The sequence below is a fragment of the Paenibacillus sp. Dod16 genome, assembly GCF_049893405.1.
In the GTDB taxonomy this organism is placed as follows: Bacteria; Bacillota; Bacilli; order Paenibacillales; family Paenibacillaceae; genus Paenibacillus_AQ.
This window is the reverse complement of the sequence record NZ_JBNDYG010000046.1, coordinates 1-57,671: the sequence shown is the minus strand read 5'-3', so window position 1 is coordinate 57,671 and position 57,671 is coordinate 1. Positions and strand designations below refer to the sequence as shown.

Genomic DNA, 57,671 nt, shown 5'->3' with positions numbered 1-57,671 from the left:
AAGTCGGTAAAAGCTGGATTGAGCAGGGCAAAAGCGGAACGATGCTCAACATCGTCACAACATATGCTTCAACAGGCTCTGGCTATGTGGTCCCTTCTGCAGCCGCAAAAGCGGGCGTGCTTGCGCTGACTCGTTCACTCGCGGTGGAATGGGCCCCTTACGGGATCCGACAAGTTGCGATCGCCCCGGGTCCATTCCCGACTGAAGGCGCATGGTCAAGATTATCGCCCACGCCGGACCTGGAGCAAAAGATGATCGACCGCATCCCCCTAAAGCGCGTAGGGGATGCAGAGGAATTAGCTAATCTCGCCGCGTATCTCATTTCCGATTATGCCGGTTATATTAATGGTGACGTGATCACCATCGATGGCGGCGAATGGCTTCAAGGTGCGGGACAATTCAACGACCTGGCGGAAGTGACCCATGAGCAATGGGATCGGCTGGCCGAACTGACACGCAGGGGCAAATAACCCCATACTTAAGAGAACCATCTATCGACCTGCTTCCACAGTTGACAGATTGCATTCAGAGGAAACTTAAAGATTATCAGTTTAACTGCAAACTTATACATTCCCTCATCTTAAATTAGCCCCAAGCCAGTGAGCATGCCGTAACTGCTCTTGCTTGGGGCTAATCCTGTAACCTGTGTTATTCGTTAATTCTCATAGGAATCGACCAGCAGGGCGTACACGATGCCTGGCCCGTGAACGCCAATCGTAAGATCGTTCTCGATATCGGCGGAACGGCTCGGGCCCGAGATGAAATGGATTCCCGCTGGCAGCTGCTCGCGTCCGGCCTGATCAAACTGAACCAGAATCTCGCCTAGTCGGGTAACCATTCGCTCTATTGGAATGATGGCTATCAACACGGTCGGCAGCAGGCTGACCGAACGTCCTTTATGCGGGGCTGATTTCACCGTAATCGAACCGGTGTAAGCCGCAGCATAATCCGCCATGACGACACCAAAATCAGCTCTGGCAGCGACTGCCCTCCAGTTCGTGTCCGCTGCCTCATTCCAGGAGAGAACAAGCGCCTCCGGCAAGCTCTCTTCCAGCCCCAGGCGGTCCAGCGCGTCTTCCTGCTGACGAAGAATCGTAGCCGCACTCATCTCCATCGCTTTGTCCCTAATAAACCGGCTGACCTCTTCGCGGTGGCTCAGCCTTACCACATGGCCTCCTGCCGCTTCAAAGTTGGCGGTAAACTGCGTAATCCTCTCCTCAAGCGGCCACTCAAACTCATTCCAGAAATCGGGGGCACCGCGGAAAGGATGCTCCGGAGCGGTGCGAACCCGGTTTCTGCCCAGCTTCGCGGCAATTCCATCCATGAACTGATCCTGCTTCTTGCGAGACTGTTCTTCAAGACGGTCCAGCCAGCTGCGATCGTTTTCGTTAGTCATGGGCCTTCTCCCCCTTTCCGAACTTCTGCTGCTGAAGCCGCTCCTTCAATCGGTTGGCGATTTCAGGGTCCATTGTCCCGGAGGTTCCGCAAATATCCTGCTCCATCCCCGGCCATCGGTCACGGAAGGATTGCTTGGGGAGACTTGGGGTTACCCTGTATGAATTCCACCCCTTCAAAGGTCCGATCCGCGTTCGAATCTCCCCGCCTCGAACCACCAATTTCTGGCCCCACTTTCCGAGGGATACCACGCTGCGATAACGCTTGGCATTCCCCATAATCGCGGAGAAGCCCTTCATTCCCATCGCTTCCAGCTTGTCGCCGCGCCCGGCTTCAATCTTCCGGCGGCGCAGGGATACCAGCATATCATGCAGCGGAATCTTCACGGGGCATGCTTCATAACAGGCGCCGCACAGGCTGGATGCGTTGGCAATATCGTCCCATTCCGCGACGTTCTTGTTCAAGGCAGGCGTTAATACGGCACCGATTGGGCCGCTATACGTGCCCCCATAAGCGTGCCCGCCAATATGGCGATATACGGGACAGGCATTCAGGCAGGCGCCGCAGCGTATACAGTTAAGCAGCTCCTGGAATTCGGGGTCCCCGAGCTGAAGAGAACGGCCGTTATCAATGATGATAATATGCATCTCGTCCGGTCCATCGGCATCCAGTTCTCTCTTCGGACCACTGATACCGGACATGTATACTGTCAGTTTCTGACCGGTCGCTGAACGCGGCAGCAAGGTAGCCATGACTTCGAGATCCGCCCATGACGGAATAATCCGCTCCATGCCCATCAGGGTAATCTGTGTCTTTGGCACCGTCGTCACCATGCGGGCATTGCCTTCATTCTCGAACAACACCATCGAGCCCGTCTCGGCGATCGCAAAATTACACCCCGTCATGCCAATGTCCGCTTCAAGGAATTTCTCTCGCAGCTTCATGCGGACAAAACCTGCCATAATCGCCGTATCGGGCGGCAGTGTTTCGCCTGCCTCTGCGGACAACAGCTCCGCAATTTGGTAACGGTTCTTATGAATGGCCGGAATGATGATATGAGAAGGCGTTTCATCCGCCAGCTGAATAATATACTCGCCGAGATCCGTTTCGACGGCCTCCACTCCGATCGAGTCGAGCGCCTTGTTCAGATGCAGCTCCTCGGACACCATTGATTTTGATTTCACGACGGACTTGGCCGACTTATGCTCTGCGATTTGCAGAGAGATCGCGACCGCCTCTTCCGCCGTCTCCGCAAAATGGACATGGGCTCCGTTCGCCCTGGCCTGCTCAGCAAATTCATTCAAATAATAATCCAGGTGAGCGATAGTATGGAGCCGGATTTGGCGTCCCCGTTCCCTCCACGCATCCCAGTTGCCATGCTCCTCAGACGCAAGCTTTTTGCCGAGCCGCAGCCGCTCTGTCGTAAACTTCACCGCATTGCGCAGAAAATCATTATTGAGAGCGTAACCTGCACGTTCCTTAACCGTTTGCGCTTTCGATTCAGCTGTGCTCATGTACGCTCACCCCCTCATACAACAGCTCGGCCAAATGCTTGACCTGAACCTTCTCGCCCCGGTGTCGCAGATTGCCGGCAATATTCATAAGGCAGGCCATATCGAGACCGACAAGCACGGACGCCTCGGTCTCCAGCACATGATCGCTTTTCTCTGTGACCATCGCCCCCGAAATGTCCGCCATTTTTACGGCAAACGTTCCGCCGAACCCGCAGCAATCCTCGGCGAATGGCAAGGGAACCAGTTCCAGTCCCTTGACTTGGCTAAGCAGTTTCATTGGCTGCTCCTTCACCCCGAGAAGGCGGCTTCCGTGGCAGGATGGATGATAGGTTACCTTGTGCGGATAGACGGCGCCAACATCGGACACGCCCAGCACGTCGACGAGGAATTGCGTAAACTCATAGCATTTGGATTGAAGCGCTTTCGCTTTATCCAAGTATAAGGGATCGTCCTTGAACAAATCCGGATAATGATGAATCATATACGTGCAGGAGCCGGAAGGAGACACAACAAAGTCGCTATCGTCAAAAGCGTCCAGAATCGTCTTGGCACTGATGCGAGCATCATCCCAATAACCACTGTTGTAGGCCGGTTGGCCGCAGCAGGTCTGGATTTCCGGAAATTCAAGCTGCACGCCGTACCTTGCCAGCAATCTTGCCATCGATTCAGCTACCCGCGGGAACAAGGCATCGCTGAGACAAGTGACAAATAATGAAATCTTCAACATCTTCACCCCGCTAATCATCAGGATATGGACCGAAGAATCGGCCTCTAGCAAGAACCCCCCCGGAACGGGGGGATTCCATGTTGATATGTTATAGAAACTTGCTCTATACAGATTCGATCTTGATGCCCAATGCTCGATAAGGTGCCGCTTCCTCTTCCCTCAATCTCCGATCGGTAATGATCAGATTCACTTGGGATAGATCGGCAACCTGCGCAAAAGCCTGCGTGCCGAATTTGCTGGCATCGGCGAGCAGAATGGTCTCATCTGTCATTCCGATCATTTTATGCTTGATTCGCGCCTGAAGCTCATTGGATTCGCTAAGGCCCCGCTCGATATGCACACCCTTGCAGGATAGAAAGGCCTTATCCACGTAGTAAGCATCCAGCGAGCGTTCCGCAAGCCGCAGCCGCCTTAATCGAATTCGTCAGCACGGTAATCGGAATATCCGGTATGATTTTTGCCATGTACCAAGCCGTAGAGCTTGCATCCAGCAGGATGCGATCATTCGGATGGATTCGCTTGACCGCTTCCTCCGCGATCCGCTGCTTCTCCAGCGCATGCATGATTTCCCGCTCAGCATACGGTATTTCCGGCTGCGACCGCTGAATTTCCGGTTGATCCTTCACGCTAACCGCCCCGCCATGGGAACGGCGCAGGCGCCCTGCTTGCTCCAGCCTGTCAAGATCGCGGCGAATCGTTTCTTCCGTTACACCGCAGAGCTGACTCAGCTCGGAGACTCGGATGCTCCCTCTTTCGTTGACCAACTGTACTATTTTCTCATATCGTTCTGCAACCAGCATCATACCGCCCATCCTTACTGTTCGTATATTCTATCTCTTCCCGGTCCGCTGAACGAACACCCCGTAAGCCTCCTCCCATAAGGAAGTTTCCTTCGGCTCGTAGGTCTTGACCGGGAAGGACTCTCTAATGACGGCGCGTGCTTCCCATATATCGGACAGCTCGCCTTGCGCGATCCACTGCACGGCCATATTGCCGATGGCACTGCCCTCCGCAGGTCCAGCCCATACGGGTTTCCCTATCGCATTCGCAGTCCACTGGCATAATGTTTCATTATGAATGCCACCGCCCACCATATGCAAGCCCTGAAATTTTTGCCCCGACAATTCCTCGGTCAACTCCAGCACATAACGGTACTGCATGGCCAGGCTCTCCATAATGCAGCGTACAAGAGCGCCTGCATCCTGCGGAACGCTCTGGTTTGTGCGCGCCGCATATTCCACTACACGCTTCGGCATATCTCCGGCTGGGAGGAATACGGGATCATCGGGATCAATAAAACAAGCAAATGCCGGCGCCGCATCCGCCATCTTAACCAATTCGGGATAGGAGTACGTTAACCCTTCTCGTCCCCAGGTCCGCTGACATTCCTGCAGAATCCAAAGTCCCATGATATTCTTGAGCAGTCGGTACGTGCCGTAGGCTCCTCCCTCATTCGTGAAGTTCAGCTCTCTGGCCCGTTCATGAATGACAGGCTGATCGACTTCAGTTCCCATCAGCGACCAGGTACCGCAGCTCAAATAAGCAAACGAACGCTCTATAGCCGGAACCGCGACCACGGCGGAAGCCGTATCATGCTCTGCAACCGTATAGAGCGGAATCGGCGGGATCCCCAGCTCCTCCGTGACGGATGATCTCAAAGCCCCAACATGCGTACCGGGTTGAGCCACAGGATGAAATAACTTATGAGGAATATTCAATGATTTCAAGAGATGATCATCCCAGCTTGCCGAAAGCGGGTTATACAGCTGCGTTGTAGTAGCGTTCGTAAATTCATTCGCCATCTCGCCGGTCAAGAAGTAGCGCAGTAAATCGGGAATCATAAGAAAACGCTCGGCTTCTTGAAGCAAGTAGGGCTTCTGACGCTGCAAGGAAGCCAGCTGATAGATCGTGTTGAATGAGAGGAACTGAATCCCCGTCCGATCAAAAATCTCGGCAGGCGGCACATCCCGGAAGACCTTTTCCATCACGCCATCCGTGTGCGTGTCCCGATAATGATACGGATTCATGAGCAGCTCCCCGCTCCGATCCAGAAGTCCGAAATCCACCGCCCAGGAATCAATACCGATGCTCGTCGGCAGGCTATGCTGTCCTTTCAATCGGAGCAAGCCCTGCTTCATCTCGTGGTAGATCCGCAGTATATCCCATTGGAAACGGTCGCCGATTCGAACCGGATCGTTCGGGAACCGGTGAATTTCCGTTACCTCGATGGTTCGGCCGTTCCATTGGCCCAGCATGGCCCTGCCACTGCTTGCGCCCAAATCAAATGCAAGAACGTTCAAGGCTTCCAGCCTCCTTGTCAGATCATAATCAACGATTCAGGCACGAGCCCGAGTGATACTCCGTCTCTTCTCATGCTTGCGTACGTTTCAGCAATACATCCCGTTCATACTGTTTCACTTCGGACAGCCACTCTTCTCTTACAGGTACGCCCATACGTTCGCAGTAATAATCCCACACCGCTCCAAACGGATAGGATTTAAACTCTTCCGTTAACGCCAGGCGGGTCGTGTAATCGCCTTCAAGTTCGGCCTGCTTCAGCCGATCGACAGGTTCCAGCTTGGCACGCAGCAGCGCCTTTATCGTATTTCGGGTACCGATAACCCACGCGGCGATGCGGTTAATGCTGGCATCAAAGAAGTCCAGTCCAATATGGGTAACATCCAGCAGGTTATTGCGCACCAGCTCGCGTCCAATCTCGGTCAGTTCATCATCCATGATGACGACATGGTCGCTGTCCCAGCGCATCGGCCGGCTGACATGAAGGAGAAGTCCATCGGTGAAAAGGGCAAGCGATGACAGTTTGCCGGCAATGCTCTCGGTTGGATGGAAGTGACCCGCATCCAGGCAGATCAGCTTGTTGTTCTGTATGCCGTATCCCATGTAGAACTCGTGCGAACCCACAACGTAAGCCTCTGAGCCCAGTCCGAACAGTTTACTCTCGACGGCATCGAGGTTCCATTGCGGATTAATCTCTTCAGCAAAAATCTCATCCAGCGCTTCCTTCAGCCGCTGCCTCGGCGCCATTCGGTCTACCGGCATATCCTTGTAACCGTCCGGAACCCAGATATTCGTCACGCAGGTTTGACCCAGCTGTTCGCCGAAGTAAGCCCCGATTCTTCGTGATGCCTTGCAATGCTCAATCCAGAATTGACGGATTGCCGGATCGGGATGACTCAGCGTAAACCCATCCTTCGATTTGTCATGGGAGAAGCAGGTCGGATTAAAATCGAGTCCGATTCCTTGCTCTTTGGCCCAATCCACCCAAGATTGGAAGTGCCTCGGCTCCAACTGATCCAGATCAACGGTCTCATCGGTATCCGCGTAGATCGCGTGGAGGTTCACCTTGTGGGATCCCGGAATGAGCGACATCGCTTTTTCCAGATCGGCCCGCAGCTGTTCCGGCGTTCCTGCAGCGCCTGGATATTCCCCGGTCACGGAGATGCCCCCGGACAGCTCCTGGTCGCGGAACAGGAATCCCCGGACATCGTCTCCTTGCCAGCAGTGAATGGAGATTTTGATGCGTTCAAGTTCCGTCAAAATTTCGTCCACGTTGATGCCATGCTGCCCATAGAGCTTTTTCGCTTCTTCAAAGTTCCTTGCAACATCCTGCCTCATCCCATAACCTCCCGTATGATATGGATAGCTAGGTCATCTCTGACCCAGCTTCCCATCTTAATAAGAAATCTTGATTTCTTGCGGTAGATGCGTCATATCTTCATTCGATTAACGAGTAAACGCAGCAGGCACTCCGCCGTCAATTGTCAGCATGCAGCCCGTTGTCTTCGAAGATCTTGATGATGCAAAGTAAGCGATGCCTTCGGCAATATCCTGCGGATAGATGTTGACAAGAAGCGTCGTGCGTTTACGATAGTGCTCTTCAAGCTGATCCGGCTCAATCCCGTAAGCTGCTGCCCGCTCGTTTCTCCAGTTCGAATTCCAGATCGCGGAGCCTTGCAGAATGGCATCCGGAAGAATGGTATTGACTCGAATGCCGTATTCTCCGCCTTCCGCAGCAATGCAGCGAGCCAGGTGAGCCTCCAGTGCTTTTGCGGAGCTGTATGCAGTCACGTTTTTGCCGGCATAGACCGAATTTTTCGATCCCACAAACACCATGCTTCCGCCAACGCCCTGTGTCTTCATCAACGAGAAGGCTTCCCGCGCAACCAGGAAATAACCTGTGCCCAGCACGTTCATGTTCAGATTCCATTCCTTCAGCGATGTCTCGTCAAACGGGCTGGATGTCGCAAGGCCCGCATTGTTGACGATAATGTCAACACCGCCATAAGTGATGGAGGTTTCTCGATAGGCGCGTTTCACGGCCTCTTCGTCGGTTACATCCATTTTAACGGCAAATGCCCGATTCTCCCCGTATTTTGCATTGATCTCCTCGGCTACCTGCTGCGCGCCTTCCAGGTTCAAATCCGCCAAAACGACATGTGCGCCTTCAGCTACCAGCCTGCGGGCCGTGGCACTTCCGATACCGCCTGCTCCTCCGGTGATAAAAGCGATCTGGCGCGAAAACTCCGCTTCTGCCGGTGCGAGGCTCAATTTATACAGCTCCAGCGGCCAATACTCCACGTTGTAGGATTCATTTTCACTCAGGGATACAAAATCGCCCAGGGCCGTCGCGCCGCGCATGACCGCAATCGCCCGATGATACAGGGCGCCGCTGACTTGCGACATCGCCCAGCTCTTGCCCGTGTTGATCATGCCGATGCCCGGAATAAGAATGACGCGCGGAGCCGCCTCGAACATGATGTCGCCTTCATGGTGGTTGCGTTCAAAATAAGCTTGATACTGCTCTTTGTATGCTGCAATGCCTTCGATCAGCTTTGCCTTAAGGCCTTCGACATCTTCAGCATCAGGTGTCCAGTCGATGAAGAGAGGAACTACCTTGGTATGAACCAGATGATCGGGGCAAGCTGCGCCTACTTGGGACAGCTTCGGCGAATCGATACCGCCGACAAAGTCCAGCACATCCTCTTGATCGTCGAAGGACAGGATCATCTTCTTCACATCGCTGACGGCACCGCGGACCGCGGGCATCACTTCGGCGGCAATGCTGCGGCGCACTTCCGAGGCCAGTGGCGCGAACTTCCGGCCACCGAACAGCTTGTCGTTATTCACTCGCGCTTCGATGTAGGCTTCTGCTTCACTAATGATTCGAATCGTTTGTGCGTAACAGGCTTCCGATGTATCGCCCCAAGTGACAAGCCCGTGCTTCTCCATAAGCACAAGCTCGGCTTTCGGATTAGCCAACACCCCTTCGGCAATCATCTTAGACAGCGTAAATCCAGGGCGAACGTATGGTACCCACACAAATCGGTCGCCAAAGATCTCCCGGGCTAATTCTTTGCCGTTATGGGCGCAGCATAAGCTGATAATGGCATCCGGATGCGTATGGTCCACATGCCGAAACGGCAAGAACGCGTGCAGCAGCGTTTCAATGGATGCGCGCGGGTGCTTCGCATCGACCATGCAGTGACCCAGGTAAGCCACCATCTCTTCATCCGACATCGAATCCCTTTCGAATAATGGCCGGATGTCCTCCATCCGCAAGCCTGTGAAATTGCCCGCTTTCATGGTAGCCAGATCCGATCCGCTGCCTTTTACGTACATAACCTCTATGTCTTTGCCGCGAAAATCCTGAATCGTTGTTTTGCTGGATGTATTGCCGCCGCCCCAGTTGCACACACGCCGGTCGGAACCGATTAAATTCGAACGGTAGACCAGCTCATCCAATGTATTTTGTGCCTGCTGTGCCTTTGACTGTTCCCATAAGCTTTGAACCATGAAGTTTCCCCTCCGATTGACCATATGAATTTGCTTTCATTTGTTTCTCATAATATCACGCCCGTTTATCTTTGAATAGTATATTTTCAAAAATAAACACAGATTTAAATATGTTTATTTAGGATTACGCATTGTGAATCTGTTACAAACAAAAAAAGCAGCCCTGCCAGAGTTGCCTCTGAACAGAGCTGCTATGCTGCTGTGCTGCTATATGATGAAACTATGATTTGTCCGGGCCTGCGGCTGCCATTTGATCCGCCTTCGCAATTCCTTCGATCAATGCATCACGAAACGCAATTTCGTCCTCATTGACGTAACCCATAAATACAATTTCCGAAATGTCCTTATGGTTGAAAAAGATATTGGAATCCGCGGTCAGATTCCCGTGAGGGTAGAAGCAGGCCACGTAATCCCAACGCTTCAACGTCTTGGAGTCATTCTGCATCCGACCATAGATCATCAGCGTCTGGTCCCATTCCTTGAACTTGACTACAGATCCGATTGGCAGCAGCTTCTGTTCCGTTTGCTCATGCTGTTCCATGTTGATCAACCCTTCAATATTTTTTTACCGATCCAATATACAATTGACACAACGAGCGGTACTCCAATGAGAAAGGATAGGCAAATGACTGCTTTTTCCGCAGTTGCGTAACTTGTGTCAAGCAGATTGGGAATCACGGTGCCCAGTACACCGACAACAGCAATGATCACCATTATGTATTTGAAACGTTTTTGTTTATCGCTCATCGGCGGTGCTCCCCCTTCTATTTTACCGTAATCGCTCCTCCGAGCCCGACAAGGCTTGCTCCAGGGCCTAACGGCACGTGGAACTTTAAACCGCTTTTCCCTACCTCAGCGGATGCGCCGAGTACGCCGAGTGAAGCGGAACCTCCAATATGCAGCTCCTTATCCGTCCATGGAAGCGGAATATTCACGCCGCCTTCATACTTGTTTAATGTAGCTTCAGCCCCGACACTGAGCGTGCCATCCTTAACGGCCGCCTCAACCTCGGCCTTAACCAGGCTAACCGATCCTTCGACATGATCATTAGCATAGCCTGCTTCTACAACGGCCCCGCTGGCATGCGCTCCTTCGGTAAGGCTGGCCCCTGCGCTGCCTGTTATGGCTTTGGCGAATAACCCATTCTCTTCATGCTTGATTACGCTGCCTTCCACATTTACACCTTTAAGTGCAGCATCCAGCGGGTTACTTGAAGATTTAGCAGAAACACCGGAAGCCATGGTTGCAGAGCCTGCTGCAGCTGCCGTGGCGATTCCGGCTCCGGAGGCTGCTCCAGCCAGAATACCTGCACCGGCAACTGCTCCTCCAGCGGAAGCACCGTTCACCATCTCATCCGTGGAACGGAATTTGACGGAAATTTGCTTCAGTTCGGTGGATATCGATTGTAAGCACTCTACGAACTTGATCATGGTTGCCCTGGCTTGCTGGTAATCCCCGAAAAACCGCTCACGGGTCATCCCCTGCCACTGGCCTTCCATTTCATGAATGCTTCGCTGGAGCCGCTCCACCATATCGCTGCTAAGTTGCCCTGACTGCGCAAATTGCGTGGATACCTGCTCCAACTGCTCGGGTGTAACTAAAATTCGATTGGACATAAATACGGACGCCCCTTCTGTCTTTTTTGCCTCTGCTCTTCAGGCAGTCTAAATGCAAATTTCAATTCCATAAACCTATTAACCGGTCGATCTCGTGAATAACCACATTTTTCAATTTTAGTAGGTATACAGGAAAGGAGCAATCAAGCGAGAGGTTCATTTCTTAGTGCCTAATCTAGTAAAAAAGAACTGGCTCCGTTTCTCTCCCGTCCTGATTAACACTCGCTTCATCCCCGGCTTTAGTCCAGCCTTGAAATCATTCCGGCGTACAGGGTCCCCTTACATCCCCAGCCCGTTAAAGTCACCCCCATTCTCCTGTAAATTATAAACAATTCATCATTACGGAGAGGGTGTAATTCATATGAATCAACTTGCACGTGAAGCGACGAACCGGGCGATCAAGCTGTATAAGCAGGAGACCTGGCTTTTGCTGACGGGGCTGCTCGGGTTTTTGTTAGCCGGAATATGCGGGATATGGGTATTGCTGAATGGAGGACCTGTCTCGCCTGATGGAGATATCTCCAAAGCGTTTTCCTTCAACGCGGCCCTGGGGATCTTTATCATATCAACCGCCATCATTTTACCGGTTTCCGGTATGAGGCCTCGAAGCAAATCGATCTACCGCTGGTGTTATATTCCGCTCGTTCTGTTCTCCTACTTCGCCGAAACCGTTCAAAACTTCCGCGGTGTCGATCCGCGGTTCGTCCAGAACGGCTCGACCTTTGATCATGTCATCTCGGTTATTTTTCCTGCTGTTGCGATTCTGCTTATCGTATTCTACCTGATCCTTGGCGCCCAGTACTTCCGCAAGTGTGTAATGCAAGCCCATCCAGAACTCGGTCTCGGCATTCGTTATGCCATGATTGCGGTGCTGGTATCTTTTGCAGCTGGCATATGGATCTCCATCAATGCGGGACGCTATACCGGGATCGACGGCAATATCATCTGGCTGCATGGACTAGGGTTCCATGCTCTGCAAGCGATCCCTTTTGTGGCGTGGCTGTCCATGAGAAAATCCGTCAATCCTGCGGTTAAACCGATACTGATCCATATTAGCGGCTTGGCGTATTTGCTCGGATTAATCGCCATCGGATGGCAGACGTTTCTTGGATACTCCATCGCCGAATGGTCCTTGCTTCCGATTCTGGCGGGCAGCTGTTTTCTTGTCTCATTCACACCGGTTATATGGCTGCTCAGTCAATCGAATACATCCCTTGAACCCATCCACAATGCCCACTCCACTCGTAATGTATAAGACTTGCATAAGAAAAACGTCTATCGACGAACTTTCTCAGAAGACAGACCGCGCTTATAGGATGTTTTTCTTGCGATATCAGGAAGGCCCATGCTTCGAAGTTTATACTTTCTGATATCTAAAGAATAACGTCTATCGACGAACTTTCTCAGAAGACAGACCGCGTTTATAGGATGTTTTTCTTGCGATATCAGGAAGGCCCCTGCTTCGAAGTTTATACTTTCTGATATCTAAAGAATAACGTCTATCGACGAATTTTCTCAGAAGACAGACCGCGTTTACAGGATGTTTTTCTTGCGATATCAGGAAGACCCTGCTTCGAAGTTTATACTTTCTGATATCTAAAGAATAACGTCTATCGACGAACTTTCTCAGAAGACAGACCGCGTTTAGAGGATGTTTTTCTTGCGATATCAGGAAGGCCCCTGCTTCGAAGTTTATACTTTCTGATATCTAAAGAATAACGTCTATCGACGAATTTTCTCAGAAGACAGACCGCGTTTACAGGATGTTTTTCTTGCGATATCAGGAAGACCCTACTTCGAAGTTTATACTTTCTGATATCTAAAAAAAAGAGACAGTACCGGGAAATTCCCCGCCTGTCTCTTCTATAAAAACACTGCGCCCGTAATCTAAAGCCTGTGACCGCTTAAATAAACAAAAACGGAATGAGGAACAACAGCGCTATGGCTTCCCAAGCAAACACATTGGCTCCCCACCCGTATCCGCCGTAACCGTAAGGTCCGAACGCGGACGTGTGCGCACCGCCTTTAGTAGACTTCGAAGATTTTTTGCCCTTCTTGCCTTTTGTGGACAATATATATGCGGATGGGTTCGCAAATTCGAGTTCAAGGCCTCGATCATGTACGCCGCGTATGGTCCCCACGACTTCCGTTCCATCACGCATGACAGCGCAAACGGTCTTTCCGACGTAACCTCTGCATCCTTCTGCCGAAATTGGTATTGGCTGCACTCTATCTCCCCCTCCCCAGCGTTTGTGTATTATATTCCTCCTGGGGAGAAGGCGGCAGAGATAGATGTCCACGTCACCAAAAATCCGCAATTGAACCTGACTTAATCACTAGCCTTTCGATAGGCCCTAACCATTAAATCCTCGTCGATTGCGCCTTGAAACCGCTCTGATATCACACCATCCGGCTTAATGACGTAGGTGGTCGGATAGGCCACCACCTCATATTGTCTCGTGCTTGCTCCGCTCTGGTCGTATAGGACAGGGAAGGTTAAGCCATTTTTCTCGACGAAGGTTTGTACCTCACTCATGCTATTTTCCAAATGCGTCATATTGACAGCCAGAATGATTACATTCTCATCCTGATATTTGTCGTAAAAATCCTGCATATAGGGCATTTCTACCTTGCATGGCGGGCACCAGGAGGCCCAGAAGTTCAGAAGAACGGTTTTCCCCCGATAATCGGACAGTTTGACCTCCTGCCCTTCCCGATTCATCAGCGAAAAATCCGGTGCGCGAAGTCCGGGCTTTAACCCTTCAGCAATGGTATCCGTATTAATTTCCACATTCGGAGATACGTTCGCTTCTCGCTCGCTGCCCGCGGTCAAAGCAAAGTCATAGATTACCCACACGAAGAGAGCCCCCATGATGAGCAGCACCGCTCCATTTCTGCCTAATCCCAGGGTAAGAAAGCGGGACAGCGGAGAATGGAAGTGAAGCCAGCTCATCGTCAGCAGTAAGCCGAATATTAGCATATAGAATAATGAAGAGTTTACACCGGCCCCGTCCGCCCACAACCACTGAAATACATACCCGGCCCATCCGTCTGCAAATGCCGACAACAGTGCGGACTTCAGCAGCAGACCTGAATTCTCCCTTTTTTTATTCCAGCGCAGAGCTGCGTAGACCAGGGCTAGAACGGCCCCAAGCCATATCCCCTTCGTTCCGCCGGTCATGTAAATAAGCGAGGTGGGATGCTGAACGGTGCGGATCGGATCGAACACCAGCATCCCGAATTTCCATGAAATAAAACCGATGATAAGTACAGTTAAATAAGTGTCCAGGATCCATTCCCGCTGCGGCGTCTGACGCAAACGAATTCGAAGCGCAGCAAATCCGGCTGCCGCACAGATCAGAAAAATCACGATGTCGGCCCTCATCATAAAAGGTCCTATCGGAATTATGCTCAAATGCAAACCTCCTCAGGTCGGCAGAACAATTACCCGCCGGGGTATATCATCATCATAGTAGATTCCCTCTCTAATGTAAACTCAAGCGGGGCATTTTTCAGGAGAAGGATCCAATCCGGTCAATGGAACTCCATAGCAGAGCCACTTCCGTATGCGTTTTTCCGCCGATTACAATTTCTTTTCGTCTCCGTTCCTGGCCGCCCATATGTTTATAAAAATGCTCAGCCGAATTACCTTCCAGCACCCAGACCAGTAAAGAACGATACCCTTTCTTTTGCAGAAACTCCTTCAGCCTCGCAAAAAGCTCCCGTCCCCAGCCCATCCCTTGAATCTCTTTCAGGAGATAGATCGCGTAGAGTTCTCCTTCATCAGAAATCTTCTGCTCTCGCTCCGTGCCGTAAGACATGAACCCGTATACCTTGCCATCTTCATCGGCAATGACCAGAAGTTGTTCGTCCTCCGGCATATTGGCAAGCTTACGGCGCCAGCCTTCAATCCGATCCGCAGCAGACAATTTTTCTAAAAAGCGATCATCCACGATCCCCTTATACGTCGTTTTCCAGCTGTTCACATGGACGTTAGCAATGCCTGCTGCATCCTGTTCATTTGCGTGCCTAATCTGCATGAACTTCCTCTTCCTCCTGCCCATATCTTAATCCCTATGTATTCGCGGACACGCTCCGCGATCCTCTTTTTTCTTCGTGAACGCTTCATCCCCGATGACGAAATGCCCATTCCCGGCATAAATATATCGGGATATCGCGATCTCGAAAACAGCTGGCATGGAAGGAGCGCATCTTGATTGGATAAGGCATTGATACGGCTTGAAGATATCGGTCCGGGCGGCTGGTATGAGACGGAAGAACAACAGGCGAAGCTGCTGGTAATCGCACAGTTGCTGCATCAGCTGCAGATTCCCTTTCATCTGGCCGTCATTCCGCGATATGTAGATCCGGCACATCATGTGGATCGGTCGATAGATGATCAGCATGATGGAGCTTCCCTTCGATTTGTCCGGCTGCTACAAACGATGGTAGACCTTGGGGCCTCGATTGGTATTCATGGATATACGCATCAGTACGGGGGATCGGTAAGCGGCGACGGATTTGAATTTGCTTATTCCGAATGCAGCGCCGACTGTCCTCCAGATGATCCGCCCGAAACGGTCCATTCGCTCCGTCAGCTGCAGCAATCTTATGCTTATCAGCGGGTACAGCAGGCTCATAAGATGTTTCAAAGAGCTGGTCTTCCGGCGGTTTGGTATGAAACTCCTCATTATACCGCTTCATCTGTCCAGCGACACATTATCGAGATCTGTAACGGCATCCTCTATGAATCACCGCCTTCCAGCCCGGTTGCAAGGACAGCAGCACTACAGCACATCCCGGACGATCCGTTAACGAACGGGACGATCTACGTTCCCACACCGCTTTATTATGTGGCAGGTGATAAGATCGAGGAAGAAGTCACTCGGATAGAACGGACATTGCAGGATTTCACAGGAGCACGGGAACTGGCTTCATTCTTTTACCACCCCTATCTCGAATTTCCCTATATCCGCTTCCTTGCTGACGGCAATGTGCATTATGACGAGCATTCACCGCTCAGAAGAATCATTCAAGCCTTCAAGAGGGAGCTTAAATCGTTTGTGTCCATAACCTCGATCATGCCCTTTATACCGGATTTCAGGGAAACCCGATTGCTGGACAGGATGACCATGAAACACCCTAAGTTTCTGCACGCCAAGAGACAAGCGCTGCCGGATCGATGGATTGTCCGGGACGAGACCAACAACCTATGGTACGACGCTGCTCTTGAGGTCGGGTTCTCCATGAAAATCSATAATGGCATACGATATATACGCCCCATGTTGGCAGATTGGCCACTATACCCGGGTGGGACTGCGATGGCTGGCGATTACGATGGGGATGGCAGCATCGATGCGGCTGTATGGAATGCGGAGCTTGGGATATGTGAGGTTGCCTTGGGCTCAGGCAGCCGTTTAGTACCTTCGGGTCATTGGCTCTGTGAATCTGGAGCCGTGGACTGGAAAGCTCTAACGGGAGATTTTGACGGAGACGGCAGACATGATTTATTTTTATGGGACCCTGTCACAGGGAAAGCCGCCATTGCTTTTAGCTCCGGGCGTGATTTTTATTCTCCCCTAATTCAGCATGAGGTTTCCGTACGGGGTGAAGGCATGATACCCTCCATAGGAGATGTGAATGGCGATGGGCTGGATGACCTGGTTGTGTGGAATTCCGACTCAGGCACATGCCAGGTCTGGTTAAGCACCGGGAAACAGCTCGTGGATGCGGGAGATTGGTATTCCGCCAAGAGTCCAATGGGTTCTTTCATATCCATGATGCTTGGCGACGTGGATGGCGATGGGCTGGAAGATTTGATTCTTGTTGAACATACCGCAGGGAACTGGTTCGTTCTATATGGCTCGGGGACCGCCTTCGGGCGGCAGGAAGAACGGTTTGGGCCCTGGGTTGCCGGAGAACGCATGACACCTTTCATTGCCGACCTGACGGGCAATGGCCGTGTCAGTCTGCTGGCATGGTCTCCGAATCGGCTTGGCGGCACCTTGGACGCCGCCATCAATTCCAGAGACCGGACAATCGGATAAGGACATGATATACTTCTATACAACGAAACCGGGTCATTTCAAAACTCCCGCTATACGCGGTCTGTCATCGGAGAAAGAACGTCGATAGATCTATAGGATCATCTCTATACTTATTTCTATATTTGGAGGAGAATTCATGTCATCCAATAGCAAGAGCAATTCTAACAACAATACAGCCGGTCCATCATCCCCAGTCAAAATCGTGAAACCCAAGCTCCCTAAGCAGCTTGAGCCTATGATTCTATCCGATACTGGCGTTGACGATGAATCCTCATTTATTCAATCCACTTGTCTGGACGAGACCCTGTCTTATATTTCAGCCGACAAGGTTCAATTCGATCAAATGATATTCCATAATGTTACGTTCCAGCACGTCACGCTCCACCATGCCGAACTAACGGATCTTGTGTTTAACCACTGCGATTTGTCCAACGTCGACCTCAGTGAGGCCATTATGTACCGCGTACAATTCAATCATTGCAAAATTCTGGGGCTCGACTTGACGGCAGCCACCATCCGAAATGTCGTATTCGATCATTGTACGGGCGACTACGCTACGTTCCGTTTTGCTAACATGAAGCAAGTGTCCTTCCAATCCACCTCGCTCGTAAAATCGGATTTTTATCATTCCGAATTAAGTAAGGTGGAATTTGTGGATTGCCAGATCGACCAGTCGCAGTTCTCCGGCACGAAGCTTGCGGGAATCGACTTAAGCCGAACGGACTTTCATAACATCGGCGTGACCCTGGAAGATCTTCAAGGATGCATCATATCGCCGCATCAAGCCATCCCGTTAACCAAAATATTCGGTCTTGTCGTAAAAGATTGAGCGTGAGCTTAGGCTTGGCCCATATAATCAAAATCGTTTGTTTACAGGGGAACGTATACACGTGCACAGCATAAAGCGGCTTACTCCGTGGTCCGCTTGGACCTTTCGGGTTAAGCCGCTTTCTTGAATCATCCTATTATTGATCAAGGGTGTATTTCTGCAAATCAAGCGGGAGCGGGGCCGGGATGTCACAGGTGCTGACCATCTCATAGCGCTTGCCTTCATCGGAAGCATCATGGAAGCCCCACATGGCTTCAAGCACATGATAGGCAAGCTCGCCGCTCGCACGATGAGCTCTTCCGCTGCGGATGGCGTAGGCCATATCCGCCGGGCCGATCCCTCTTGTATTCTCGTTATACCCGGGAAGCAGCGGCTCTTCCGTCCACTCGGTTTCTCCGGTCAATCGATATTGTACGGAGCCGCCAAAGCCGTTGGGATCCGGGACGAGCATCGTGCCCTTGGTGCCGTAGATTTCAATATTAGGCAGCGTGCTGCCTCCAAATACATCAAAACTCGTAATCAGCGTGCCAATCGCACCGTTATGAAACTCCATAAGTCCAGCCACATGAGTAGGAATGTCCACATGAATTTTTTGACCCTGTTTTTTCTCACTGGTAATCGTCCGCTCCGCAAGGGCCGTCCCGGTCATGCCGCTAATACGGCGGATCGGTCCCAGCAGCTGAACCAGCGCCGTCAGGTAGTAAGGCCCCATATCGAACATCGGACCTCCGCCGGCGGCATAATAAAATTCCGGATCGGGATGCCAATGCTCATGACCGCGGCTCATCATAAATGCGGTCGCTGCTATCGGCTTGCCGATGCGCCCGTCTTCAATCAGCTTCAGTGCCGTTTGGATTCCTGCTCCAAGAAATGTCTCAGGAGCACATCCAACGAGCAGACCTTTGGACGCAGCCATATCCAGCACCGCCTTACCCTCTTCACGGGTTACGCCAAGGGGCTTTTCCACATACACGTGCTTGCCGGCTTGCAGCGCATCCAGCATAATTTGCGCGTGTAATGCAGGTATCGTCAGATTAATGACCAGCTCAATCTCCGGATCTGCAAGCAGCTCCTCGGTAGTGTATACATTCGGAATATGATACTTGGCAGCCTGTTCCTCGGCACGGGCACGATCGATATCCGCACACGCCGTCAACTCCAGGATATCGAACTTATGACAGTTTTCCATATAGATGCCGCTGATTTTTCCGCAGCCAATGATGCCAACCTTTACTTTCTTCATGATCCAAGTCTCCTTCTGCCTTATTGGCTGTCTCCCATGCCTGTGTAGCCTTGACCTTCCGTAAACACACTCATGTCCGAACCCGAATATAATGCTTTTCCTTCAGCAGCCCAGAGCAGTCCCCTGCGCATCATTTCCTTCACCTGCGGCATATCGACGATATCGGCATGATGGCCGAGGGAATTGTAATAGACCCGTCCATATCCCCAGCGCTTCGTCCATACTACCGGCATATCAACCGCTTGGTTCAGCAGATGCGGTCCGGCCACAACCGGAAAGCGAGTGGTTGCCAGCACTTCAACGGCCGGATCGACATGCAGATAATACTGCTCGGAGACCACCGTAAAATCCTGCATCCCTTCCACCAGCGGGCTGGAGCTCGATTTAATCTCTACCTGGTACTTCACGCCATCGTTGCCCGGATGCGCAACCCATTGACCTCCGGTCATGAACTGCCAATCCACATTGTTGCGAAACGAATCGCACATCCCGCCGTGACAGCCCGCCAAGCCGGTTCCCTTCTGCACGGCAAGCGATACGTTGCTCACCTGCTCCTTCGATATTTCTCCCATCGTCCATACCGGCACGATCAGATCCAGGGCCTGAAGTTTCTCTGCATCATTAAAAGCATCCAGCGTGTCGGATACCTCAACCTCATATTGCTCAGCCCGAAGCAATTCCGCGAAAATGCCGGCAACCTGCTCAGGTTCATGTCCGTCCCAGCCGCCCCATACGATCAAAGCCTTTTTCATGCGTAGCACTCCTTTTTTTATGTGTCCGGCCAGAATTGGCCGAAGTGACTTGATTACATTTCCGACAACCGCACCCAGCGGCGTTCTTCAATGGATTTATCCACGGCTTCCAGCACAGCCTGACATTTCACGCCATCCTCGAAATTCGGCACAGGCTGCCTTCCCTCGGAAATAGCCGTCGATAGCTCCAGGATTTCATGCGTAAAGGTGTGCTCGAAACCAATCGTATGTCCCGGCGGCCACCATGCCTCCATATAATCGTGAACGGGATCGGTTGCCAGTACGCGGCGGAAGCCCTGAACATCCTCATCGTCGGACGTAAAGTAAACCTCCAGCTCATTCATTCGTTCAAAATCGAATTTGACGCTGCCCAAGCTGCCGTTGATCTCAAAGGAATTGGTGCTGCGGTGCCCTGCGGCAAAGCGCGTCGCCTCAAAGCTGCCCAGCGCCCCGTTCTCGAAGCGGGTCATGAACAACGTGGCGTCATCTACCGTCACTTTCCCCATGGGACCGCCTGTGCTTCCTTTTGCACTTAACCCGGTCATCTCGCTGGCAATGGGACGCTCCTTGATAAAGGTCTCGCTCATTCCGATCACTTCCTGCATATCACCGACCAGATAATGCGCGAGATCGATCAGGTGGGCACCAAGATCCCCATGCGATCCGGATCCGGCCACTTCCTTCTGCAATCTCCATACCAGCGGGAATTGCGGGTCCATGATCCAATCCTGCAAAAACCAAGCGCGGAAATGATAAATCTGACCCAATCTTCCACTCTCAACCAGCTTCTTGGCCAGTCTTACAGCTGGCGAAAATCTATAATTAAACCCAACCATATGGGTAACTCCCGCTTCTTCCGCCGCCTGCAGCATCTCTCTGGCATCCGCCAAGGTCAAGGCAAGCGGCTTCTCGCAAAATATATGCTTCCCCGCCTTCGCCGCGGCAATGGCAATCTCCTTATGGGCATCGCTTGGGGCGTTGATATCGATCAGATCGATATCTTCCCGATTGACAAGCTCCTTCCAATCGGTAACGCTTTCACTCCAGCCCAATTGATCCGCAGCTGCTTGCACGGCCGACACATTGCGGCCGCAGATCGCCACCATTTCAGGCTTCAACGCCTCCGGGAAAAACATCGGCAAGCTCCGGTAAGCATTGCTGTGGGCTTTGCCCATAAATTTATAACCAATCATGCCTACACGTAATTGTTTCATCCTTCATTCCTCCTTAAATAAGAGTTATTCATTTCGATGAAGCGAAGATGCACGGATTACCAGGCGAGTTGGCAGCTGGCGATGGAGCACTGCGTTCGTTTCGCTGCCTTCTGGCAGATCGGAGGCGTCCAGCATACGAAGCACATGATCCGCTGCAAGGCATCCCAGTTCATAGAACGGAACCCTCACGCTGGTAAGCGGCGGCGTGCACAGCTCGGCGGCTTCCGAATCGTCATACCCGACAAAAGCAGGCATTCGCTCCTCTGAAATGCCTAGCGCACGCAGCCCCTGCTGAAGTCCAATCGCCATGCGGTCATTGGCTGCAAATACGGCTTCAATCCGGTCCAGCTTCCCGGCGACTTTCTCGGCAGCAGCATAACCGCTTTTACGGCTGAAGTTACCTTCGAACAGCAAAGTTTCATCCAGTACGATTCCCGCTTCATTCAGTGCCCGGCTGTACCCCTTCAACCGATCGCGACTGTTGGAATACTGAGGCGGCCCATTAAGAAAAGCAATGTTCCGAAATCCCTGCTGCGTCAAGTGATGAACGGCTTGATAGCTGCCATCCACATGATCGGCATCCATAACGTGAAAGGCCTCGCCGTCAAAGTATTGATTAATCAGGCAATAAGGGTGATCCGCTTCGCTCAGCTGTTTGATGGCCGCACGTTCGCCTTCATCATCCCGGGCACCAAGAATAATGCAAGCGTCTACCTTCTGGGTGCGGAACAGATTCAAGTAATCCATTGAACCGCCGGGCTCACGGAACAGCATCAATAGGTCATACTGGCTTTCCAGCGCCTTACTGCCAATACCGCTTAATATTTCGGAAAAATAATAAGCGGAGAAGATGCGGGCTTTCGGCAGGTAGGGCATGACAACGCCCAGGTTACCGCTTCTTCGGCGGGCAAAACTTCGGGCAAGCGCACTTGGGGTATACCCAAGCCGATCCGCCGCTTCCAGCACCCGCTGCTTGGTCTCTTCCTTGATAGGTCCGACCCCGTTCAGTACACGGGATACCGTCGCTTCCGAAACGCCGGCAAGCTGTGCTACCTCTTTACGACTAGCGATATTCATCAAGCCTCCTGCAATTTATGTACGCGCGTACATTTTCTCATGGAGCCTCGCTGTTGTCAACCGTCTTAACCTGCAAAATTGTTCTTGCACCCTTATTTCAGATGTGCAATAATCTTCTCCAGATACTTATTAAACCCGTTTAAAAAGAAAGGGGGGTGGTGATGGATACGCGCAAAGAACCTTTACCCACACCGCAATCCATGAAATACGCCGTACGGCGCGCGCTCCGCGCTTCCCTGCTGGAGCTCGGTAGCGGAACCAAAGCGGAGCTGAGTGACAGGCTCGGCATCAGCTTTCCAACGGTGAGCAAAGTGCTGGAACAGATGGCGCAGGAGGGCGAAGTTACCCTGCTCGGACTGGATGAGTCCAGCGGCGGGAGACGTGCAAACCGCTACGCTTTTAACCCGGACTATATGCTGGGTCTCGCCGTTTATTATGAGAAGGAGCGGAGCGTATACACCATTTTTAACTGGAACGGCGATCTGGTCGAACGACAAACTGAAGACGGCATACTCCAGCTTGGACCGGAAGCGCTGGCTTCCCAGCTAAGAAGCTGGATCCACCGTTATCCGAAAATCCGCTCGATTGCGGTCGGCATGCCGGCTGCGGTTCGTGATGGCGTCGTTTTTCACGTGCCGTTGTACGGGACATTCCAGGATTACGACCTCAAATCTTACCTGGAGGACCTGTTCTCCATTCCTGTCATCGTGGAGAATGACATGAATGCGGCCGTGCTTGGCTATCAGAATCTGAGCCGTACGGAGGAGGCTTCTCTTGTATACGTGTATTTCGGACACAATGGACCGGGGGCGGGGCTGCTGATCAATGGAAACGTCGTTCGGGGCAAGTCGTTCTTTACGGGTGAGATCGGTTATGTACCGATGAGCAAAGACAACAATTTTCAAGATGTATTGGAGCGTAAAAGTGCCGTCATGAGCAGTCTCATCGAGCCGGATGAGGAGCAAATCGATGCGTTAAGCCGATTAAGCGCCGCCTTCACCGCGATTCTCAATCCGGATGCCATTCTGTGGTGTGAGCATAACCTCCTGCCCTCCACCCTGCTCTGCATTAAAGACCGGGCTTCCGCCTACGTACCGGAGCGTCATCTGCCCGAAATGCTGCTTCGCGAGTGGGAGCATGACTATATAGCCGGCCTGCAGCGGCTTGCTCTGGATATGATGATATCCGATACAAGTGCAATGTAAAATTCAACGATGACGATTGGGGAATAACCGTGAATACAGACCTTCAAACGAAAGCAAAACCTAAATTCAGCAAAGACTACACCCTTCATCTGGCAACCATCTTTCTGGGCTTTATCATATTTGGAATATCGGAAAACATTAAGGGACCCGCCATTCCAAGGATTCAATTCGATTTCCACCTGGATGAAATGCAGATCGGCACCTTGCTATCCCTGAACGCGCTCGGGTACTTGATTGCCTGTTCATTCACTGCGTTGTTAACGCGGAAGATCGGGATCAAGTGGGTCAGTATGGCCGCCTTCGGTTCGATGGCTATCTCTGGTGTGTTGATCTTCCTGTCGCACAGCTACCCGATGTTTACCGCATCCTATTTCTTTATGTACATTGGAAACGGTATGCTGGAGATCGGTCTTGCCATATTAGCTGCCCGGATCTTTGTGCGAAACACAGGCACGATGATGAACCTGTCCCATTTCTTCTACGGAATCAGCTCAACCGTGGCACCGATGATTGCATCCGGACTTATGACCGTAACCGTGTTTAACTACGCACTGGACTGGCGGGGCATGTATCTGGCCATGCTGATGTTATCCGTGCTGCCAATGATCCCGGCACTCATGAGCAAGTTTCCCGGGGACGATCTATCCGAAACGGAACGAACCCCGCTTAAGTTGTTAGTTAAAGATCCTGCACTGTGGCTGGTCGTCATGATTCTATCCTTCGGTGTCGTATCGGAGATGGCAGTTGGCGGTTGGCTCGTAAACTTTCTTGAAAAATCGTACAAATGGGAACCTACGGCTGCTGCCGGGATGCTGTCCGCCTTCTTCCTCTGCTTCTCGGCAGCACGCCTGCTGCTCGGCCCGATAACGGACCGGATCGGCTTCACGCTGTCCATCATCATCCTGTCCGCGTTGACTGGCGTATGCACGTTTATTGCAATCTTTGGCGGAGAATCCTATGCGTTCCTGTTCGCGGCAGCAGGCATTGGAATTGCTCCGATTTATCCCACGGTCATGGCGCTCATTGCCAAAAGATATCCGAAAGAGAGCGACACCGCGATTACGTTCATCGTCACCATGATGGGAATCGGCAGCGTTATCGGCAATTACGCGATCGGAGCGATCACAAACGGCTTCAAGCAAATGTACGGCAGCGGAACAGAACTCGGGCTGCTGCGCGGGCTTCAGGCGGGCTATGGCTTCATCGGATTGTGTGCCATCCTATGCTCGCTCTTTGGCATCCTTCTGTACCGTTATTTAAAAGTCCGTAAGCAATTGGTCTAATCCTATGATTCCTTGAACACTAAGGGAGCCCTCTTATAAGTACAAGAGGGCTCCCTTTTATTGATGATGATCGTTTGCCTACCCACACCCTAATTAACCCAAGTCGGGTTGATCAACAAGTTCGATGCTTGCTGTTTCGGTATGGTGCAGCTCAAACACCAAAATTTCATTGCGGCCCTGCTTCAGCAGGGGTCCAGGCAGGTAAAGCGCTGCTTGCGGTCCTTGTTCCCAGTAACGCCCCAGGTTGAAGCCATTGACCCATACAACCCCTTTTCCCCATCCGTCCAAGCGGATAAACGTATCTCCAATGTCATCCACCGAGAATTCACCTCGATAAAAGGTAGGGCGGTCCTGCTGTTCAAACGGACCCGTAAGCGGTTGAAACGATGCCGCATTCGGATTCTCAAGCGGCACAGGATAGATGCTCCAGTCATACAGGAACTGGTTGTTCATCCGGACTCCCTCAGTGATTCCTTTATAGTCCTTCAGCTTCGGGCCGTAATTGATACGCCCCATATTCTCGACAACGATCTCCAGCTTGGCGCCGGCTGCCGGAACATCGAACTGGAGGGCTTGGGGATTCCAGCGTTCAACCGTCCCCTGATACTTACCGTCCAGGAATACCTGTGCCCGGTCATGCACCTCTTGCAGATGCAACGATTCTCCCTGGCGAGGTCCGGTAATATCCGTTGCATAAACGATGAAGCCATAGCTTTGACCCAGCAGTTCCATCGGTACAGGTGTTGTGCGTTTCACCGCCTCGGATAGCGTCGGCAGATGCTCCAGCAAGTCGGCATAATGCGTCATGCGAACCGAGCCATAGCTTTTTTTCTTGACGGGCTGAGGCAAACTTGGAAAATCAGAGAGCTCTTTTCCCTGATGCTTCGCAATCATGCTGCGAATAACCTCGTACTTAGCTGTTACATCCCCGCACTCCGAGAGTGGGGCATCATAATCATAGCTGGTGATCGTCGGCTCATACTTCTCGTGAAAATTCGCCCCGTTATAAAATCCGAAATTGGTTCCCCCATGAAACATGTAGAAATTCACGGATGCATGCAAGTCCAGCATCTCTTTGAACACCGCAGCAGCATCTTCCGCGTCCCGGGTATGATGCGGTTTCAGCCAATGATCAAACCATCCGTTCCAGTATTCCATGCACATGAGAGGGTCTTCCGCTCGATATTCCCGCAGTTTGGCAAAAGCCTCTTCCGTTCTCGAACCAAAGTTGACGGTGGCAAGCACGCCTGGAACGGTTCCCCCTTGCAGCATTCCGTCGGTGGGACCATCCGAAGTGAACAGCAATACATCTACGCCCCGCTTGATCAAGCCATCCTTCAAGTATTCCAGATATGCCGTATCATTTCCGTAGCTCCCGTACTCGTTCTCGATTTGCATTGCAATCACCGGGCCTCCATTGGAGGTTAATAACGGAACCAGCCGCGGAATCAGTTCATCATAATAATGGTCAACCTTCTCCAGATACAACGGATCCATGCATCGCAGTTGGATATCCGGATACTGCAGCAGCCAGGACGGCAGCCCGCCAAATTCCCATTCTGCGCATATGTATGGGCTTGGCCGAAGGATCACATGCAGCCCGAGGTCACCGGCGATTTGGACGAATCTCTCCAAGTCGGCGATGCCTTCAAACGTAAATTGTCCTTCCTTGGGTTCATGCAAATTCCAGGGAATATAGGTTTCCACGGTGTTTAATCCACAGCTTTGCAGCTTCATTAGTCTGTCTTCCCAATACTCCGGCACGATCCGAAAATAATGTACGGCACCCGACAGAATCTGGATCGGCTCATCGCCGAGCACGAACTGTTGATTAACCGCTTTCAATTGAGCTTTCATTTTCTGTTTCCTCCCTGCTCGTATCATTTTGCTTGCTATTGTCATCATCTATCAAAAGCTCGTGCTGCTCAATCTCCAAATGGAGCATTCTTTATACCTTTTGTGCCGAATATTCAGAATCGAGAAGAACCTATTATGATACAATATATGGCATAATCACTGGAATTTTCGAAGCTAAAGGAGCATGGCCATTATGGATATCGCTTTTCGCTTTCCCAATATGATTCACACGCTTCAAGTAACGGGATGCCATTTTGATTCCCAGCCGCCCGGCTGGAGTTATCCGAGGCATCATCATCACCTGTTTGAGCTGCTGTACTGTCTGGAAGGCGAGGTTCTCCAGGAAATTCATCGGGAGTCTTTTACGCTGCGGCAAGGAGAATGGCTTCTGATCAAATCCGGAGTCCCCCATCAAACCACGAATCTGGCCAACGGGCCATATGGATACTTTAATGTTCATTTTGATCTCGATGATCAGGAAATTCGAAGCTCATTATCCGCTGCCCCTTACCGTCACATTCGCCAACAGGAAAGTGCGCACAGCAATCTGAAGGCATACATTCAAGAGCTGGAGGGAATCGTTCGACGCAGTCAGCCGGCAGCCCATTCGCTTCAACCGGAGAACCCGAGGGCTGAATACAATCTCACTTTTGAAGACAGACTGCTGCTCCAATCCTATACATTGCTCATCATCCACGATGTGCTCTCCCTCCTGAAGGTGCAGGATGAGGTCCAGCTGTCTTCGTCGACACAGGCAGTATCAGGCTCCCACAAGCCGTCTTCCTTGCTTGCAGCCGATGCGGCGCATGCCATTGAAGAGAAGCTGTCATCAGGGCTTACAGAAGAGATCTCTGTCACAGCCGTATCCAAAGAGCTGAATTTAAGCCGCAGCCAATGCAGCAAGTTGTTTCGCCAAGTTTACGGAATATCGCCAAGACAATATATCAGCCGACAAAAGCTCACCCTGGCCAAAGAGCTGCTGGTCACGACCCATCTGCCAATGACGGCGATTGCCGACAAACTCGGCTTTCGCTCAGCCAGCCATTTTTCAAGGCAATTCCGCCGCTGGACCGGGCAGTCGCCGACAGAATACCGTCCCAGACACTGAATCGGGGAACCTGATTATTTTTAGTAAGTTACTTGACAATCAATAGCATAATTGAGTATGATACAATCTATAGTTTCAGCTATACAAAAGTTAGTTGATAACCACTTAAAAATAAGGAGCTGTTACCATTCATGCGTAGCTATTCTTCTATGGGTACTTTCATTATTCGGGTTATTCTGGGCGTTATCTTTTTGGCTCACGGTTTGGATAAATTCCAGAGCGGCATCGGCAACATCGAGGGCTTTTTCGCCAGTCTGGGAATCCCCGCATTCATGGCGACCGTTGTGGCCATTATCGAAATTGTGGGTGGTATTGCATTGATTATCGGTTTGGGAACGAGAATTGCCTCCCTAGTTCTTGGCGTTGTGCTTGTCGTAGCTATTTTTCAGGCCAAGCTCGGCATGGGCTTCCTGGGTGGCTATGAATTGGATATTGCCTTGCTGGCCATGGCCGTTCATCTTGCCCTTAGCGGCAGCAGCCTGCTCTCGGTCGATTCGTTGTTTGGCAAGAAAAACTAAGCCTAAGCGACGACCATATGTAAGAAAAACATCCATCGACGTACTCTCTAAGAAGACAGACCGCGTCTAGCGGTAGTTTTTCTTGCGATATCAGGCAGCACATCCTCCGAAGTTTATACTTTCTGATATCTTAGAACATAGAAAGAGAGCCGCACCTGACGATCAGTCTCCCAAGATCCTGATCCAGTGGTACGGCTCTTTTTTACATGTTATGAAAAGCTGCTGCCGCCCTTTTCGGCCGCTATAGCCGATTTCCTCTGCAGTCTCAGAAGCGCGAACGATAACCCTGCGGATATCGCAATACAGATGGAGCCTGCAATGTACACCATGCGAATGCCGAGTGTATCCGCAATCAGACCCATGACCGCAATCGATAAACTCGTTACCGTGGACAGCAAGATATCACGCGAAGCGTAAATTTTCGGCAGCAGCTCTTGATCCACGCTGGATTGGAGCGCGGTTTGCTGCGCCACATCACGCAGCTGATAGGCCGGTCCCATTGCAATACATAGGATTAATGCCATGATCGGAATACTGTTTAGGCCATACCACAGGGTAAGCAAACTGAACACCGCTGATCCTACGGCCATGCATGGAATCAGATTTTTCTGGATAAAGGAAGACAGGAGCAGCATCAGCAGCCCACCCGCAATGGCGCCTATATAATAACTGGCATTAATGAATCCCCACCAAGCTTCGCCTTGATGCAGCACTTCCTTGACATACACCAGCGTGATCGCTCCCACCCAGATGGTTCCCGCGATCCCTTCAATCATATCCATCATCGTCACGATTCTTAATGTCGGATTTCGCCACAGGTAGAACCAGCCTTCACGAATCACTTCCCAGCCTGTTTTCGCTCCTCCCGCCGCAGCCGGTTCCTTCTCCTTCATGGAGCGTGCTGCGATCCAAAGGCACAACACGGATACCCAGATGAGTACGCAGCTCATGATTAACGTCGGCATATGTCCAAACCGTACAACGAGAAAGCCCGTGAAGGTATATCCTGCAATCTGCAAGGATTGACTAGTCACGGACAGAGAGCTGTTAGCCTTAACCAGCCGGTCAGGTGCAACTACTCTCGGAACCATGGACTGAATGAGCGGGTTTCCCCATCCTTCGGTAAAAGCAATGAACAAGATAAACATACACAGCACGGAAACCTGAGATGATATGTAGGGAAATGCGATAACCAATGCGGTTAACAACAGGGCTTTCATGACTTGAAGCCTCACCAGAAGCTTGGAGAAGCCGAATTTCTCCATCACAAGCGGAGCCGTAAGGCCGGCGACTAACCGTGCGACTGCGTTAAACAGCGGGAATAACGCGGCAATAAAGGCCGATCCGGATTCTTGATACATAAAGGTAGTCAATACCATGATGTAGACAACGCCTGCAAGCGAAATGCTTGAATACGCGGTCCAGTAGTATAGAAAGCCTCCTCGTTTCATGTCCACACCCTGTTCTGCTGATCTTTTTTCTAATAGTCATAACATAGGTTGAATGTTTCTGTAAAGATAACGGAAGTTCCCCCATACTAAAAAAAGCCTGCTCCCATGATCCATCCATGAGAGCAGACTTACTATAACTCGGCTATGAAGCGCTATGGGCAACCGACCAACGGTCCTGCCCCGGATAAGGACATCGCTTGTCTTTAAGCTTCGCGGTGATCTGTACGATGCAGCCGCACAGCGTGCATGTCGTGTTCCCTTGCAGCTTTGGACAAGAGAAGCACGCACGCAGACGGGCATCATACTCACCATCCGGCACGCAACGGTCAGACGTAAACATTGGAGATGATAGGACGCGCGTAATTTGTTCCTCGTTAACCCGGTAATCGTCATGACAACCTTTACACCGATTATCCGCCATCCTCTTCGTCTATCCTGCCGTGATCTCGAGAACGGTAACGGACATCGGTGCCAGCTTGGCACGCAGAACGTCGCCTTCTTGTTCAAAAGCATGGAATGCAGCCGGCTTCAGAGTCTCCGGCGATTCAAAGGTGTTGTGAGCGTCCAGCGAATCGGAGGCTAGCTGCCGGCCTACGATCTTGGACACCGCTCCGCTTAATCCCCGAAGCTGAATCGTCACGTCACTTTGCTCCGCATGACTCACATTACACAGACTCACATGGATTTTGCCGGCTTGATCCTTCGAGGCCGTTACGGATACTTGCGGAATCTTCTCGCCGTCCATCTCATAATCAGCGCCGCTGTAGTTGGTAGCCAAACGCTCTGCATCCTGATGCACTTTATACATATCAAACACATGATAAGTCGGAGTAAGAATCATCTTCTCGCCTTCGGTTAAAATGACGGACTGCAGCACATTGACAATCTGCGCAATGTTCGCCATGACCACCCGATCATTATGCTCGTGAAAGATAATCAGCGTTAAACCCGCCACCAGAGCATCACGGATCGTATTCTGCTGATACAGGAAGCCCGGATTGGTGCCAGGCTCTACGTCAAACCAGGTTCCCCACTCGTCTACAATGAGGCCGATCCGCTTGTTAGGATCATACTGGTCCATGATTGCCGAATGTCTCGTAATCAATTCATCCATATGAAGCGCCTTCTTCATCGTGGTGAACCATTCCTGTTCGCTGAATCCGGTAGCAGCGCCTTTGCCTGTCCAGAATTCGCCAGGAATCGTGTAATAGTGAAGACTGATGGCATCCATGAACGGATGCGCTTCTCTCATCACGGTTTCCATCCAGCGGTAATCATCCACGTTCGGGCCGCAGGCAATCTTGTAGATCTTGTTATCGCCATAGTTGCGAACATAAGTCTGATAGCGTCTGTACAGATCCGCATAATACTCCGGCCGCATATTGCCGCCGCAGCCCCAGTTCTCGTTCCCGACGCCAAAATATTTAACATTCCATGGCTTCTCGCGGCCATTCTCCTGGCGCCATGCGGCCATCGGCGACACGCCATCAAAGGTCATGTATTCAACCCATTCCGACATTTCCTGCACGGTGCCGCTGCCGACATTGCCCGATATGTATGGTTCACAACCCAGAAGCTCGCAAAGACGGAGGAATTCGTGGGTGCCAAAATGGTTGTTCTCCACAACGCCGCCCCAGTGCGTATTGACCATTTGCTTCCGATTCTCTCGTGGACCGACGCCGTCCTTCCAGTGGTACTCGTCGGCAAAACAACCGCCTGGCCAGCGCAGCACCGGTATGTTAAGCTGTTTCAGCGCCTCCAGTACATCATTGCGGATCCCCTCCGTATTCGGAATCGGTGAATCCTCACCCACCCATATGCCCTCATAAATGCAGCGACCCAGATGTTCGGAAAAATGACCATAAATATTGCGGTTGATCTTGCCTTTGGATAAATCCGAATGAATGGTAATAACATGACTCATGACTTATTCCGCTCCTCACCGTTGTTTTATAGATGTTTATATGAAACAGTTTAACAATCTTTAAAACAATGATATCGACCAAACCGGATTCCGTCAACCCGTAATTTAAACGCTTTCACGAAATAGCCTTATTTTTCACCAAAAAAAGACCGGCCCAAGCCGATCTTCCAATCGGGCTCTGAGCCAGTCTCTCTTCAACGCGTCGCCCGGATTAAAAATTCCCGGGTCCGCTCTGCCTTCGGTTGATTAAATATTTGATCCGGCGTGCCCGATTCGACGACCTGTCCGTTATCCATGAAGATAATTCGGTCCGCCACTTCTTTGGCAAAACTCATCTCATGCGTGACGATCACCATCGTCATATGCTCCTCGGCCAGCTGCTTGATAACCGCCAGCACCTCGCCGGTCAGCTCGGGGTCCAGCGCCGATGTCGGTTCGTCAAACAGCATGATGTCCGGATTCATCATCAGTGCTCTCGCAATGGCCACACGCTGTTTCTGTCCGCCCGACAGATTCCCGGGGTATACATCTGCTTTATCAGATAAACCGACCTTCTTCAGCAGAGCGGCGCTGTTTAACCTGACCTCTTCCTTTGATTGTTTCTTCACATGTTTAGGTGCCAGTCCCAGATTCTCCTGTACCGTGAGATGAGGAAACAGGTTGAAATGCTGGAATACCATGCCCATCCGGGATGTGATCGCTTTGATCCCCGGCGGGCTGGCATATACGCCATCCTTCACGAGATATTGATCCTGCAGCTTGATCGATCCGCCATTAATCTCCTCCAGATGCACCAGGCTCCGGAGCATGGTGCTCTTCCCCGATCCGGAAGGTCCGATGACGGCAATCACTTCATTCTTCTGAATCTCAAAGCTGACGTCCTTCAGCACGTCCAGCTGGCCGAAGGATTTTTTTACATGGGTTACTTCGATAATTGCCATTACACGACAGTCCTTCTATTCATATTTAAATCGGCGTTCCAGAAACTTAAACAACATGGTTAACACGAGCGTCATTAGCAGGTATATGACGCCTGCAATGAAAAACGGCATAATCGTAACATCGCGATTGACCGCCGTATAGGCGAAGTGCAGTAACTCCGGAACCGCTACGGCATACAGCAGCGCCGTATCTTTTACCAGTGTAATGGATTCATTGGATACCGCCGGCAGGGCTACGCGAAACATTTGGGGCAGAATCACTTTCGTGGTCGTTTGCCAGCGGTTCAGGCCCAGCACCTTGGACGCTTCATATTGACCCTTGTCAATCGCCAAGAGGCCTCCCCGAAAGATCTCCGCAAAATAAGCGGCATAGTTTAGCACAAATGCCAAACATGCGGCTACAAAACGGTCCAGAACGAGATACTCTCCGATCACGGGCAGCACTGGCAGCCCAAAACAAAAGAACAACAGCTGCAGCAGCAGCGGGGTACCACGAAACACATAAATATAGGCATTGGCCAACCAAGCCAGCGGCTTGATTGCGCTTCGAACCATTAACGTGAACACAAACCCGAGCGGGATGGAAACCAGGATAGCAATTAAAAACAACAGTACCGTTGTCTGTGCGCCCTCCAGCATCGGTTTGCCGATTTGAACAATGTAATCCATACTCATATACGCTTAACTCCTAATGGAAAAACTTCTTGAGATGCTTGAAGTTCTTCAAAAATATCGTAGACCCATGGAAGGAACACAAAACCGGAGCCTTTGGTCAAAGTCCGGTTTTTTGGAATACCTATGGAAGGATGAATAACCATCCTTGTGGAACGTCTTACTTCAACACTTTGTTTTCGCCAAACCATTTCTCGGAAATCTTGGCTGCCGTACCATCGGCATTCATTTCGTCCAGTGCTTTTTGCAGGCTTTGAAGCAGCTCCTCGTTGCCCTTTTTAACCCCGATCCCGTACTGCTCCGGTGCCAGAGATTCCTCGAGAATCTTGTATATTCCATCTTCCTTGGACATGAAGTATTTCATCACCACTTCGTCTATGACCACAGCCTCTACGCGTCCATTCTTCAAATCGCTCAGAGCCAGCATATTGTCAGGGAATTCGTTGATCTTCTTCACTTGCGTGTGAATCTCGTTGGCGCTTAACGCGTCAGCTGCCGAGGACAGCGACTGCAAACCGATCTCTTTGCCTGCCAAATCGCTGATCGAAGTTATATCCGAATCAGCCAGCACGGCGACGACCTGACTGTTCTCCAGATAAGGCTTGGTAAACAACACTTTCTCCTTGCGCTCATCGGTGATGGTATAGCCGTTCCATATCAAGTCAATGCGGCCGCTGCTAAGTTCGGACTCCTTCGATTTCCAGTCAATCGGCTGGAACTTGACTTCCTTGCCCATCTTCTCAGCGGCTGCACGGGCATAATCGATATCAAAGCCGACAATTTCATTGCTCTCGTCGCGAAAGCCCATGGGCGCAAACTTGTCGTCGATCCCGACAACCAGCTCATTGCCGCCGCTTGCGGAGCTTGAACAGCCGACTACGGTTAATAACAGCATGAAGCCTGCTAATACTGATGCTATCTTTTTCACCAAAAAATCCCCCTCGTAGACATTAAACGCAGCTATATTCTGGATGCAAAGGAATTCGCATCAGATGCAAAGACTGCTTTTTCGCTTTAGTACGTTATCAAGACTCCATGATACCATATTAGCAGAGAAGAGTCGATAGTTTCATAGAATGGTCAATTTTCACCGCCTGATATGAAATTTATGTATTTTCATCCTATTTTAAGGTTATTTTAAGGATGAATTCAGTTTAGCGGGAAAGAATGATGGACTGTAAGACCAACATCAAGAAAGGCGGTAAACAACAATGACAATCCACTTGAAGTCAATGAAGCGGCTGGTGCTTGTCGCCATCGCTGTAGTCATGGGCCTCGCTTATCTTCCCGTCTCGGTCTCGGCGGAACCGGTCGGACAGCAAACAGAATCACCGGCTGTTCCTTCTTCCCAAGACGAACGCGGGCAACATAAACCCGGTCATATGTTCAAGGCCATCTCCGAATTTCTGAAGCTGGAACCGCAAGTTCTTCGAGATAAACTCAAAACCTCGACACTCGCGGAAATAGCCAAGGAACAAGGTGTATCCAGAGAGGCCGTAAAAGCCAAGATCGTTGAGCTGTTGAAGGATAAAATCTCCTCGCATCCGAAGCAGTTGGGCAAATCCATCGATTACTCCGCTGCCGCGGACAAGCTGCTTGACGCCAAAGGCGGGTGGCAGAAGCAGCGGATGCATCAGCGCCATGGCCGGTTGATCTCGGATAGCGACGAGCTGGCCAAACTTCTGAAGACGACGCCGGAAGCACTCAAGCAGTCGCTCCAATCTGGAAAATCGCTGGCACAGATCGCGAAGGAGCAAGACGTGCCCGTCCAGTCCGTCATTGATCAACAAGTCCAGGCACTCACGAAGCGCCTGGATCAGAAGTTGACCGAAGGCAAACTGACGAAGGAAGAATACGAGGAGCGCAAATCCAGAATTGCTCCGTTCGTGAGCGATGTGGTGAATGGTAAACTCAAACCGATGAAACATAGCCGGTAATGTACCCGCTTAACGCATAACCTTTTGTCATTGAATAAGAAAAACGTCTATCGACGTACTTTCCCAAATAGACAGACCGCATTTAGCGGAAGTTTTTGTTGCGAGATAAGGAAGCTAAGCCTCGAATGTTTATACTTTCTTATCTCTTAACACAAGAGCCGCTCCATCGGTTAGGAATAACCCATGAAGCGGCTCTTTATCGTCCGTTTATTCTATTTAACATCCATTTAAGGCACGTATTGCTGGATCATCTTCACTACGACGCCATCTTCGAGGGTGATATGAAATGGAAACCATTTCATGTCTACGATATCATCCTTTTCGTAGATATTCGTGAATTTGTCCAGGCTCACCATCTGGTTCCAGGAAATCTGAGCATCCTCATACCGCCCGGTATGATCGTACAACTGAAGCAGCACTTCGGCATCATCAGCCACAGGAAGTTCAATCTGTTCTTCCGTATCATTTACGATATAATAACCATCCGGTGCTTCCGTCATCTCAGGGTCCTGCTCCCGTTCGCGGAATACCTGATTCGCTTCCTCGCCCTCGTACCATTTAATCGGATCTACTTGCAGATAGACCTTGCCGTCTCTAATCTCAAGCCCGTTAATATAGACAGCTTCCTGATTCGAAGCTTTCGGAACCGGCTCATAATTGTTGCCTGAGGCTACGCCAACGGTTGTCATCATGATCAGTACCAGCAGCATCATTGCTCCCAATTTCCAAGCCGACTTCTTCATCTTCTCATCGCTCCCTCTTCATCTTCTATTAAATGGATTCAGCTCGTGAACCCTACCCGAATTATCACGCATTAAATATTAGTAACCCAATTCCTGGATATTTGAAACGTATATGTATTTTATCATTCATAACTTTATTATAAGGACCCACTTGGTAAAATGGATGTCAATTTGATGTAAATTCATTACAATATTTCAATCTTCGGAAGCGCTTAAATACGGGACGATGAAGGATCGTACGCTATGTCGAACCGGGAAACATCCCAAATAAAAAAACAAGCCCTCCCCGCTGATTCCTCAGTCGATGGTCAGGCTTGTTTAGATTCACACAAATATTATTGATTGAATGCTTCGGTCAGCACAGGAACAATCTGCGATTTGCGGGAAACCACGCCTTTAAGAAGAGCCTTGTTCTCCGACAGGGACACATTGTAGGCTTTCTCAACGGCCTTGGACTCTTTACCGAGTGCAAGAGCGATCGAATCGTTGTTCAGAATATCTGTCACTACGAAAACGAACAGGTCCAGGTTTTTGTCGGCAATAATCGCTTGAATCGCATCTTCGAGTTCGGCTTGACGGGACAATACATCATTGGTATCCACCGCGTTAACCTGTGCGATTTCCACTTTGGCTCCGCCCATTTGGAATTCCTTGGCGTCCAGGGAGATCAACTGCGCGATGGTTTTGTCGCTCAGATCGGCGCCTGCCTTGAGCATCTCCAACCCATAGCTGTCTGCATCCACGCCAGCGATCTCAGCCAGCTCGCGAGCTGCTGCGATATCTTCGTCTGTGCAGGTTGGGGATTTGAACAACAGGGAGTCCGAGATGATGGCGGACAGCATCAGGCCAGCAATTTCTTTGCGAACGGCGATACCTTTTTCCTTGTAGATCTTGTTCAGAATGGTAGCTGTGCAGCCGACAGGCTCCGCACGGTAGTATAATGGGTGGCTTGTCTCAAAATTCGCGATGCGGTGATGATCGATAACCTCAATCACGCGAACCTGATCAATGTCGCTTGCGCTTTGCTGACGCTCGTTATGGTCCACGAGGATAACGTCTTGGGCTTCGTTTGCAACCGTCTCAACGAAACGAGGAGCTTCGACCTTAAAATAATCGAGCGCATATTGCGTTTCACCGTTAACGTCTCCAAGACGCACGGGCTCGGCAGAAAGGCCGAGCTGGTTCTTCAAATCAGCATAAGCAATAGCAGAGCAGATTGTGTCCGTATCCGGATTTTTGTGTCCAAAAATTAATGTTTTTTCCATATATAATGCCCCTCTCGCAACATAAATTTCATCGTTTATATCAATAAACAGATGATCACCTCTCTGATTATATCGTTAAATTCTACTTATTCCAATTCCTTTACAGAGATTATTTTTAGACCGTGTTTATACCAATACAATTTCCGGTTCCGGAACGAATCCAAAATGGTTGTTAATCGATTCCGAGATCAGATTCATCAAGTAGAGGATATCGGTTGCCTTCGCATGCTTCTGGTTCAGAATCATGTTGCCGTGATGCGGAGAGATGATCGCGCCGCCATATTCGGTTCCCTTCATATTCAGCTGATCCACGAGCGAGCCGACGGCTACTCCATAATCATAATTATTTTTGAATACGGAACCGCAGGACGGGTAGTCGAAATGGCGTTTACTCGTCCGGTACTTGATGATATCAAGCATCGACTGAGGCGTCTCTATTCCCTTTCCTGCCAGCGCGTGCACTTCACCCAGAAAGAATGAGAAAAACGATGGCAATGAGGATGGATGGCTGCCGCGAGTCTTCCACTCTGTGAGAACTTCAGATGTCATGCTGATCTGTTCCTCCGAGCTGACCGGAATATTAAGATCGGCCCCTACTATGATCCACGGATGCTGCTGGAAGATGGATTGCTTGTATGCAAATAAACAGTCCGCTACGGGAATGGACCGTACCTTTAAGCTCGGATCCGTCGTATTGATATAATAGACCGTGTCCAGAATATCGCAGATTTGACGAGCATTATATTTAGCGTTCATATAGATGCCGGCCCCTACGCAGCCAGGCAGCAAAAAAGTAAAATCAAGCAAATCCGTCCCACCCATTAACCCCATCAAGGACAATAACGACATCGGCGCGCCGGATGAAACGTACCATTTATCGCCCGACACCCGCAGCTCCACCAGGTTTTTGAGCGATATAAACACCAGGTCATGTTTCGGTTCATCCGGAAACAGAATGTTGGAGCCCATTCCAAAGATGTACCATGGTATCCCGCGTTTCCTGCAGTCCTGCAGGAGATCCGCCAGGTCATTTGCCGTTTCAGGCATGGCCAGATAATTGGCTGAACCGCCGATCCCATACGTCGAAAAAGCAGACAGCTCCACATTACGCTTGCACAATCGGTCGATAGCAGATGTATGTAAAGTCATCGTAGACATGTCACTCCCTATTCTTCACATTAGGCACATTCCTTACTAAATGTGGGGATGTTACATCATTATGATCCAACTGCTTAGGTGGTGTCAATCTGGAGTGGAATCCTGGCGAAATAGACAAAAAATCCCTGGATTACAGCCCGTAGACCGTAACCAAGGATTCATTCATCATCTCTTTATTTGTCCCCCAGGATTTATTCAAGGAAATCCTTGAGACGTTTGCTGCGGCTCGGATGACGCAATTTACGAAGCGCCTTCGCCTCGATCTGCCGAATGCGTTCACGCGTAACGCCGAATACCTGGCCTACTTCCTCCAGGGTGCGGGTCCGTCCATCCTCAAGTCCAAAGCGCAGTCGGAGCACATTCTCTTCACGCTCGGTGAGCGTATCCAGCACTTCCTCCAGCTGTTCCTTCAGCAGCTCAAACGCTGCGGCATCTGCCGGCGCCAATGCGTCCTGATCCTCAATGAAATCGCCCAGGTTGGAGTCGCTTTCCTCCCCGACCGGTGTTTCCAGAGACACAGGTTCTTGGGATACCTTCTGGATCTCACGTACTTTTTCCGGCGAGATATCCATCTCTTTACCGATTTCTTCCGGTGTCGGTTCGCGTCCCAGCTCCTGAAGGAGCTGCCTGGAGACACGTACGAGCTTATTAATCGTCTCTACCATATGCACCGGAATCCGGATAGTTCTTGCTTGGTCAGCAATCGAGCGGGTAATCGCCTGGCGAATCCACCAAGTGGCATACGTACTAAACTTAAAGCCCTTGGAGTAGTCGAACTTCTCCACCGCTTTGATCAGGCCCATGTTGCCTTCCTGTATCAGATCCAGGAACTGCATTCCCCGGCCAGCATAGCGTCTTGCTATACTTACAACGAGACGAAGATTCGCTTCAGCCAAACGGCGTTTCGCTTCTTCATCTCCCTCCTCTATTCGTTTGGACAGTTCCACTTCTTCATCGGCTGTAAGGAGGGGAACACGACCGATTTCTTTCAGGTACATGCGAACCGGATCGCTAATCTTGATGCCTGGTGGAAGTGAGAGATCGTCATGAACCGAAAAATCCTCTGTCGGAGAATTAGCCGCTTTCTCTGTTTCCGTAACCTCTCGTTCCAATGCAAAATCCGCACTTTGACGGTTCTCCATTCTATGCCCCCCTGTTGACAATCCCATATTTTCATGCTAATCTAGCATTAGGTTATTATGACATTAAGCCAATAGTTATTTATCCTTCATTCTAGCATATTTTTCACACTATATCAACTTCTAATATATTCTAGTTCTGTTCACCCGATCTCAGGCTGAGATCGGGTTTTTATATGCTTCATCTTCTTACACTACATATGCTACGTTTACTTAAGCTGATCTAGTACCGCTTTCGTTTCTTGATTCAACGATTTCACATCGGGAGCCTTCACGGGCTCATCGCTCAGCTGATATTTGTGCTTTAGTTCAAGCGTTGCCCTCACCCGGTCGTTCAGCATCTCCTCCGGGATCACGCCGCTATGGGCAGCCTCGGTTAATGCTTGAATGACGGCTTCTTCCAATGCATATTCATGTCCGATCAGAATCATGTTGCTCCCTGCGACGACGGACTTCACGGAAGCCTCTCCTACGTCTGTGCTGCCGGAAATCGCCCCCATTGTCATATCATCCGTTATAACGACACCCTTAAACCCCATTTCTTCCCTTAACAAATCGTTGATAACGGGTTTCGAATAGGAGGATGGCGTATCCGGATCGATGCTCTTCATCAGCAGATGGGCAACCATAACCACATCGGCTCCTTCATCAATCGCTTGTTGAAACGGTACCAGCTCCAATTCATGCAGACGCTTCAGATCATGGTCAACAACGGGCAGCCCGAGATGGGAATCGACCGAAGTATCGCCATGCCCAGGGAAATGCTTCACTACAGGTACGACACCATTCTCCTGTATCCCCTTCATCGAGGCGATTCCCTGCGTGCTTACGGTTTCTGCCGTTGTGCCAAAGGATCGATCGCCGATGACCGGATTGTTCGGGTTGCTATCAATGTCCAGCACCGGGGCAAAAACCATATTGATTCCGACTCCCGACACCTTCTGCGCGATAAGTCCACCAACTTGCTTGGTCAGCGTAAGATCATCGCTCCTCCCAATTTTACCGCTTGACGGCAGCTTCACGTATTCATCAGGAAAACGGGTAACCCGTCCGCCCTCCTCATCAATGCTCAGCCAGAGCGGCACCGGATTCGCAGCATTTGCTTTTTTCAGCTCATTCAGCAGGTCTGCCGACTGCTTGGCGTTCTCGATATTATCCTTAAAAAGGATAATACCGCCTACATGGTAATCCTCCAGCAATCTGCGCGTGGTATCATCCATCGTAGTCCCTTCGATTCCAACCAGCACCAGCTGACCGATCTTCTCCTTGACGGTCATGCTATTCAGAAGCTCCGTTACCGCATCCTCAGTCCCGTTCTCGGGCAGATTCCCTTCCTCGCCATTGTTGTCCGAGCTGCCAGATGGACCCGGAGTCCCGTCTTCATCAGCTTGAGACGGGGTCTGCGGCTCCTGTATTTCCTCCGACGGCGAAGCTCCTTGTCCGTTGTTCCCGGGGTTGCCCGGTTCGGCTCCGCCCCGACAACCTGCCGCAGCCAATAGCAAGATGACAACCAGCATTGTTAAGCACATCCATTTTGTCTTACGCCTCAACATTGTCACCTTCCTTCAAATTCACACTACTATATTCGTCCTCTGTTCCACAGAGTCCTTCCATCATAACATGATTTCCATACAGTCCAAACCAGTTGAAGCTGCCCGCTAGAAGTAGAAAAGAGCCGCGTCAACAGCGACCCTTCTTCGCCTATTTAAGCAGGCCGAGCTTACGGGCCTGCTCCTCTGTTAATATAAACTGCTCTGTGTCCCACACTTCATCCTCATCCGTTCTTCCGAACATCAGCATAATATCATCCCATATATTCTTTTGCATCGCTTCAGCTTGCGTGATAATCACCTTCATATTAACATCATTCCTTTCCTTGGAATCATCTCCTACTACATATACAACCATCAAAGGTCATATCGAATCGAATGACAAGCAAAAGCCTGCAGATAGTATCTGCAGGCAGGATCTGTACTATAACTAGGAATATGCAGGATGATATTTAATCCACGACATGGCAATGGTGCCTTCGCCGGCATGGATGCCCGCAACGGGAATAAAGGTCATAATTTCGGTTTTCAACGCCGGATGGGCTCCGCTGATTTCCTTCTGGATCTCCTCGGCCTCTTCTACGTTGTTCGCGTGCATGATGCAGACCTTTTTAATTTTCTGCAAATCCATTTTCATAAGCTCCAGCATTCGTGACTTGGCCTTCTTGAACGTCCGGATCTTCTCTTCCACAATGACCTTGCCTTCATCAAAACGGAGCAGCAGATGAATGCGGAGCAGGTTGCTGAGAAGAAGCTGGGTGCCGGATACCCGGCCGCTGCTATGAAGCCGGTGCAGGCTTGCCGGAATAAGGTAGAATGACATGTTTTGCACCATGGACTGAATTTTCTCTTTAATCACCTGCACGGTATCCCCCTGGCTATGCCAGTGAATCCCGGACATGATCATTTCGCGTACCGGGAACGCTCCCGCTTGGGAATCGATGCCAACCACGGGTACCTCGGCAATCTCTGCCGCCTGCATAGATGAATTCAAGGTTCCGCTAAGCTCGGATGAACAGTGAATGGCGATGATATCATCATACTTCTCTTTCAAGGATTCATATAATTCGATGAATTCACCGATTGGAGGCTGTGAACTGCTTACTTTCGGTTCATCTTTCATTCTTTCATAAAAGACTTCAGCCGAAATATCAATTCCTTCCCTGTACTCATCCTGTCCAAGTATCAACCTCAAAGGTACAATATAAATATGATTTTCCTTGGCGAAGTCAGGATCGATCGTACTCGTGCTGTCGGTTACCCATGCTATGGATCTCATTATCGTATTCACGTCTCGCTTTCGTGTAGTAAGAAGTAGGAAAGGAAGCGATTAAAGCCGCTAAATTCATCATATCTTACCCTTACAGCGTATTGCAAACGAAAGGAATGTGATTTCTTGGCTGCACATTGGTTCGCCACAGAAAAGCCTTATTTTCGCTCTGCGTTATACCCCTTTTCTCCAAAAGGTTCCAGCTGTTCAATCCAATATGCCTCCCGTTTGCTGACCGCGCCCTTCAGATCATAGAACGGATCCTCCTTCGGTTCTATGGTTTCCAGAATCTCGAAGACAAAAGCATCCTCGCCATACTCATTCCATTCCCGCTGAAGCGTCTTATTGTAGCTCGTTCCCATCTGCAGCTCGAATCGTTTGCCGTTCATGGTCTTCAAGTTATTCGTTCCGGCCACAAACACTTTGCCGTTCTTTGTGTTTCGAATTTGATACACGCCTGCTTCGATCTTGATTTCCTTATACATTTGATTTAGTTCCTGTCTGCGATTCATCGCGTTAAACCCTCCTAATCTTAGCGTTTACGTTGTTAACCAGTACTCGCTTCCATCATCCTTGCGATCCAAAAAACCATATTCAATCAAATACCGGCGAATCGTCACATAATCTGGATGGTCCCTCCCGATCGTATCGTTGATTTCTTGCTCCGTATATTTGACGTCCGGTTGAAAACGAGCTGCGATTTCTCGCAACACGACGTACTTCTGCTTCTCTTTGAGCTTAAATGTCTTCAGCGGACCATCGGTCCCTTCAGGAAACACCTTGGCCAGGATCGCTTGCCGCTCTTCTTCGGTGACATTGTAGCGCTCATCCACCATCTTGGCGCGCTTGGGAATCTCCACGAATGCCGGTGCATGGTCATCCTTTTCCTTCAGCAGCTCCATTAAAGTCAGCAGTACCTTGGACTGTCTTTCCTTCTCCTTCAAGGCAAACCGGTGATTGCGAATCGTCGAAGCACTGCCTATGCCGAGCTCCTGTTGCACCTCTTTATCGTTCATGCCTTGATAGAAGAGCTGCAGCAATCGATTCTGATGCTCGGTTAATCCAGTCAGCTTCTTATCGAGCCCTGACAAATACTGAAATACGGAGCCATGCTCCCGGCGGATATGAATGGTCATGTATCGTTCTGACTCATATAACACATCCTGGTCCGGATAGATGATCCCTTTCTCGATCGTCTTACCGCACAAGAGACATACCCATACGGGACCTTCGTCGATATAGCCTTGCTTAAGTTCATCTATAGAAGCATTCCAGAAACGCTCGTTCGGATCCAATGCAAACACCACTTTTCAATTAGTAATTTATATAGACATTTTATATTTTTGTCTATAACATGTCAATCGCACTTCATTTCGATATAATATTTCTTCCTCCCTTCTGTGGAACCTGCTAGAATAGAGGTTGCTGCTGTAAAATTTAGGGGGTATCATCATGAGTTTCATCCAACAGTCGGCAAAAGAAATGGGTTCTTGGCCGCGCAACATCAAGCTGTTTTTTCTAGCCAACTTGCTGTATCAGATCGGTACAGGCATGTTTAGCGTGCTCTACAATTTGTACATACAAGGTCTTGGGTATAATGACTCCATGAATGGAACAGTGGTCAGTATTCAATCCCTGGCAACGGCATTGATGTTCATTCCGATTGGCCTGATCGGAGACCGCGGCAGCCGCAAGCGAATTCTCGTCCTGGGGGCATTGTTAAGCGGTGCGGGTCTGATCGCGCGCTCTTTTCTGGAGAGCGAGTTCAGCTTGCTCGGTCTTGCGATATATACCGGTCTGTTCGCATCCTTTTTTCAGGTGCTGGCTATCCCCTTTCTAGCGGAAAACACGGCGAAATCGGCTCGCATGCGGATCTTTAGCATTCACGCCTCGCTTGTCCTTGCTTCTCAAGTGCTCGGCAGCATGGGAGGCGGATTCTTGGCGGATGCCCTGCAGGCCGTTGGTATGAACAAGGTCGGCAGCTTGAAAACCGCGTTATTCATAGGCGGCCTAGCTACCTTGGCGGCATTCATCCCGCTCTTGTTCACAGCCGATCAGAAGGCCGAAGACATACGGGCACTGGATGCACCGCTTCCTGATCATCAACCGGCTCAGGCAGGAAGAGCAGTAAACGCCTCCGGTTTGGGGGATTACAAAGTCATCGGGCAGTTCGCGCTTGCCCAATTGTTAATCGGCCTGGGCTCGGGACTTGTCGTGCCTTATTTGAATTTGTACTTTACCAACCGCTTCTCGGTATCTTTATCGGCCGTCGGCATTCTGATATCACTTGGACAAGTCATGACCATTGTATCGATGCTGATCGGACCTACGCTGGTGAATCGGGTGGGAGCCGTTAAGGCCGTGGTGCTCTTTCAAGTTCTATCCTTGCCCTTCCTGCTGTTAACCGGATTCACGAACGTACTGCTCATTGCATCGGTCGGCTTCCTGTTCCGCCAAGCTTTGATGAATGCCGCCAATCCGATACAATCCTCGATTCTGATCGACCGTGTACCGGATCACCGAAGAGGAATCGCCAATTCGGTTACGCAAACGGCCTTCATGCTGGGCTGGGCCACCATGGGACCCGTACAATCCAAGCTCGTCACCACATACGGCAACTATTGGGGATATGCGATTACGTTTTGCATTACCGGAACGCTATATGTTGTATCTTCGTTTCTATACTACCGAATGTTCCGTGAGCGCAAGAGCAGCAGCCTCTCCTCCTCCGATACCGCCGCTACTCTCTAGCCTCAACTCGCAGAGGTTTTACATGTTGCGGAACGGCTCCATCGGCCACAGCAATGGTCCGGGCCTGGAAGCTTCCCTTGTACCGGAAGACAGGCCCCAATATCGGATTTCTCACCTCAACGGATATCCGGTATTGTCGATTCCCGTCATCATACCATTCGTTTACATCGGCTGTTCCGGTGAACCACCGGGGAAATCGAAACTGCAAAAGCCCCTCATAAAACCTCTGCTCCCCCGATTGAATGCAAATGCCGCCGCTCTCCCCCGCAGCTATCCGAAGATCAACCGCCAAGTGCTGTTTATTCCCTAAATAATCCACGATACGGCAGCGCTGTGCACTATAGATCATTGTGGCATCAAACCGCCTTTGGACACCCGGAAAATCAAAGCTGCGACACCACGTCACCGTTTCTCTTCCCCATTCGTCACGATAAGCATAATTCTCAATCCGAAACGGGATCCCTTTCCCTCGATTCGGAAACATAATATGCCGCATCGTGCCTATATAGAGAGGCAGTGCAGCCCAAGGCGCGTACCAGATCTCTTCCATGACGCCTTCGCCAATCGAAGCGATGTGATCCTTGCTGTCAAACCCGAACCGCTCCCGAATTTTGGGATGGAGCATTTGAAATTGCGAGCCTAGCGCCTGTTCATAGATCGAGGTCACGTCTTTCCCCTCCTTTGCGGGATTTATCCCCGGGAACGGGTTTTCGTGCCGGGCGGTAGGCGCTTGGTAAATCTGCAGCGGACAGCGAAGCCATCAAGCAAAACCCCATCATGGATCCACTAAGCGTTAACGGATTGAACGGGGCCTTCATTAACTGAGGGTCTGTTATCCATGCTCCAAGCATCAAGATCGCAAGCAAGCTCATCAGCAGCCTGTACCACAACCGACTCTTGTGAAAGAGCAGCGTCAATAAGCCGACGCCGATCTCGGCGATGCCGAGTAAGGTTAGCACCACCCCCTCCTGCTCTCCAGCCAGGCCCGACTGCCTCAACAGATCAAGCTCCCCGGCTTCCGGGAACAACAGCTTCGGTACCAGCCCCTCATAACACCATAGAACGACCAGCATCATTACGCTCAAGGCATGAATGATTGCCTTCCGGATCGTTGCCGAGGGCGGAATATCCTTCTCTGCCCACAATCGCAGCACATCAAAGCTCCAAGCCGTTGCCAGGCCGAATAAAGGCCGGAACAACAAGCGGTCAAACCAGATGCCCGCCAGACCGAACCGCGTTTTGTAATCGTATTGGGTAGAGAAGCGTATGACCCCACTCCCCTTGTCCTGATACTTCCAATAGCCGCTTCCCTCCCGAATGAGGGAGCTGCGCTGATCCGAGCCGAATCGCAGCACCGAGATCCGTTTCCCCGTCTTCGGGTGAACAGCCGTTTTCGTGGCTCCCGACCCTGTCACTTCCAGTCCAAACCCAATGCGGGTTTTATATAAAAACCGCTGGATATCCGAATCAGCCTCCGGTACATAATGAATCTCGGAAAATCGCAGATCCCACTGTTGATGCAGCTCAGGCTTTTGCGTCAACGTCCACAGCTTATCCATATCCGACTGGATATCGAGTTCAACATAGATCGGATTTATCTTCATGCGCTTTAGCTCCCCTCGGGATGTCCTCTAGTTTCTTAAGCCGGACACCTCTCTATCTACAAGTCATTTTACAGCCGCCGGGGACTCGCCGTTAGACCTCACTTTTGTAGAACATACCAAGAAGAGGTACTACGTTTCGTAGTACCTCTTCCGATCCTTCGATATGATCCAGTCTTAATCCGCACCGATGCTAGTTGTCGTTCTCTTTTACAATCCCTTTCCGGCGGACCTTCTCCACGGCTTCCTTGCTGCTTCTTACCCCGAGCTTTTTTAATATTTTATTGATCTGGTTCTTGAGCGTGCTCTCGGTTTTGAACAGTTTCTGCTCCATCTGGGAATGGGTGTACCCTTCATCCAACAGATCAAACACCTCACGCTCCGCAGGCGTTAAGCCGCGAAGCTGCTCTTCGCGCTTGAGGCGGGCAAATTCCTTGAGCAGCACCTCCATCGATCCCGAATGAAGCACGGCGCTTCGGATCGCTGCCGGAAGCTCCTTAAACCTCGGCTTCTCAATATAATTGACGGCTCCAGCCGTAAAGGATTGCATGATCACCAGCTCGTCACCCAGCGAGGTCAGCATGATGACCTTGGCCTGCGGTTTACGCTCAAGAATTTCGGCGGCAGTGTATATCCCGTCAAGTCGACCTGCAGTGAGCTGAATATCCATAAGCACGATGTCAAAGGAGAGGATATGCGCCATCGCCATCGCTTGTTCGGGCGACTCGGCCGTGCCGACAACGATCATGTCTTCCTGCGCATTCAGAAAAACGGTCATCGATTTAACCCAATCCGGATCATCCTCTACCAAGAAGATTTGTATGCGGTTCAAGCTTCTTCCCTCCCGGATAAACGAATGATTTTACTGCGCGGAAAATATAACGAAATCGCCGTACCAACCGATTCGCGGCTCTCCAGACTAACGGAACCACCGCTTTTCTTCATCACGTTATAAACATACGACAAACCAAGCCCGAAGTTATCTTTCTTGTGGCCCTTGGTACTGTAAAAAGGTTCAAACACAAGCTCCTGCTGCGCGCTTGGAATGCCGGTCCCGTTATCTTTAACGGTAATCGCCGCTCCTTTGCGGTCAGCCGTTATCGTTATCGTAATCAGCCCACCCTCAGGCATCGCCTCCACGCTGTTTCGAATGAGATTGCTGATCGCTTCCTTCAAATGGACGGTATCCGCGAGCAGCCACGGTCGCTGCCTGCAGATTACGTTCATTTCGACCTCATGCCTGCGCAGCAGATCCTGTTCGCGGAGCTGCAGTTCAGCAAGCAGCTGATCCATGCGGACTGGCTGTTCCACCAGCTTAAACGCCTTCATCTGCTGCTGCATGCGTCCCGCCATGGCAAGCAGATGCTCCGATGAATTCGCTATGACCTCAAGCTGTTCGATGGCAACGCCGTTGTCTTGTGGCAGCAGCCGCTTTACGTTTTCCGTGCTCATCGCAATCTTCCCGATCTCGTTCTTAATGCTATGATTCAGCATCGATGTCCCCGAGCTGACGGCTTGCATCGTGCGATCCAGCGGATCGCGCTCAAACTTCAGGCGTACACCCAGGACGCCGTACACAAAGGTACAGATGACGGCAACGCCCAGCGAATACAGAATGAACAGGGACACGTACCGGAATGAATCATAACCGGGCGAGATCAGATTTCCCACATTAATCAGCAGCATCACGCCGAGCAAGGTAGGCACCATAATCCAGGTGGTGATCCACATGCCTTTGCGTTTTTGCGGATTCATCTCATACGACAACGCGCGAATAAGCAAGGCGCATGCGGCCACATAATATGGAACCGTCCACACGAATAACCAGCCATAATGAATTCGGTAAGCTTCCGTCAAAAGCACCTGGGCCAGCATCGCGAGCACCGGCAGAAACAAGCCTATTTTGAAATCGCGCATTCTTTTATGATTCTCGGGCTTGCGGGTATACACCATGCAAAATATTAACACGCCGTACGGTGTCAACGTATGGTTGAGATATTGAATCCACGGCTCGTACCGCGCCGCGATAAAACCCGCAGGCACAAGCAAATCTGTCAAGCCGCCGATTCCTGCGCTCCACAGAAAAAAAGCCGCCCAGCGGTTCACCTCGCTCCGAGGCTGATTGAACAGCAGCACAGCCGCCGCGCTCCAAAGCGCTACCACATAATATATCATGACGCATCGTCCATTCTCTTCGCGAATATAGTATCATCCTACCACAATTGTTACAGCAGCGGGACCTCTTAGCTAGCCTCCACGAACAATTCGGATCCATTGAATCATGAATTTTGTCCTGCTTCGATACTTCGATTTTTACATAGCGAAAACATTCAGTTAACATTCAGCCGCAATTAAGAAAGATATCAGGAACGATTGATAGGATAAATTTCGTAAGCAATCAAGCACACGAATGCTAGAGAGAAACGAGGTGGAATCATGACAACCCAATTGAAATACCGGAACGAGCTTAAGTTTTTCGTGAATAGTCACCAGTACCGAATCATCCGTCAACGATTAAAAAATCTGGTGACCTACGATCAGCATGCAGGCCCCGGCGGGGAATATCACATTCGAAGCTTGTACTTTGACGATATCAACAACAAAGCCTTATACGAGAAGCTGGCTGGGGTTCGGGACCGGGTGAAATACCGCATCCGTATCTACAACGTAACCGACAACACCATTCATTTTGAGAAAAAAATCAAATTCCGGGATTCCATTGCCAAGCTGAAGGAGCCGCTCACAAGGGAGATGGCCGATCAGATCATGGCCGGTCAATACGAATGCCTCTATCAGCCGGACAAGCCATTGAGCCCAAGGTCATTGTCGATTATGTCCGTGAGCCGTATGTCTGCGCCAATGGAAATGTCCGAATTACGTTTGACAAGGAACTTCGAACCGGCCTGCACTCCACGGATCTGTTCAATCGAAATCTGCTGCCCATCCGGGCAATCGATGAGAATCTGATTATACTCGAGGTCAAATATGACGAATACATCCCGGATTACATCAAAATCGCGCTGCAGCTGGAAGGACTAGGCCGTCAATCGGCCTCCAAATACGTGATGTGCCGTAAATTTCTGAAATATAACACATGGGAGGATCAATAAATTCATGAACACCACATCGACTTCAAGCAATACGAGCACCACCAATTTTTCGGATATCGTCAAGAAATCCGTCATGGAAAACTTCGTATCCGATATCAGTTTCGCCAAAATTCTGATTACCCTGGCCGTTGCCTTTGTGATCGGGTTGTTCATTTATCTGCTCTATAAAAGGGTCTTCAGCGGCGTGCTGTATTCCAAAAGCTTTAATGTATCTCTGATCGGGATGACCATGATCACGGCCGTTGTCATCATAGCCATCAACTCCAATCTCGTGCTCTCGCTCGGTATGGTCGGCGCACTCTCCATTGTCCGCTTCCGTACGCCCATCAAGGATCCAACCGATCTGATCTTCCTGTTCTGGGCCGCGGTTGCCGGGATCGTAACCGGAGCAGGCTTTTACACGCTGGCCGCCATCGGCTCCATCGTAGTCGGTCTGATCCTGTTCTTCTTCATTAAAAAAGCAACGGTGGATACCCCTTATCTGCTCGTGGTTCATTGCGATAATGAGCAGAGCGAGCAAGCCGTAAAAGAACAAATGGGTCAAGCCGTGAAGCGCTACAATCTGAAGCAAAAAACCGTGACCCCAGGCAGCATCGAGCTGACACTGGAAGTAAGGCTGCGCGACGCCGAAGGCCAGTTCGTGAACAAGCTGTCCCAGCTGCCAGGTGTTCATAACGCGGTGCTGATCAGTTACAGTGGCGACTATGTATCCTAAGTCAGGCGGTGATCAGAGATGATAAAAAAAAGAATGACGGTCCAACTGTCCCTCGTGATGGCTATAGTCCTCCTAATGTCAGGCTGCCAATGGACACCCACGGCTGCCGGGACGGTAAGCAGCACGAAGAGCGATGCTCAGCAGGAGCAAATGGATTTGACGGTTTTTCCGAAAGATAAGGTTATTGATGTAAAAATCACGATGGACGAAGCAGATTTTCAGGATATGCTGAACAACGCCAGCGCTGAAGAATATAAAGAAGCATCCGTCAATTACAACGGCATGCAATTTGATGATGTCGGCATTCGCACCAAAGGCAATTTAAGCCTGCGCAGCGTGGTCAATTCGGACTCCGACCGCTACAGCTTCAAAATATCCTTTGACGAATACCTTAATCAAACCTTGAATGGGATCAGTAAAATTAATCTGAACAACAACTACAGCGACGCATCGTATATGCGGGAATTCCTGACCTACGAGCTGGCAGAATCCGTAGGATTGCCGACGCCCGGCTTCTCCTATGTCAATGTATATGTTAACGATGAATTATGGGGGTTCTACCTCGCGATCGAACAGATTGGCGATTCCTATCTGGAGCGTCATTTCGATCATTCCTACGGCGCATTGTACAAGGCCGAGATGAACGGCGTGGGCAGCGATCTGACGTGGCTTGGCAATGATCCCGATTCCTACACCGGGCTTGTCATGAAATCCAAATCATCTAATGATGATGTATTGATCGACATGCTGGATGAGCTTAATAACGGCATCGATTATGAGAAGGTGCTGGATGTCGATAATGTACTCAAGTACGTTGCTTTGAACGTGGTTGCCTCCAATATGGACAGTTATCTGGGATCGAACAAACAGAACTATTATTTGTATGAGAACAACGGCATTTTCTCCGTCCTGCCTTGGGATTATAATATGGCATTCGGGGGACTTGGGGGCTCCAGCATCCTCATTGACGAGCCAACCCAGGGAGCTTTGGCGGAAAGGCCCCTGATTGCCAAGCTGCTCGCGATTGACGAATATAAGGAACGCTATCACGCCATCCTCTCGGAGATGCTGGAGGGCTACATGCAGCAGGAAACATTCAATGAGCGAGTTGCGCAATTGCAAGACTTAATTTCCGAGCACGTAAAGCAAGACCCAAGACCTTTCTATTCCTATGAGATGTACGAGCAATCCATCCCGACGCTCACCTCATACGTTCAAGAATCAATGGATTCCATCCAGCAACAGCTGGATGGAACGCTCCCCTCCGCTGGCGATGGAAGCGGCAGCGGAGGCGGTATGGGTCCCGGTGGTGGTCGTGGCATGCGACCTGGCGGCGAGACGAATGGAGCCGGATCGTTTCCCCCTAACGATGCCCCGGCCGGAGGCATCTCTGGCGGGAACAGGCCTGCCAACAACGACAGTGCTGCTCCTGATTCTTCTGACGACGCGTCGGGAAGCAGCGCCGACGTTAACTCCGGCAAAGCTGAGGGAGATCGTGACACCGTGCTCGAAGGGGACGAACCTTCCTTGTCCGTCGTATCGTCTGTCGGATCGAGCACAAGCAGTTCCAACGAAAAAACAACGGTTGATGCTGCTCCAGCCGTAACTACGGAACCATCACCAAATGCAGCGGAGCTCCCTGAAGATCAAACCCAATCGTCGGAGCAGCCCCCTTCCGATGACAATCAACCAACCATGCCTCAGACTCCCGGCCAGAGTGGGCAAAGCCAGATGCAGGATTTCCCTCAGGGGGAGATGGGGAACGGATTCGGCGGCGAGTTTGGCGGTCAAATGCAGGGAGGCCGGGGAATGGGCCGGCCGGGCGATGGGTCAAACGGGGCTGCCGAGGAACAAGGAAGTGCCAAGGAAGCCTTGTACGCCGGCGTATCAATCGTCCTCCTGCTTCTCTCATGTCTCCTCGTAACGTTGTATAAACGAAAAAGACTGTAATTATCAAACAAGGGCAGTTCCAAAGGTCGATACACCTTTGAAACTGCCCCTTTATATCCGAACGTTTTAACCTATGACCAATGGATTAACCTATTTCAATGAACCACGTGATCATTATGGGCGCACCGATAAGGATCATGCCCATCGCCATGACAATCCTCGTCGTATTTCTAGACAGCTTGTGCTGGGTCGCGGCTGAACGATACCAGCCGCTGAACTGCAGGCGATTCCGGTAAAGTACAAGAAACCACAATACATTCCCCGCGAACAGGAACAGCCAATATAGTCCATTCCAAGGTATCCAGCTCTTCAGTATTTGATGTTCTATGTTGCCCAGAACCATGACAAAGATCATCATAATGATCATCATTCGAATCATTTCCAGAATGGATGAGGCCAATTTGGTCATAACGCTTGCTCCTTTTCAATCATGCTATTCAACTGGACTCAAGCTCTGCTTGTTGATCGTGTACCGATTGTTTTCTTATAAAGTATGAATCCAGCTTCCGGCTGACCCATAAGGACAGTACGATAAAGGCAAGGACTCCGAACAATTTAAAAGGTTCCGCAATAAAATCGGACAGGTTGGCACCGATGTAAGAGACACAGAACACCATAATGCCCTTGCCCAAGGTGACAGCCATCAGATAGGACATCAGGTTCATTCTGGCCAGCCCAGCGGCCACATTGACCGCGACAAACGGTCCAACGGGAAGTATGCCAAGCAGGAAAACGTAACTGAAACCGTTGCGCTGAATCCAGCGCATACCACGCTGAACTTTAGGCTTTTTTGCCCAGCGTTCGATCAGGGGCGTACCGGATATTTTGCGCACGATGAGAAAGGTCGTTAAACATCCTGCCACCATACCGATCCAGGAGTAAAGAAACCCTGCCCAAAGCCCATACACCGCCGCATTCACACCCACGATCACGATCGTGGGCATCGGTGGAATGAAGGACTTTAGGAACGTCAGAAGGATGCCCGGCAGCGGGCCTAATGCTCTAAATTGGTCCAATAACCACTCCAGGTTGCTCTCTGTAAAGTAAGACATGATGTCCAAGTAGCCAATCAATGACTTCACCCATTTCTGCTAAGTATTGCCGACTAGCCGACTTGAAGCACCTGATTCAGCTGAGCCAGATGGTGGTTGTCGTGCCAGATGAAATCCCGCATAAATTGCGCCACCTCAAAAGGGTGCCCGTCCGCGTCCGTGTACCGAAACTCATATGCCGTTTCAGGCAAGGCTTCGATCGCCCGGATCAGTTTCTCCCTAGCGCTTATCGTCTGATCCACCAGCGTTTCCGTTGATAACGTCGTGGCATATTGCCTCGACTCTTCATTGAAAGTGTCATAATCTATATGACGGACAGTCAAAACATCCCCTGTGGAAATTTTGGAAATGGCTTCATTGTAAAAATACTCATCCCACCGCATGATATGGCACACCACATCACGTACGGTCCATTTCCCCTCTGCCATCGGGGTGTTCCAGAATCCCTCTTCCTGTACCGCGAACCCTCTCACTTTGCCGATCCACGCGGAATACTCATTCAGCAGCTGCTGTTTGTCACTCATATCCATTCTCCTTGTCCATATAAGATTTAATATAGGCGTCAAGTCGATCCTCCGGCCAATGATATATCTGGAGCAGCTCCTCATAAGGATCGCCCGTGATACGCAACAGCTTCGCAAAGGCAGGCTCCGTCTTATAACCCGACCTCTTCAGCTCGATAATCCCTTGTCTTGCAGTTTCACCGAGCCGCTTCAAAAGCTTGTATTCGACAATCATATGACGGTAACCATTCTGACTCGTTGAAGGTAATGGCTGTGCAAAAACCTCGAATTCCCATCCTTTGTACCGAAATCGCGCTACCGATCGATCCACGTTGTTAACGGTACGGGATGAGCACGTGAAATTCGCAACATCTTCGCTATAACGCGTCTTGAGCTCTCGTTCAAAGCAGGCAAAATCCGTCACATGGCATATGATATCGAGATCGCTTGATTCGATGTCAATCCCGATAGGAATCGTGCCCACCAATATCGGGTTATAGGGTTTCAGATGATCCCATAGTCTAAGCTCGTCTATAGCCATGGCTGCTTGCTTCTGTTTATCGGAGCCCAGACGTAAGTATTCCAAGGTAAGAAAATCCATGTTTTCTTGCATGGCTGTCTCCACCTGCCTCACTCCTCTGAACTTACAGGTTAGCGCTCGGTCCACGTCGTCCGCACATAACCCAGCTTCATGCCGACCGATACCATGTTACGATGGCTCTGTGATAAGAAAGCGCACTGCGAGACAACAAGATCGCACCCTGCAAGCTTCGCTTCCTGTATTCTCCTGCGAAGCAGCTCCAGCTGCAAGCCTTGTCTGCGGTACTCCGGGAGTGTCGCCGCAAATGTTAGTGACGCTGTCGCTTGATTTACATACATGACGCCAGCAGCGGCCGGCTCATCTTCGATATAAGCCATATAGAAGCTCCATCCCGGTCGTGAATACAATACACGGTTATTCGAGGCTACAGATGGAATTCCTTGATCAGGCAATCCTGTTCCACGGCAATGAACTTTAGCATAATCCTCAAATTCATCTTTGTCTATTGTTCTGATCACATTTCCGGTATCCGGCACCTCCTTCAGCTCCTGCGGGTTCATATACATGGAATTATGAAAAGCAGATTGATAGAATCCGCGTTCGGCAAGCGCAGCCAGGAATTCCTGATTTACCAAGCCGGGCACGATTTCGAACTGGAATTTGCGCTCCCTCGATTGATAAAAGTCGATGATTTCGTCCACGTTATTCAGATCCTCTGAACGCAGTCCTTTCACCGTGTTAAAAGAAAGCCAAGGCATCGTCTTGCTGTACAAGCACAGCGCATGGCCGAAGCGTTTCATTTCGACCCCTTCGGGATTTCCGGTCCGACCTTCGATTGCTTTCATTCGATCCAACATATAATCGTTTTCTGAATCTTGAATTCGTTGGATAAGTTCCTCAGATGGAAGATGCCGCATATTGCCTCCTATGTATTATAACTAGTGCATTCTTAACTGGATAAATAGAGCCCGAAGATCGCTTACTGATGCTTCGGGCTCTTACTTGCTGTGTATGTTTTATTTCGCGCTGCCCGGCAGATCGCAAGATCCGTCGGCGCACATGCCGTCGCTGCTGTCGGAATCATTCACCATCACTAGCGGATTCGCTTCACGATAAGCCTTATCCAAAGCGTCCGTGAACACTTCCAGTGGCTGCGCACCGGACACGGCGTATTTGCCTCCCAGCACGAAGAACGGCACTCCCCGAATTCCCAAACTTGCTGCAGCTGCTTCGTCTGCCCTTACTTCGGACTGGAAATCGTCACTCTCGAGCGCGGCCGCAGCCAAATCGCGGTCCAGGCCGACTTGAGCCGCCAGATCGGCCAACCGATTCTTATCGCCAAGATTCTCGCCGTCTGTAAAGTGTGCACGGAACAACCGCTCCGTCATTTCTTTCATTTTACCATGCCCGGATGCAAAATGAACCAGGCGGTGAGCATCAAATGAATTGGCCGGGATGACGCGATCCATGTGATACGTAAGCCCGACGCTTGCCGCTTGCTGGGTCACGTTGGCGTTCGCAGCCTTGGCCTGTTCGATACTCATGCCGTATTTGGATGCCAATATCTCGTCCATGGAAACCCCGGCTTGATACGATGCACCGGGATCAAGCTCAAAGCTGCGGTAAACCACTTCAACTTGATCTTTATTAGGGAATTGCTCCAAAGCTGATTCGAAACGGCGTTTACCAATATAACAGAACGGACACATAAAATCCGACCATATTTCCACTTTCATTCTTTTCGCCTCCTAGCGAGCATTAATGCTAACTTACTTATTGTAACCCGCTTTCAGCATGACATCAACACCTCACATGAATATGGAAAGGTCTTGCAAGAATGTTCAGGATACCGAGTACAAATACGCCGGTTATCTAAGCGGGGTTGTTCTCCTCTAATCTGGCAAGAACCCAATCCGTCACAACCTTGAAGCCTTGATTTCCCTTCAGGGAACTATTGATCACCAGATCCGCATGCCAGCGGGTAGGCTCAACATATTCATCGTGCCTGTATCTTACAAGCTGCAAATATTCCTGAAGCACACTTTCCTCGCTATGCCCCTTTTCTATAAACCACCGGTTTCTGCGAAGCATTCTTTCATCCGCGGGGCAATCTACGAACAGCTTCAAATCAAGTGAGTTCCGAAGGGATTCGAATTGATACAGGAGAAATCCTTCAATGACAATTATGTCGTATTTGCCATTATGGACGGCATGATCATAATCCGCGGTCAGACGCTCGATATCGACGGCATCCGGATGGTTAAAATCCTCAAACATTTGATTGGTGAAAGGCGCCTTGGCCAAGGGTCTAACGGACTTATAATATTTATCCATATGGAAGATCGCCACCCGGTACTCGCTTAACCTCTCCTTGAGCTTAAGACTTAGCGTTGTCTTGCCGCTCCCCGAACCTCCGCCAATCCCGATCATTAAAGTCTGCCTATGCTCCATATCCTTTCATCTTCCTCCGTATGTATGTCCAAGGTATAGGTTCCATTATTATACAACCGATCCAAGTAAGTTGAAAGATCCTCGTTACAAGAAAACATCTCCCGGTCCCGGTGTACGATCACAGAAGACAGACCGTTTTTAAAGGAAGTTTTTCTTCCGATATCAGGAAGGCTCACGCTTCGACGTTTACTGTCTGATATCAAAAATAAAAAACAGACAGCATAACGCTGCCTGTCACTTATATTTTTTCCAATCCATTTCGCTATGTTCCAGTAAATATTCAAAATCATTGTCGCGCCGCTTCTGTTCTGCCTTGCGAACAGCTTCCCGTTCCTGCCTTTCCTTCTCAAGCCGCTCGGCTTCATTGGCTTTCAAGGATTCGGTTGTTGCCTTCAACTTCGCCAGAACTTGAGGGTCCAGCATATCCTTTAACGTCGCGGGTTTATCGGCAGCCTCGGTTCGCGGCAAAGGGGACTTTTGTTTCTTTTTTGCCATGTTCATTCACCTCGATTTCCACATTATTATATCATCTTATGAAGGACCTGGCATCTATATCTGCTTGGTTATAACCACGAAAAAAGAGAGCCTCTCGGCTCTCCTCAGATTGTCGAGAAACCCTGTACTTTTTTCAAAGTACAGGGTTTCTCACATTTCAAATGGTCACTTCAAAAGGGGGAATGGGGTTTACCCCCTGTTTTCCAGGCGATCCAGGTGGATCGCCATCTTCTTCATATTCTGTACGGCTGCT

The 57,671-nt window shown here is 50.4% G+C and carries 56 protein-coding genes and 2 pseudogenes (1 of these 58 running past the window's edge); 13 read left to right on the top strand and 45 right to left on the bottom strand.

The window, feature by feature from the left end; genetic code table 11:
- Nucleotides 1-470, top strand: the 3' portion of a protein-coding gene (locus tag ACPV3A_RS29265) for an SDR family oxidoreductase (protein WP_426203078.1). It extends 385 nt beyond the left edge of the window; only the last 470 of its 855 coding nucleotides appear in the window; its start codon lies beyond the left edge, outside the window; it ends in the stop codon at nt 468-470.
- 185 nt (nt 471-655) lie between these two features.
- On the opposite strand, the gene ACPV3A_RS29260 is transcribed toward ACPV3A_RS29265, so the two are convergent.
- From ACPV3A_RS29260 to ACPV3A_RS29215, 10 genes and pseudogenes are all read right to left on the bottom strand, one after another.
- On the bottom strand, nt 656-1,396 hold the full coding sequence (locus ACPV3A_RS29260; protein WP_426203075.1) for a LutC/YkgG family protein: 741 nt from the start codon (nt 1,394-1,396) through the stop codon (nt 656-658).
- On the bottom strand, nt 1,389-2,909 hold the full coding sequence (locus ACPV3A_RS29255; protein ID WP_426203073.1) for a LutB/LldF family L-lactate oxidation iron-sulfur protein: 1,521 nt from the start codon (nt 2,907-2,909) through the stop codon (nt 1,389-1,391). The genes ACPV3A_RS29260 and ACPV3A_RS29255 overlap by 8 nt, the downstream gene beginning before the upstream one ends.
- On the bottom strand, nt 2,896-3,633 hold the full coding sequence (locus ACPV3A_RS29250) for a (Fe-S)-binding protein (RefSeq protein WP_194544862.1): 738 nt from the start codon (nt 3,631-3,633) through the stop codon (nt 2,896-2,898). The genes ACPV3A_RS29255 and ACPV3A_RS29250 overlap by 14 nt, the downstream gene beginning before the upstream one ends.
- A 106-nt stretch (nt 3,634-3,739) precedes the next feature.
- Nucleotides 3,740-4,436: pseudogene (locus ACPV3A_RS29245) on the bottom strand (DeoR/GlpR family DNA-binding transcription regulator).
- 30 nt (nt 4,437-4,466) lie between these two features.
- Nucleotides 4,467-5,936, bottom strand: coding sequence for a rhamnulokinase (locus ACPV3A_RS29240; protein ID WP_426203072.1), 1,470 nt, complete (start codon nt 5,934-5,936; stop codon nt 4,467-4,469).
- A 70-nt stretch (nt 5,937-6,006) separates the two neighbouring features.
- On the bottom strand, nt 6,007-7,272 hold the full coding sequence (rhaA, locus tag ACPV3A_RS29235) for an L-rhamnose isomerase (RefSeq protein ID WP_426203070.1): 1,266 nt from the start codon (nt 7,270-7,272) through the stop codon (nt 6,007-6,009).
- A gap of 108 nt (nt 7,273-7,380) precedes the next feature.
- Nucleotides 7,381-9,450, bottom strand: a complete 2,070-nt coding sequence (locus ACPV3A_RS29230; RefSeq protein WP_426203067.1) for a bifunctional aldolase/short-chain dehydrogenase — start codon at nt 9,448-9,450, stop codon at nt 7,381-7,383.
- 220 nt (nt 9,451-9,670) lie between these two features.
- On the bottom strand, nt 9,671-9,991 hold the full coding sequence (locus ACPV3A_RS29225; RefSeq protein WP_426203065.1) for a DUF4176 domain-containing protein: 321 nt from the start codon (nt 9,989-9,991) through the stop codon (nt 9,671-9,673).
- 5 nt (nt 9,992-9,996) lie between these two features.
- Nucleotides 9,997-10,197 (bottom strand): hypothetical protein, encoded by a 201-nt coding sequence (locus ACPV3A_RS29220; protein WP_426203063.1) that lies wholly within the window; start codon nt 10,195-10,197, stop codon nt 9,997-9,999.
- 17 nt (nt 10,198-10,214) lie between these two features.
- Complete coding sequence (locus tag ACPV3A_RS29215) at nt 10,215-11,066, bottom strand: WXG100 family type VII secretion target (RefSeq protein ID WP_426203061.1); 852 nt, start codon at nt 11,064-11,066, stop codon at nt 10,215-10,217.
- A 361-nt stretch (nt 11,067-11,427) separates the two neighbouring features.
- Here ACPV3A_RS29215 and ACPV3A_RS29210 point away from each other — a divergent pair, with 361 nt between their 5' ends.
- Nucleotides 11,428-12,321: a hypothetical protein gene (locus tag ACPV3A_RS29210; protein WP_426203058.1), complete on the top strand. Its 894-nt coding sequence runs from the start codon at nt 11,428-11,430 to the stop codon at nt 12,319-12,321.
- 649 nt (nt 12,322-12,970) lie between these two features.
- Here the strand turns inward: ACPV3A_RS29210 and ACPV3A_RS29205 are convergent.
- The 3 genes from ACPV3A_RS29205 to ACPV3A_RS29195 all read right to left on the bottom strand — a co-directional run bounded on the left by ACPV3A_RS29205 (nt 12,971) and on the right by ACPV3A_RS29195 (nt 15,106).
- Complete coding sequence (locus ACPV3A_RS29205) at nt 12,971-13,294, bottom strand: hypothetical protein (protein ID WP_426203055.1); 324 nt, start codon at nt 13,292-13,294, stop codon at nt 12,971-12,973.
- 101 nt (nt 13,295-13,395) lie between these two features.
- Nucleotides 13,396-14,481: a redoxin domain-containing protein gene (locus tag ACPV3A_RS29200; RefSeq protein ID WP_426203053.1), complete on the bottom strand. Its 1,086-nt coding sequence runs from the start codon at nt 14,479-14,481 to the stop codon at nt 13,396-13,398.
- A gap of 97 nt (nt 14,482-14,578) precedes the next feature.
- The gene (locus ACPV3A_RS29195) at nt 14,579-15,106 is read right to left on the bottom strand and encodes a GNAT family N-acetyltransferase (protein WP_194543418.1); all 528 of its coding nucleotides are present in this window, start codon (nt 15,104-15,106) and stop codon (nt 14,579-14,581) included.
- A 177-nt stretch (nt 15,107-15,283) separates the two neighbouring features.
- Here ACPV3A_RS29195 and ACPV3A_RS29190 point away from each other — a divergent pair, with 177 nt between their 5' ends.
- Nucleotides 15,284-17,113 carry a DUF2334 domain-containing protein gene (locus ACPV3A_RS29190; protein WP_426203051.1) on the top strand — a complete coding sequence of 610 codons (1,830 nt, stop codon included), beginning with the start codon at nt 15,284-15,286 and terminating at the stop codon, nt 17,111-17,113.
- A gap of 136 nt (nt 17,114-17,249) precedes the next feature.
- The gene (locus tag ACPV3A_RS29185) at nt 17,250-17,942 is read left to right on the top strand and encodes a pentapeptide repeat-containing protein (RefSeq protein ID WP_339218156.1); all 693 of its coding nucleotides are present in this window, start codon (nt 17,250-17,252) and stop codon (nt 17,940-17,942) included.
- Nucleotides 17,943-18,078: 136 nt separating this feature from the next.
- Here the strand turns inward: ACPV3A_RS29185 and ACPV3A_RS29180 are convergent, their stop codons facing one another.
- Genes ACPV3A_RS29180 through ACPV3A_RS29165 form a run of 4 tightly spaced genes read right to left on the bottom strand, consistent with a single transcriptional unit; the run spans nt 18,079 to nt 22,228 of the window.
- Nucleotides 18,079-19,185: a Gfo/Idh/MocA family protein gene (locus tag ACPV3A_RS29180; protein ID WP_426203049.1), complete on the bottom strand. Its 1,107-nt coding sequence runs from the start codon at nt 19,183-19,185 to the stop codon at nt 18,079-18,081.
- A gap of 20 nt (nt 19,186-19,205) precedes the next feature.
- On the bottom strand, nt 19,206-19,937 hold the full coding sequence (locus tag ACPV3A_RS29175) for a ThuA domain-containing protein (protein ID WP_194543422.1): 732 nt from the start codon (nt 19,935-19,937) through the stop codon (nt 19,206-19,208).
- A 53-nt stretch (nt 19,938-19,990) separates the two neighbouring features.
- Nucleotides 19,991-21,151: a Gfo/Idh/MocA family protein gene (locus ACPV3A_RS29170; protein ID WP_071220291.1), complete on the bottom strand. Its 1,161-nt coding sequence runs from the start codon at nt 21,149-21,151 to the stop codon at nt 19,991-19,993.
- Between the two features lie 24 nt (nt 21,152-21,175).
- The gene (locus ACPV3A_RS29165; protein WP_194543423.1) at nt 21,176-22,228 is read right to left on the bottom strand and encodes a LacI family DNA-binding transcriptional regulator; all 1,053 of its coding nucleotides are present in this window, start codon (nt 22,226-22,228) and stop codon (nt 21,176-21,178) included.
- A 161-nt stretch (nt 22,229-22,389) separates the two neighbouring features.
- Here ACPV3A_RS29165 and ACPV3A_RS29160 point away from each other — a divergent pair, with 161 nt between their 5' ends.
- Together ACPV3A_RS29160 and ACPV3A_RS29155 are read left to right on the top strand one after the other, a co-directional pair.
- A complete protein-coding gene (locus ACPV3A_RS29160; RefSeq protein WP_259445210.1) occupies nt 22,390-23,433 on the top strand; it encodes an ROK family transcriptional regulator in 1,044 nt (347 codons plus the stop codon).
- Nucleotides 23,434-23,462: 29 nt separating this feature from the next.
- Complete coding sequence (locus ACPV3A_RS29155; RefSeq protein WP_426203044.1) at nt 23,463-24,716, top strand: MFS transporter; 1,254 nt, start codon at nt 23,463-23,465, stop codon at nt 24,714-24,716.
- Nucleotides 24,717-24,809: 93 nt separating this feature from the next.
- Here ACPV3A_RS29155 and ACPV3A_RS29150 read toward each other — a convergent pair whose 3' ends face one another.
- The gene (locus tag ACPV3A_RS29150) at nt 24,810-26,573 is read right to left on the bottom strand and encodes a glycoside hydrolase family 35 protein (RefSeq protein WP_426203042.1); all 1,764 of its coding nucleotides are present in this window, start codon (nt 26,571-26,573) and stop codon (nt 24,810-24,812) included.
- A gap of 193 nt (nt 26,574-26,766) precedes the next feature.
- Between ACPV3A_RS29150 and ACPV3A_RS29145 the strand changes: the two genes are divergently transcribed.
- Together ACPV3A_RS29145 and ACPV3A_RS29140 are read left to right on the top strand one after the other, a co-directional pair.
- Nucleotides 26,767-27,681 (top strand): AraC family transcriptional regulator, encoded by a 915-nt coding sequence (locus tag ACPV3A_RS29145; protein WP_426203040.1) that lies wholly within the window; start codon nt 26,767-26,769, stop codon nt 27,679-27,681.
- Nucleotides 27,682-27,812: 131 nt separating this feature from the next.
- Nucleotides 27,813-28,199, top strand: a complete 387-nt coding sequence (locus ACPV3A_RS29140) for a DoxX family protein (RefSeq protein WP_426203039.1) — start codon at nt 27,813-27,815, stop codon at nt 28,197-28,199.
- A gap of 209 nt (nt 28,200-28,408) precedes the next feature.
- Here the strand turns inward: ACPV3A_RS29140 and ACPV3A_RS29135 are convergent, their stop codons facing one another.
- The 6 genes from ACPV3A_RS29135 to ACPV3A_RS29110 form a co-directional block, all read right to left on the bottom strand.
- Nucleotides 28,409-29,650, bottom strand: coding sequence for an MFS transporter (locus ACPV3A_RS29135; RefSeq protein ID WP_426203038.1), 1,242 nt, complete (start codon nt 29,648-29,650; stop codon nt 28,409-28,411).
- Between the two features lie 142 nt (nt 29,651-29,792).
- Nucleotides 29,793-30,071, bottom strand: a complete 279-nt coding sequence (locus tag ACPV3A_RS29130) for a hypothetical protein (RefSeq protein ID WP_194543429.1) — start codon at nt 30,069-30,071, stop codon at nt 29,793-29,795.
- A gap of 9 nt (nt 30,072-30,080) precedes the next feature.
- Nucleotides 30,081-31,574 carry an alpha-N-arabinofuranosidase gene (locus ACPV3A_RS29125; RefSeq protein ID WP_426203036.1) on the bottom strand — a complete coding sequence of 498 codons (1,494 nt, stop codon included), beginning with the start codon at nt 31,572-31,574 and terminating at the stop codon, nt 30,081-30,083.
- A gap of 194 nt (nt 31,575-31,768) precedes the next feature.
- The gene (locus tag ACPV3A_RS29120; RefSeq protein WP_071220282.1) at nt 31,769-32,515 is read right to left on the bottom strand and encodes an amino acid ABC transporter ATP-binding protein; all 747 of its coding nucleotides are present in this window, start codon (nt 32,513-32,515) and stop codon (nt 31,769-31,771) included.
- 15 nt (nt 32,516-32,530) lie between these two features.
- Complete coding sequence (locus tag ACPV3A_RS29115) at nt 32,531-33,190, bottom strand: amino acid ABC transporter permease (RefSeq protein ID WP_426203033.1); 660 nt, start codon at nt 33,188-33,190, stop codon at nt 32,531-32,533.
- A gap of 157 nt (nt 33,191-33,347) precedes the next feature.
- A complete protein-coding gene (locus ACPV3A_RS29110; protein WP_426203031.1) occupies nt 33,348-34,115 on the bottom strand; it encodes an amino acid ABC transporter substrate-binding protein in 768 nt (255 codons plus the stop codon).
- Nucleotides 34,116-34,398: 283 nt separating this feature from the next.
- On the opposite strand from ACPV3A_RS29110, the gene ACPV3A_RS29105 reads away from it, so the two are divergent.
- Entirely contained in the window at nt 34,399-35,124 is a 726-nt protein-coding gene (locus tag ACPV3A_RS29105) for a hypothetical protein (RefSeq protein ID WP_426203030.1), read from the top strand.
- 227 nt (nt 35,125-35,351) lie between these two features.
- On the opposite strand, the gene ACPV3A_RS29100 is transcribed toward ACPV3A_RS29105, so the two are convergent.
- The 9 genes from ACPV3A_RS29100 to ACPV3A_RS29060 all read right to left on the bottom strand — a co-directional run bounded on the left by ACPV3A_RS29100 (nt 35,352) and on the right by ACPV3A_RS29060 (nt 43,544).
- Nucleotides 35,352-35,867, bottom strand: coding sequence for a hypothetical protein (locus tag ACPV3A_RS29100; RefSeq protein WP_426203028.1), 516 nt, complete (start codon nt 35,865-35,867; stop codon nt 35,352-35,354).
- 335 nt (nt 35,868-36,202) lie between these two features.
- Nucleotides 36,203-37,132, bottom strand: a complete 930-nt coding sequence (locus ACPV3A_RS29095; RefSeq protein WP_426203026.1) for a manganese-dependent inorganic pyrophosphatase — start codon at nt 37,130-37,132, stop codon at nt 36,203-36,205.
- Nucleotides 37,133-37,258: 126 nt separating this feature from the next.
- Nucleotides 37,259-38,281, bottom strand: coding sequence for a UDP-N-acetylmuramate dehydrogenase (locus tag ACPV3A_RS29090; RefSeq protein WP_426203024.1), 1,023 nt, complete (start codon nt 38,279-38,281; stop codon nt 37,259-37,261).
- Between the two features lie 200 nt (nt 38,282-38,481).
- Nucleotides 38,482-39,432: an RNA polymerase sigma factor RpoD gene (gene rpoD, locus ACPV3A_RS29085; protein WP_071220275.1), complete on the bottom strand. Its 951-nt coding sequence runs from the start codon at nt 39,430-39,432 to the stop codon at nt 38,482-38,484.
- Between the two features lie 206 nt (nt 39,433-39,638).
- Nucleotides 39,639-40,982, bottom strand: coding sequence for a beta-N-acetylhexosaminidase (gene nagZ, locus ACPV3A_RS29080; RefSeq protein WP_426203022.1), 1,344 nt, complete (start codon nt 40,980-40,982; stop codon nt 39,639-39,641).
- A gap of 148 nt (nt 40,983-41,130) precedes the next feature.
- A complete protein-coding gene (locus tag ACPV3A_RS29075) occupies nt 41,131-41,286 on the bottom strand; it encodes a hypothetical protein (RefSeq protein WP_165593394.1) in 156 nt (51 codons plus the stop codon).
- 123 nt (nt 41,287-41,409) lie between these two features.
- On the bottom strand, nt 41,410-42,258 hold the full coding sequence (locus ACPV3A_RS29070) for a DegV family protein (protein ID WP_426203019.1): 849 nt from the start codon (nt 42,256-42,258) through the stop codon (nt 41,410-41,412).
- A 149-nt stretch (nt 42,259-42,407) separates the two neighbouring features.
- On the bottom strand, nt 42,408-42,761 hold the full coding sequence (locus ACPV3A_RS29065; protein ID WP_071220272.1) for a GIY-YIG nuclease family protein: 354 nt from the start codon (nt 42,759-42,761) through the stop codon (nt 42,408-42,410).
- Between the two features lie 27 nt (nt 42,762-42,788).
- Nucleotides 42,789-43,544, bottom strand: coding sequence for a DUF2087 domain-containing protein (locus ACPV3A_RS29060; protein WP_071220271.1), 756 nt, complete (start codon nt 43,542-43,544; stop codon nt 42,789-42,791).
- 157 nt (nt 43,545-43,701) lie between these two features.
- On the opposite strand from ACPV3A_RS29060, the gene ACPV3A_RS29055 reads away from it, so the two are divergent.
- The gene (locus ACPV3A_RS29055; RefSeq protein ID WP_426203016.1) at nt 43,702-45,000 is read left to right on the top strand and encodes an MFS transporter; all 1,299 of its coding nucleotides are present in this window, start codon (nt 43,702-43,704) and stop codon (nt 44,998-45,000) included.
- Here the strand turns inward: ACPV3A_RS29055 and ACPV3A_RS29050 are convergent.
- The 4 genes from ACPV3A_RS29050 to ACPV3A_RS29035 all read right to left on the bottom strand — a co-directional run bounded on the left by ACPV3A_RS29050 (nt 44,990) and on the right by ACPV3A_RS29035 (nt 48,776).
- The gene (locus ACPV3A_RS29050; RefSeq protein ID WP_426203013.1) at nt 44,990-45,667 is read right to left on the bottom strand and encodes a DUF4166 domain-containing protein; all 678 of its coding nucleotides are present in this window, start codon (nt 45,665-45,667) and stop codon (nt 44,990-44,992) included. The genes ACPV3A_RS29055 and ACPV3A_RS29050 overlap by 11 nt on opposite strands.
- Nucleotides 45,651-46,604: a DoxX-like family protein gene (locus tag ACPV3A_RS29045; RefSeq protein WP_426203011.1), complete on the bottom strand. Its 954-nt coding sequence runs from the start codon at nt 46,602-46,604 to the stop codon at nt 45,651-45,653. Before ACPV3A_RS29045 ends, ACPV3A_RS29050 begins: the two co-directional genes overlap by 17 nt.
- Before the next feature lie 190 nt (nt 46,605-46,794).
- Nucleotides 46,795-47,433 carry a response regulator transcription factor gene (locus ACPV3A_RS29040; RefSeq protein ID WP_194543442.1) on the bottom strand — a complete coding sequence of 213 codons (639 nt, stop codon included), beginning with the start codon at nt 47,431-47,433 and terminating at the stop codon, nt 46,795-46,797.
- Nucleotides 47,430-48,776, bottom strand: a complete 1,347-nt coding sequence (locus ACPV3A_RS29035; protein ID WP_426203008.1) for an ATP-binding protein — start codon at nt 48,774-48,776, stop codon at nt 47,430-47,432. Before ACPV3A_RS29035 ends, ACPV3A_RS29040 begins: the two co-directional genes overlap by 4 nt.
- A gap of 261 nt (nt 48,777-49,037) precedes the next feature.
- Here ACPV3A_RS29035 and ACPV3A_RS29030 point away from each other — a divergent pair.
- The 3 genes and pseudogenes from ACPV3A_RS29030 (at nt 49,038) to ACPV3A_RS29020 (ending at nt 52,376) form a co-directional block, all read left to right on the top strand.
- Nucleotides 49,038-49,711: pseudogene (locus ACPV3A_RS29030) on the top strand (polyphosphate polymerase domain-containing protein).
- 4 nt (nt 49,712-49,715) lie between these two features.
- The gene (locus ACPV3A_RS29025) at nt 49,716-50,426 is read left to right on the top strand and encodes a DUF4956 domain-containing protein (RefSeq protein WP_426203005.1); all 711 of its coding nucleotides are present in this window, start codon (nt 49,716-49,718) and stop codon (nt 50,424-50,426) included.
- 18 nt (nt 50,427-50,444) lie between these two features.
- Entirely contained in the window at nt 50,445-52,376 is a 1,932-nt protein-coding gene (locus ACPV3A_RS29020) for a CotH kinase family protein (protein WP_426203002.1), read from the top strand.
- Between the two features lie 85 nt (nt 52,377-52,461).
- Here the strand turns inward: ACPV3A_RS29020 and ACPV3A_RS29015 are convergent, their stop codons facing one another.
- From ACPV3A_RS29015 to ACPV3A_RS28980, 8 genes are all read right to left on the bottom strand, one after another.
- Complete coding sequence (locus ACPV3A_RS29015) at nt 52,462-52,785, bottom strand: hypothetical protein (RefSeq protein WP_426203000.1); 324 nt, start codon at nt 52,783-52,785, stop codon at nt 52,462-52,464.
- A 28-nt stretch (nt 52,786-52,813) separates the two neighbouring features.
- Complete coding sequence (locus ACPV3A_RS29010) at nt 52,814-53,428, bottom strand: TVP38/TMEM64 family protein (RefSeq protein WP_194543447.1); 615 nt, start codon at nt 53,426-53,428, stop codon at nt 52,814-52,816.
- Between the two features lie 53 nt (nt 53,429-53,481).
- A complete protein-coding gene (locus ACPV3A_RS29005) occupies nt 53,482-53,952 on the bottom strand; it encodes a DinB family protein (RefSeq protein ID WP_220684676.1) in 471 nt (156 codons plus the stop codon).
- Nucleotides 53,945-54,544: a DUF4269 domain-containing protein gene (locus ACPV3A_RS29000; protein ID WP_426202998.1), complete on the bottom strand. Its 600-nt coding sequence runs from the start codon at nt 54,542-54,544 to the stop codon at nt 53,945-53,947. Before ACPV3A_RS29000 ends, ACPV3A_RS29005 begins: the two co-directional genes overlap by 8 nt.
- A gap of 38 nt (nt 54,545-54,582) precedes the next feature.
- Nucleotides 54,583-55,389 (bottom strand): GNAT family N-acetyltransferase, encoded by an 807-nt coding sequence (locus ACPV3A_RS28995; protein WP_426202996.1) that lies wholly within the window; start codon nt 55,387-55,389, stop codon nt 54,583-54,585.
- 99 nt (nt 55,390-55,488) lie between these two features.
- A complete protein-coding gene (locus ACPV3A_RS28990; RefSeq protein ID WP_426202995.1) occupies nt 55,489-56,208 on the bottom strand; it encodes a DsbA family oxidoreductase in 720 nt (239 codons plus the stop codon).
- A 136-nt stretch (nt 56,209-56,344) separates the two neighbouring features.
- Nucleotides 56,345-56,923, bottom strand: coding sequence for a uridine kinase family protein (locus tag ACPV3A_RS28985; RefSeq protein ID WP_426202993.1), 579 nt, complete (start codon nt 56,921-56,923; stop codon nt 56,345-56,347).
- 234 nt (nt 56,924-57,157) lie between these two features.
- A complete protein-coding gene (locus ACPV3A_RS28980; RefSeq protein WP_071220257.1) occupies nt 57,158-57,418 on the bottom strand; it encodes a YqkE family protein in 261 nt (86 codons plus the stop codon).
- Nucleotides 57,419-57,671 lie beyond the last annotated feature (253 nt).

Coding starts and splice junctions, on each gene's coding strand:
- ACPV3A_RS29260 (WP_426203075.1), bottom strand. CDS start 1,396: ATGACTAACGAAAACGATCGCAGCTGGCTGGACCGTCTTGAAGAACAG.
- ACPV3A_RS29255 (WP_426203073.1), bottom strand. CDS start 2,909: ATGAGCACAGCTGAATCGAAAGCGCAAACGGTTAAGGAACGTGCAGGT.
- rhaA (WP_426203070.1), bottom strand. CDS start 7,272: ATGAGGCAGGATGTTGCAAGGAACTTTGAAGAAGCGAAAAAGCTCTAT.
- ACPV3A_RS29230 (WP_426203067.1), bottom strand. CDS start 9,450: ATGGTTCAAAGCTTATGGGAACAGTCAAAGGCACAGCAGGCACAAAAT.
- ACPV3A_RS29225 (WP_426203065.1), bottom strand. CDS start 9,991: ATGGAACAGCATGAGCAAACGGAACAGAAGCTGCTGCCAATCGGATCT.
- ACPV3A_RS29220 (WP_426203063.1), bottom strand. CDS start 10,197: ATGAGCGATAAACAAAAACGTTTCAAATACATAATGGTGATCATTGCT.
- ACPV3A_RS29215 (WP_426203061.1), bottom strand. CDS start 11,066: ATGTCCAATCGAATTTTAGTTACACCCGAGCAGTTGGAGCAGGTATCC.
- ACPV3A_RS29210 (WP_426203058.1), top strand. CDS start 11,428: ATGAATCAACTTGCACGTGAAGCGACGAACCGGGCGATCAAGCTGTAT.
- ACPV3A_RS29195 (WP_194543418.1), bottom strand. CDS start 15,106: ATGCAGATTAGGCACGCAAATGAACAGGATGCAGCAGGCATTGCTAAC.
- ACPV3A_RS29185 (WP_339218156.1), top strand. CDS start 17,250: ATGTCATCCAATAGCAAGAGCAATTCTAACAACAATACAGCCGGTCCA.
- ACPV3A_RS29180 (WP_426203049.1), bottom strand. CDS start 19,185: ATGAAGAAAGTAAAGGTTGGCATCATTGGCTGCGGAAAAATCAGCGGC.
- ACPV3A_RS29175 (WP_194543422.1), bottom strand. CDS start 19,937: ATGAAAAAGGCTTTGATCGTATGGGGCGGCTGGGACGGACATGAACCT.
- ACPV3A_RS29170 (WP_071220291.1), bottom strand. CDS start 21,151: ATGAAACAATTACGTGTAGGCATGATTGGTTATAAATTTATGGGCAAA.
- ACPV3A_RS29165 (WP_194543423.1), bottom strand. CDS start 22,228: ATGAATATCGCTAGTCGTAAAGAGGTAGCACAGCTTGCCGGCGTTTCG.
- ACPV3A_RS29160 (WP_259445210.1), top strand. CDS start 22,390: ATGGATACGCGCAAAGAACCTTTACCCACACCGCAATCCATGAAATAC.
- ACPV3A_RS29150 (WP_426203042.1), bottom strand. CDS start 26,573: ATGAAAGCTCAATTGAAAGCGGTTAATCAACAGTTCGTGCTCGGCGAT.
- ACPV3A_RS29145 (WP_426203040.1), top strand. CDS start 26,767: ATGGATATCGCTTTTCGCTTTCCCAATATGATTCACACGCTTCAAGTA.
- ACPV3A_RS29140 (WP_426203039.1), top strand. CDS start 27,813: ATGCGTAGCTATTCTTCTATGGGTACTTTCATTATTCGGGTTATTCTG.
- ACPV3A_RS29135 (WP_426203038.1), bottom strand. CDS start 29,650: ATGAAACGAGGAGGCTTTCTATACTACTGGACCGCGTATTCAAGCATT.
- ACPV3A_RS29130 (WP_194543429.1), bottom strand. CDS start 30,071: ATGGCGGATAATCGGTGTAAAGGTTGTCATGACGATTACCGGGTTAAC.
- ACPV3A_RS29125 (WP_426203036.1), bottom strand. CDS start 31,574: ATGAGTCATGTTATTACCATTCATTCGGATTTATCCAAAGGCAAGATC.
- ACPV3A_RS29120 (WP_071220282.1), bottom strand. CDS start 32,515: ATGGCAATTATCGAAGTAACCCATGTAAAAAAATCCTTCGGCCAGCTG.
- ACPV3A_RS29115 (WP_426203033.1), bottom strand. CDS start 33,190: ATGAGTATGGATTACATTGTTCAAATCGGCAAACCGATGCTGGAGGGC.
- ACPV3A_RS29105 (WP_426203030.1), top strand. CDS start 34,399: ATGACAATCCACTTGAAGTCAATGAAGCGGCTGGTGCTTGTCGCCATC.
- ACPV3A_RS29100 (WP_426203028.1), bottom strand. CDS start 35,867: ATGAAGAAGTCGGCTTGGAAATTGGGAGCAATGATGCTGCTGGTACTG.
- ACPV3A_RS29095 (WP_426203026.1), bottom strand. CDS start 37,132: ATGGAAAAAACATTAATTTTTGGACACAAAAATCCGGATACGGACACA.
- ACPV3A_RS29090 (WP_426203024.1), bottom strand. CDS start 38,281: ATGACTTTACATACATCTGCTATCGACCGATTGTGCAAGCGTAATGTG.
- rpoD (WP_071220275.1), bottom strand. CDS start 39,432: ATGGAGAACCGTCAAAGTGCGGATTTTGCATTGGAACGAGAGGTTACG.
- nagZ (WP_426203022.1), bottom strand. CDS start 40,982: ATGTTGAGGCGTAAGACAAAATGGATGTGCTTAACAATGCTGGTTGTC.
- ACPV3A_RS29075 (WP_165593394.1), bottom strand. CDS start 41,286: ATGAAGGTGATTATCACGCAAGCTGAAGCGATGCAAAAGAATATATGG.
- ACPV3A_RS29070 (WP_426203019.1), bottom strand. CDS start 42,258: ATGAGATCCATAGCATGGGTAACCGACAGCACGAGTACGATCGATCCT.
- ACPV3A_RS29065 (WP_071220272.1), bottom strand. CDS start 42,761: ATGAATCGCAGACAGGAACTAAATCAAATGTATAAGGAAATCAAGATC.
- ACPV3A_RS29055 (WP_426203016.1), top strand. CDS start 43,702: ATGAGTTTCATCCAACAGTCGGCAAAAGAAATGGGTTCTTGGCCGCGC.
- ACPV3A_RS29045 (WP_426203011.1), bottom strand. CDS start 46,604: ATGAAGATAAATCCGATCTATGTTGAACTCGATATCCAGTCGGATATG.
- ACPV3A_RS29035 (WP_426203008.1), bottom strand. CDS start 48,776: ATGATATATTATGTGGTAGCGCTTTGGAGCGCGGCGGCTGTGCTGCTG.
- ACPV3A_RS29025 (WP_426203005.1), top strand. CDS start 49,716: ATGAACACCACATCGACTTCAAGCAATACGAGCACCACCAATTTTTCG.
- ACPV3A_RS29020 (WP_426203002.1), top strand. CDS start 50,445: ATGATAAAAAAAAGAATGACGGTCCAACTGTCCCTCGTGATGGCTATA.
- ACPV3A_RS29015 (WP_426203000.1), bottom strand. CDS start 52,785: ATGACCAAATTGGCCTCATCCATTCTGGAAATGATTCGAATGATGATC.
- ACPV3A_RS29010 (WP_194543447.1), bottom strand. CDS start 53,428: ATGTCTTACTTTACAGAGAGCAACCTGGAGTGGTTATTGGACCAATTT.
- ACPV3A_RS29005 (WP_220684676.1), bottom strand. CDS start 53,952: ATGAGTGACAAACAGCAGCTGCTGAATGAGTATTCCGCGTGGATCGGC.
- ACPV3A_RS29000 (WP_426202998.1), bottom strand. CDS start 54,544: ATGCAAGAAAACATGGATTTTCTTACCTTGGAATACTTACGTCTGGGC.
- ACPV3A_RS28995 (WP_426202996.1), bottom strand. CDS start 55,389: ATGCGGCATCTTCCATCTGAGGAACTTATCCAACGAATTCAAGATTCA.
- ACPV3A_RS28990 (WP_426202995.1), bottom strand. CDS start 56,208: ATGAAAGTGGAAATATGGTCGGATTTTATGTGTCCGTTCTGTTATATT.
- ACPV3A_RS28985 (WP_426202993.1), bottom strand. CDS start 56,923: ATGGAGCATAGGCAGACTTTAATGATCGGGATTGGCGGAGGTTCGGGG.
- ACPV3A_RS28980 (WP_071220257.1), bottom strand. CDS start 57,418: ATGGCAAAAAAGAAACAAAAGTCCCCTTTGCCGCGAACCGAGGCTGCC.